44 protein-coding genes and 2 pseudogenes (2 of these 46 cut by a window edge) are annotated in these 57671 nt (G+C 34.8%); 39 read left to right on the forward strand and 7 right to left on the reverse strand.

Going from position 1 to position 57671, the window contains the following annotated elements; genetic code table 11:
* On the reverse strand, positions 1-1322 hold the 5' portion of the coding sequence (locus BKP45_RS10740; RefSeq protein ID WP_071389691.1) for a PucR family transcriptional regulator. The gene continues 328 nt to the left of window position 1, outside the view; the window shows 1322 of its 1650 coding nt (coding positions 1-1322); the start codon lies at positions 1320-1322; the stop codon falls past the left edge of the window.
* Between the two features lie 182 nt (positions 1323-1504).
* Here BKP45_RS10740 and allB point away from each other — a divergent pair, with 182 nt between their 5' ends.
* The 30 genes and pseudogenes from allB to BKP45_RS10890 all read left to right on the forward strand — a co-directional run.
* The gene (gene allB / locus BKP45_RS10745; protein ID WP_071389692.1) at positions 1505-2869 is read left to right on the forward strand and encodes an allantoinase AllB; all 1365 of its coding nucleotides are present in this window, start codon (positions 1505-1507) and stop codon (positions 2867-2869) included.
* 247 nt (positions 2870-3116) lie between these two features.
* Positions 3117-4178, forward strand: a complete 1062-nt coding sequence (locus BKP45_RS10750; RefSeq protein ID WP_071389693.1) for a TRAP transporter substrate-binding protein — start codon at positions 3117-3119, stop codon at positions 4176-4178.
* Positions 4179-4245: 67 nt separating this feature from the next.
* Entirely contained in the window at positions 4246-4758 is a 513-nt protein-coding gene (locus tag BKP45_RS10755; protein ID WP_245747435.1) for a TRAP transporter small permease, read from the forward strand.
* 1 nt (position 4759) lies between these two features.
* Positions 4760-6031 (forward strand): TRAP transporter large permease, encoded by a 1272-nt coding sequence (locus BKP45_RS10760; RefSeq protein ID WP_071389694.1) that lies wholly within the window; start codon positions 4760-4762, stop codon positions 6029-6031.
* Positions 6032-6657: 626 nt separating this feature from the next.
* Positions 6658-7410, forward strand: a complete 753-nt coding sequence (locus BKP45_RS10765) for an ABC transporter ATP-binding protein (RefSeq protein WP_071389695.1) — start codon at positions 6658-6660, stop codon at positions 7408-7410.
* Positions 7388-8263: an ABC transporter permease gene (locus BKP45_RS10770; RefSeq protein ID WP_071389696.1), complete on the forward strand. Its 876-nt coding sequence runs from the start codon at positions 7388-7390 to the stop codon at positions 8261-8263. The genes BKP45_RS10765 and BKP45_RS10770 overlap by 23 nt, the downstream gene beginning before the upstream one ends.
* Before the next feature lie 19 nt (positions 8264-8282).
* Positions 8283-9371: an ABC transporter substrate-binding protein gene (locus tag BKP45_RS10775; RefSeq protein ID WP_139193810.1), complete on the forward strand. Its 1089-nt coding sequence runs from the start codon at positions 8283-8285 to the stop codon at positions 9369-9371.
* Between the two features lie 307 nt (positions 9372-9678).
* Complete coding sequence (locus BKP45_RS10780; RefSeq protein ID WP_084787838.1) at positions 9679-10923, forward strand: Zn-dependent hydrolase; 1245 nt, start codon at positions 9679-9681, stop codon at positions 10921-10923.
* A 16-nt stretch (positions 10924-10939) separates the two neighbouring features.
* Positions 10940-12190, forward strand: a complete 1251-nt coding sequence (locus BKP45_RS10785; protein ID WP_071389697.1) for a pyridoxal-phosphate-dependent aminotransferase family protein — start codon at positions 10940-10942, stop codon at positions 12188-12190.
* Positions 12191-12238: 48 nt separating this feature from the next.
* Positions 12239-13426 carry an amidase gene (locus BKP45_RS10790; protein ID WP_071389698.1) on the forward strand — a complete coding sequence of 396 codons (1188 nt, stop codon included), beginning with the start codon at positions 12239-12241 and terminating at the stop codon, positions 13424-13426.
* Between the two features lie 11 nt (positions 13427-13437).
* The gene (locus BKP45_RS10795) at positions 13438-14304 is read left to right on the forward strand and encodes a fumarylacetoacetate hydrolase family protein (RefSeq protein ID WP_071389699.1); all 867 of its coding nucleotides are present in this window, start codon (positions 13438-13440) and stop codon (positions 14302-14304) included.
* 64 nt (positions 14305-14368) lie between these two features.
* The gene (ggt, locus tag BKP45_RS10800; RefSeq protein ID WP_071389700.1) at positions 14369-16021 is read left to right on the forward strand and encodes a gamma-glutamyltransferase; all 1653 of its coding nucleotides are present in this window, start codon (positions 14369-14371) and stop codon (positions 16019-16021) included.
* A gap of 104 nt (positions 16022-16125) precedes the next feature.
* Positions 16126-16704, forward strand: coding sequence for a chromate transporter (locus BKP45_RS10805; protein WP_071389701.1), 579 nt, complete (start codon positions 16126-16128; stop codon positions 16702-16704).
* A complete protein-coding gene (locus BKP45_RS10810; protein WP_071389702.1) occupies positions 16701-17231 on the forward strand; it encodes a chromate transporter in 531 nt (176 codons plus the stop codon). The genes BKP45_RS10805 and BKP45_RS10810 overlap by 4 nt, the downstream gene beginning before the upstream one ends.
* A gap of 233 nt (positions 17232-17464) precedes the next feature.
* Entirely contained in the window at positions 17465-18889 is a 1425-nt protein-coding gene (locus BKP45_RS10815; protein WP_071389703.1) for a PTS mannitol transporter subunit IICB, read from the forward strand.
* 181 nt (positions 18890-19070) lie between these two features.
* Entirely contained in the window at positions 19071-21239 is a 2169-nt protein-coding gene (locus tag BKP45_RS10820; RefSeq protein WP_245747437.1) for a BglG family transcription antiterminator, read from the forward strand.
* Between the two features lie 2 nt (positions 21240-21241).
* Positions 21242-21679, forward strand: a complete 438-nt coding sequence (locus BKP45_RS10825; protein WP_071389704.1) for a PTS sugar transporter subunit IIA — start codon at positions 21242-21244, stop codon at positions 21677-21679.
* Positions 21680-22840, forward strand: coding sequence for a mannitol-1-phosphate 5-dehydrogenase (locus BKP45_RS10830; protein WP_071389705.1), 1161 nt, complete (start codon positions 21680-21682; stop codon positions 22838-22840).
* A gap of 357 nt (positions 22841-23197) precedes the next feature.
* Entirely contained in the window at positions 23198-23863 is a 666-nt protein-coding gene (gene fsa / locus BKP45_RS10835; protein ID WP_071389706.1) for a fructose-6-phosphate aldolase, read from the forward strand.
* Between the two features lie 176 nt (positions 23864-24039).
* Positions 24040-25701 (forward strand): glycoside hydrolase family 13 protein, encoded by a 1662-nt coding sequence (locus tag BKP45_RS10840; protein WP_071389707.1) that lies wholly within the window; start codon positions 24040-24042, stop codon positions 25699-25701.
* Positions 25702-26134: 433 nt separating this feature from the next.
* Positions 26135-27775, forward strand: coding sequence for a PTS transporter subunit IIBC (locus BKP45_RS10845; protein WP_071389708.1), 1641 nt, complete (start codon positions 26135-26137; stop codon positions 27773-27775).
* A 5-nt stretch (positions 27776-27780) separates the two neighbouring features.
* A complete protein-coding gene (locus BKP45_RS10850) occupies positions 27781-28572 on the forward strand; it encodes an endonuclease/exonuclease/phosphatase family protein (RefSeq protein WP_071389709.1) in 792 nt (263 codons plus the stop codon).
* 208 nt (positions 28573-28780) lie between these two features.
* The gene (locus BKP45_RS10855) at positions 28781-29815 is read left to right on the forward strand and encodes a LacI family DNA-binding transcriptional regulator (RefSeq protein ID WP_071389710.1); all 1035 of its coding nucleotides are present in this window, start codon (positions 28781-28783) and stop codon (positions 29813-29815) included.
* A gap of 496 nt (positions 29816-30311) precedes the next feature.
* Positions 30312-31352 (forward strand): LacI family DNA-binding transcriptional regulator, encoded by a 1041-nt coding sequence (locus BKP45_RS10860; protein ID WP_071389711.1) that lies wholly within the window; start codon positions 30312-30314, stop codon positions 31350-31352.
* 110 nt (positions 31353-31462) lie between these two features.
* Positions 31463-32710, forward strand: coding sequence for an ABC transporter substrate-binding protein (locus BKP45_RS10865; protein ID WP_071389712.1), 1248 nt, complete (start codon positions 31463-31465; stop codon positions 32708-32710).
* Positions 32711-32894: 184 nt separating this feature from the next.
* On the forward strand, positions 32895-33764 hold the full coding sequence (locus BKP45_RS10870) for a carbohydrate ABC transporter permease (protein WP_071389713.1): 870 nt from the start codon (positions 32895-32897) through the stop codon (positions 33762-33764).
* Positions 33764-34585: a carbohydrate ABC transporter permease gene (locus BKP45_RS10875; RefSeq protein ID WP_071389714.1), complete on the forward strand. Its 822-nt coding sequence runs from the start codon at positions 33764-33766 to the stop codon at positions 34583-34585. Before BKP45_RS10870 ends, BKP45_RS10875 begins: the two co-directional genes overlap by 1 nt.
* Before the next feature lie 17 nt (positions 34586-34602).
* Positions 34603-36792, forward strand: a complete 2190-nt coding sequence (locus tag BKP45_RS10880; protein WP_071389715.1) for an alpha-galactosidase — start codon at positions 34603-34605, stop codon at positions 36790-36792.
* A gap of 141 nt (positions 36793-36933) precedes the next feature.
* Positions 36934-37833, forward strand: a complete 900-nt coding sequence (locus BKP45_RS10885) for a patatin-like phospholipase family protein (RefSeq protein WP_071389716.1) — start codon at positions 36934-36936, stop codon at positions 37831-37833.
* Positions 37834-38522: 689 nt separating this feature from the next.
* Positions 38523-39327, forward strand: a pseudogene (locus BKP45_RS10890) (FGGY-family carbohydrate kinase); the annotation flags it as partial.
* A 319-nt stretch (positions 39328-39646) separates the two neighbouring features.
* Here BKP45_RS10890 and BKP45_RS10895 read toward each other — a convergent pair.
* Entirely contained in the window at positions 39647-39838 is a 192-nt protein-coding gene (locus BKP45_RS10895) for a hypothetical protein (RefSeq protein WP_071389717.1), read from the reverse strand.
* A gap of 286 nt (positions 39839-40124) precedes the next feature.
* On the opposite strand from BKP45_RS10895, the gene fsa (BKP45_RS10900) reads away from it, so the two are divergent.
* The 5 genes and pseudogenes from fsa (BKP45_RS10900) (at position 40125) to BKP45_RS10915 (ending at position 45262) form a co-directional block, all read left to right on the forward strand.
* A complete protein-coding gene (gene fsa / locus BKP45_RS10900; protein WP_071389718.1) occupies positions 40125-40787 on the forward strand; it encodes a fructose-6-phosphate aldolase in 663 nt (220 codons plus the stop codon).
* A gap of 252 nt (positions 40788-41039) precedes the next feature.
* Entirely contained in the window at positions 41040-41216 is a 177-nt protein-coding gene (locus tag BKP45_RS22525) for a hypothetical protein (RefSeq protein WP_169823150.1), read from the forward strand.
* 787 nt (positions 41217-42003) lie between these two features.
* Positions 42004-43014 (forward strand): LacI family DNA-binding transcriptional regulator, encoded by a 1011-nt coding sequence (locus BKP45_RS10905; protein ID WP_071389719.1) that lies wholly within the window; start codon positions 42004-42006, stop codon positions 43012-43014.
* A 673-nt stretch (positions 43015-43687) separates the two neighbouring features.
* Positions 43688-44107 (forward strand): annotated as a pseudogene (locus BKP45_RS10910) (GntP family permease); the annotation flags it as partial.
* Between the two features lie 15 nt (positions 44108-44122).
* Positions 44123-45262: a glycerate kinase gene (locus tag BKP45_RS10915; protein ID WP_071389721.1), complete on the forward strand. Its 1140-nt coding sequence runs from the start codon at positions 44123-44125 to the stop codon at positions 45260-45262.
* 465 nt (positions 45263-45727) lie between these two features.
* On the opposite strand, the gene BKP45_RS10920 is transcribed toward BKP45_RS10915, so the two are convergent.
* On the reverse strand, positions 45728-47128 hold the full coding sequence (locus BKP45_RS10920) for an MATE family efflux transporter (protein WP_071389722.1): 1401 nt from the start codon (positions 47126-47128) through the stop codon (positions 45728-45730).
* A gap of 39 nt (positions 47129-47167) precedes the next feature.
* Positions 47168-47596, reverse strand: coding sequence for a MarR family winged helix-turn-helix transcriptional regulator (locus BKP45_RS10925; RefSeq protein WP_071389723.1), 429 nt, complete (start codon positions 47594-47596; stop codon positions 47168-47170).
* 574 nt (positions 47597-48170) lie between these two features.
* Between BKP45_RS10925 and BKP45_RS10930 the strand changes: the two genes are divergently transcribed.
* Complete coding sequence (locus BKP45_RS10930; RefSeq protein WP_071389724.1) at positions 48171-49079, forward strand: metal ABC transporter substrate-binding protein; 909 nt, start codon at positions 48171-48173, stop codon at positions 49077-49079.
* Positions 49080-49290: 211 nt separating this feature from the next.
* Here BKP45_RS10930 and BKP45_RS10935 read toward each other — a convergent pair whose 3' ends face one another.
* Together BKP45_RS10935 and BKP45_RS10940 are read right to left on the reverse strand one after the other, a co-directional pair.
* A complete protein-coding gene (locus tag BKP45_RS10935) occupies positions 49291-50640 on the reverse strand; it encodes a sodium-dependent transporter (RefSeq protein WP_071389725.1) in 1350 nt (449 codons plus the stop codon).
* 182 nt (positions 50641-50822) lie between these two features.
* Positions 50823-52349 carry an FAD-dependent oxidoreductase gene (locus BKP45_RS10940; RefSeq protein WP_071389726.1) on the reverse strand — a complete coding sequence of 509 codons (1527 nt, stop codon included), beginning with the start codon at positions 52347-52349 and terminating at the stop codon, positions 50823-50825.
* A 481-nt stretch (positions 52350-52830) separates the two neighbouring features.
* Here BKP45_RS10940 and BKP45_RS10945 point away from each other — a divergent pair, with 481 nt between their 5' ends.
* Positions 52831-54069 carry a L,D-transpeptidase family protein gene (locus tag BKP45_RS10945; protein WP_071389727.1) on the forward strand — a complete coding sequence of 413 codons (1239 nt, stop codon included), beginning with the start codon at positions 52831-52833 and terminating at the stop codon, positions 54067-54069.
* 494 nt (positions 54070-54563) lie between these two features.
* Here the strand turns inward: BKP45_RS10945 and BKP45_RS10950 are convergent, their stop codons facing one another.
* The gene (locus tag BKP45_RS10950; protein ID WP_071389728.1) at positions 54564-55553 is read right to left on the reverse strand and encodes a LacI family DNA-binding transcriptional regulator; all 990 of its coding nucleotides are present in this window, start codon (positions 55551-55553) and stop codon (positions 54564-54566) included.
* 583 nt (positions 55554-56136) lie between these two features.
* Between BKP45_RS10950 and BKP45_RS10955 the strand changes: the two genes are divergently transcribed.
* Positions 56137-57453, forward strand: coding sequence for an ABC transporter substrate-binding protein (locus BKP45_RS10955; RefSeq protein WP_071389729.1), 1317 nt, complete (start codon positions 56137-56139; stop codon positions 57451-57453).
* 178 nt (positions 57454-57631) lie between these two features.
* Positions 57632-57671 carry the 5' portion of a carbohydrate ABC transporter permease gene (locus tag BKP45_RS10960; protein WP_071389730.1) on the forward strand. It continues 848 nt past the right edge of the window, so 40 of the gene's 888 nt are visible here — the first part of the coding sequence; its start codon is at positions 57632-57634; the stop codon falls past the right edge of the window.

Raw genomic sequence — 57671 nt, forward strand, 5'->3', positions numbered from 1 at the left:
TCTTCATTTTCTCGATAGCCTATGCGCAGAGCTTCAACGGCTTCTTTATATGAAATAGAGATGTCTCTAACGTTTTCAGCATAGTTACTAATTCCAAACGATAAAGAAATGTTTGATGTTTGCAGCATATCTTGTTGTGTTTGATTAATGATCTCAAAAACTTCTTTTTCAATCGTTTCATTATAAAATTCAAAGCCGACTAAAATGGAAAATATGTCTCCTTTCGTAAATAAAATGCTATTTCCAAGCTGCTTAATTAACACGGTGTCAAGTAGATCATAGATAAGGTCTCTTTGGCTATGAATCTTTTTCTCTGCTTTTAATGAGTGTTTTTCTAATTCAATTTGATTAAGTTGATCTAATTTACAGGTAATACAAATATATTGTAATGATTTATCGATGGTATATATTTTCCCTCTATTGATTATTTCTTCTTCCGTTGCAATAACCCCATCCACTAAGTCAGAGAAAAATTCATTCTTCAACCTTCTTGATTGCTGCTCAATGGCGTGTAACCTCATGAATTCAAATGAAATCACATTAGCTGCTTGTTCCACAGCAAGTAAAGAAGAATACTGCTGCTTTAGAGAAGTTCCTAGTATAACGACATACCCTTTTTGTTGGTTGGTTGTCTGAATTGGATATAGAGAAAATTGTTTATATTCACTAGTTGTATCGTCTAATGGAAGTGTCAGAACTTTAAATTGGTTGATTTGTTCTTGATTTGTAATATCATGAATGTATTTATATACGGAGAAAAAAGCCTCTCGATCAATGTCCTTTGAAGACGCCATAATCTCTAGTCGTGTATTTAATAAAATCACAGAGACATCAAGAATAGAAGATAGGCTATTAATCACATTCGTTAACCCGCCGCCGGAAATTACAATGTCTGTAAATTCTCGATGAATACTGAGTGCGTAATTTAATTCCTCGGTTCTTTCTTTTAGGATCCCGCTTAAAGCCTCAGTTAACATTTCTCCAAGTGAATAATGTAACGGTAGCTCAATGATTGGGAAGTTTCGTTCATTTGCTTCCGTAATCACTTCTTCTGGAATTTCTTCAATATATCTTTTCGTTTTTAATCCAAGAGCTGCACAACCTTGTTCAGACATTTGTTTCACTAATTCAATTAGTGCAACTGGGTTGTTTTTAATTGAATAGGCAGTAGTGAGTAGTAACTGCCCTTGATTTAAATAATGAATAATATCAGGTGCATCCATAAGATTTACAGATTGGACAACGTTAGCTAAATTATGATGTCCGGCAACGACTTTAGCCTCTTTAAATGTTGGGAGAGCCAAAACCTCTACTAATTTCATCCTCAATCTACTCCTTTCTTACTGATAATATTTCGTTCGATAATTTATTGTTGTTTATACTGTACAAAAAAACGTAATAATCAGAAAGTTTTGTGTGATAAAACCTTACATAATTTGTCATTTGTTTGGATGATTCATACAAAATGGGGATTAAGTAATTGATATGAGGAGGAATTAGGGAAATGCAATTAGTCATTAAGAATGGAAAAGTATTTATTGATCAAACTTTTAAAAACGTCGATGTTTTTGTGAAAGATGGATTAATAGAAAAAATATTACCGATCGAACAACAAGAATTAGAGAACGGTATAACGGTTGTTGATGCTAATGGCTGCTATGTGTTTCCGGGCTTTATAGATTCTCATGTTCATTTTAATGATCCTGGAAGAGAAGAGTGGGAGGGCTTTGAGACTGGAAGCGAAGCAGCAGCAGTTGGTGGAATGACAACTATTTTTGATATGCCGTTAAATAGTAGTCCATCCGTTGTTAACACGAAGATTTTAGATGAAAAGAAGAAGCATCTCCAGACAAGATCTACGATTGATTTTGGTTTATGGGCCGGTATTACTGCTGACAATGTTAGAAATAAAGAAGAATTAAAGTTGATGAGAGATAACGGCATTGTAGGTTTTAAAGCATTTCTATCAGAAAGTGGGATTAGTGATTTTGCTTGTTTATCGAAAGAGCAATTGAAAGAAGCTATGCTTATATCAAAGAAACTAGGAACGGTCTTAGCTCTTCATGCAGAGGAAAATGAACAAATTCAAATGTATACGACGGCGCTAATAGAAAACAACAGAGTAGATCGGCAAGCTTTTTTAGAAAGTAGACCACTTAAAGCTGAATTTGCGGCGATTAAACATGCACTTAGTTTAATCGAACAAACGAAAGCTTCTGTACATTTCGTTCACGTAAGTTCTTCAGAAGCGATCGAATTGATATTTCAATATAAAGAGCAAGGTTATGATGTCACAGTTGAAGTTTGTCCGCATTATTTACTTTTTAGTGATCAAGACTTTTTGCAGAAAGGTCCGATTTTAAAATGTGCTCCGCCATTACGAGATTTAGAAACGATAGAAAAGTTGTGGGGATGTATTGAAAAAGGGTGGGTAGATACGATTGGTTCTGATCACTCTCCATGTCTTTATTCTATGAAGGAAGTAGGGGAAGAAAACATTTGGAAGGCTTGGGGGGGAATTCAAGGGGTTCAATTCGCTTTTCCTTTTTTCATAGGAGAGGCAACCAGACGAGGAATTCCTCTTGAAACGATTTTACCAATGATGACTGAAAATGTAGGAAAGCGCTTCGGACTTCGTAATAAAGGAACGATAAAGGTTGGGTATGATGCTGACCTAACAATTTTTAAGCCAAATGAAAAATATATAGTTACCAAATCTGACATTTTATTTCGTAATAAATATTCACCTTATGAAAACGTAGAAACAATAGGAAAAGTCGTTATTACGATTGTCCGAGGAAATATTGTACATGACGAAAAGAGGGAACTAAAGCCTCCGAACATTGGTTTAGAAATCAGTTACATTTAGATGAAACATCCAAAAAGATAATATGGTTTTGTGGATGGTGACTAATGACGATTAATCCTAGTCGCTTTAATATATGACTATAAGTTGCACATGGTTAGCAATAAATAAACGTAAAAAAGTTTGGACCTAACTTGGTAGAGGGGAGTGTTGGTTGATTTTGTTTTCTTAAATTCATGAGAGTATTACTAGAGTAAAAAAAATAGTAAGCAAATCAATGAAGAAGGAATAGAAAAAGGGAGGAAGTAGTATGAAGAAACAATTTCGCAGTTTGTTATATAGTTTTCTATTTGTTTTCGGTGCAATTCTAACAGCTTGTGGAACTAGTGTCGGTACAGAAACAAATATTAGTTCCGAAGTACAAGAAAGTGATAATCCAAAATCAGAAGTCTATAAATGGAGTCTTGGAATTAATACAACAGAAGGGTCTGTTAGAGATATAACGGCAAAAAAGTTTAAAGAAGTTGTAGAAGAAAAAACGGATGGTCGTCTACAGATTGATATCCACCTTGGGGAGTCTCTTGGTACTGAACAAGAGATGGTAAATATGGTGCAAGTTGGTGCTCTTGAACTACAGTTAGCTGGTGGTTTGTTTGCGAATATAGTTCCAGAATATAATACATTATCATTACCGTTTATCGTAGATGATTATGATGAAGCATATGCAGTATTGGATGGTCCTGTAGGAGATAGATGGAAAGAATTAGCATCTGAGAGAGGGTTCAAAGTATTAGCGCACACTGAACTTGGCTTTGCGCAGATTACTACTAATAATAAGCCCATTTATCATCCAGATGATTTAAAAGGATTGAGAATGAGAAGTCCGAATGAGGCTATTTGGATTGAAAGTTTTAGAGAGTTAGGAAGTGCTGTTTCAACGATGCCATTCACTGAAGTATATATGGCGTTGTCTCAAGGTGTTGTTGATGGTCAGTTTAATCCACCATCAGCTATATATGAAACGAATTTCCATGAAGTTCAAGACTATTTGGCGTTAACCAATCATTTTTACTGGCACGTAAACTTTATTATGAATGACGATTTATGGAATAGCTTAGATGAAGAATTACAAGAGATTATCCAAGAAGCCGCGTATGAAGCGAGAGATTTATCTAGGGCTCATATTCAAAAGAAGGATGCAGAAATGTTAGAAATTTTAAAAGATGAATTTATCGAAATTACTGAACCAGATATTCAAGCATTTCGTGATGTACTAGAACCTAAAATTGATAGTATTTCAAAAACGATACCAGCTGAAGCGGTGGAAGAAACATATAAGTTTTTAGAAGAGTACCGTCAGGCGAAAAATTAATTTAGAAGGTAGAGTGTGATGTAAGTAATTTAACACTCTACCTTTTAAACATAAGGAGGAAATAATAATGGAATATCCACGGAAGAGTTTTATTAATGTTATTATAAATAACTTTATTCAAGTAGTTGATGTATTTACTATACTGCTCATGTCTCTCTTAACAATTATTGTTTTTTTAGAGGTCTTAAGTAGATATTTCTTTAACTTTCCCTTTGCTTTCTCAGGAGAGTTAACAGCAATACTTTTTCCGTGGGTAATATTTATGGGTGCAATTATTGTTACTAAAAATGAGGGTCATTTATCAATAACTCACTTCCGAGGTTTATTAAGGAGTGAATTTCAAAAAATATTAATCATTGTGGGTAAAATTGTCATGTTATTTTTCGCTTTTTATATGTTTTTATCTAGTATTGAGTTAGCGAACTCGGTATCCGCTCAGAAGTTCCCAGTTCTTCAAATCTCAATGAATTGGCTGTATCTTTCAGGAGTTTTTGCTTTTGTTGGAATGTCAGTAGTTTTAACTTATCAATTATTTGAATTAATAAAAAATAGTATAAAAGATACTAGAAAGGAGGTTTGAAATGGTTTGGATGATGATTGTTAGTTTCGTCTTGTTGGTACTATTTGGTGTTCCAATTGCCTTTGCGATGGGAGCATCATCATTGTTATATATTCTTATAGAGGGTATTCCTTTGTCAATGCTTGCACAGCGTTTTTTTTCAAATACTCAATCATTTGCTTTTTTGGCAATTCCATTTTTTATTTTAGCAGGCCATTTAATGGTACAAGGAACGATTGCTCATCGTATCATTAATTTAGCTGATGTAATGGTTAGGAGGCTGCCAGGTGGATTAGGATGTGTCTCGGTTGTTACAAGTATGGGGATGGCTGGGGTATCTGGTTCTTCAGTTGCTGATGCTGCTTCGACGGGAAGTGTGTTAATCCCTGAAATGAAGCGGAAAAAATATTCATCATCATTTGCAGCTGCAATTAATGCATCAAGTTCTGTTGTTGGTATTATTATTCCACCAAGTACAACGATGATTATAATTGCTTGGTTAACGAATTTATCAGTAGGCCAAATGTTCTTAGCTGGTGTACTTCCAGGGATTTTAATTGGAATTAGTTACTTGTTGTATACGATTATTATCTCGATAAAAAGAGGGTATCCTCGGGAGAGTAAATCTTCATTTAAAGAATTATTGGGAAGCTTAAAGCATGCATCTTGGGCGATTGTCTTACCTATCTTTTTAATAGGGGCAATTGTATTTGGAATTGCGACAGCTACGGAAGCGGCAGCTTTAGCAGTTTTTTATGCATTGATTGTCGGTAGTTTAATATATAAAAAGTTAAATATTCAAAATATAATTGGAGCAATTAGAGACACCGTGTATGGAACAACAATCGTTATGTTTATGATTTGTAGTTCAATGATTTTTACTTACGTATTAATAAGAGAGGGGATTCCTAAGCTAATTTCCGATCTGCTACTATCTTTAGGGTTAGCTGATTGGCTCTTGTTATTTATCATGATTGTCATTTTATTTGCAGCTGGAATGGTGATGGAATTAGTGCCAAATTTATTCCTATTTATACCAATCTTTTTTCCTATCGCAACAGGAATTGGAATTGATCCAATGCATTTTGCCATTGTTATGTTATGTGCGTTAGCTCTAGGTCTGTTTACACCACCGATCGGGTCAAATTTATTTATTTCATGTCACCTAGCTGATATCAGTATTGAAAAAGCAACGAAAGATGTTGTACCTTTCTTTCTAGTAGGTGCAGTGGTTGTTTTTCTTGTTGCATATATCCCATTTTTGTCTTTGTGGTTACCTAGTTTATTTGGGTAAAAAGATTATCAATAGTCTCATAGAAAGATATTTAGAGTTTGATAGTTAAGCTTTATTGTATTTAAGTGCCTGTGAATTCATCATAAGTACTTAGTGTAGAGAAAATTGGAAAAATAACTTTTTTTGGAGTGCCAAATCAGTATTGGTGCTCCATTTTTTATTGATAAATTAACACTTTTATCAATTTAGGATACTGCTTTAACCTATCAATAATTTAGGGGAACGCTTCGGACTTCGAAACAAAAGATCAATTGAAGGATGGAAATGATGCAGATCTGACAATTTTTAAGCTAGATGAAAAATATATAGTTATCAAATCTGACATTTTATTTCGACATGTATTCTCCTTATGAAAAAGTAGAAACAACAGAAAAAATAGTTGCCACAATTGGCCGAAGAAAGGTTGTTTTTGACCAAAAAAGGGACCATAACACTACAAATATTAGTTTAGAAACTAATTACGTTAGATGAAGTGATCAAATAGGAAACTTGTTTTTGTATATAGTGACCAATGACGATCTTCTCTAGTCGCTTTAAGATAGGACTATAAGTTGCACCGAAACAGATGGATTGAGGTCAGCAAAAAACTGAATACTTGAAATGAATTATTAAAGGGGGCAACTTGAATGAGTTTACAAGTAAGTGGTGTTCGTAAGTTTTTTTATTCAAAAGAGGTTTTAAAGCAAATTGACTTTAACATCAAAGAAGAGGAATTTGTATGCATCCTTGGTCATAGTGGTTGTGGGAAATCTACTTTACTTAATATGATTGCTGGATTTTTAACTCCAGACGAAGGTGAAATCTATGTAAACGAAAATCGTGTGAAAGGTCCAGCAAAAGAACGGGGAGTTGTATTCCAAGAACACGCCTTATTTCCTTGGTTTACAGTAAGAGAAAATATTGCTTTTGGGCCCACCATTCAAAAAGAAAACAAAACAAAAGTAAATGAAAAAGTAGACTACTACTTAAAGTTAGTTGGTTTAGCGGAGTTTGCTGATCACTATCCATCTCAATTGTCAGGTGGCATGAAACAGCGTGTAGGAATTGCTCGGGCTTTAGCAAATGAACCTGAGGTGTTATTAATGGATGAGCCATTTGGAGCATTAGATATTTTAACAAGAGAGACGATGAGACGAGAATTGACAAGAATTTGGTCAGAGTTAAAACCAATTGTTATTTTTGTTACCCATAGTATCTCAGAAGCGATACATCTTGGGGATCGAATACTTGTGATGAAAGAAGGTCAGGTTGCAGCTGATTATAAAGTGAATATGGATCGGCCACGTGATCAACGTGATCCTGAGTTTACGAGATTAACAGAAGAGTTAGAAACTATTTTAATGGAGGAGAAGCAAAATGAGTACAGTCAAATCAGTTAAAGTAACGTCTGCTTATACAAAAGCAACTCCTACTAAGGAAAAAAAGAATTTATTTTTAGTATTAAAAAATGACTCGTTCCAAAGGGGAGTAACAATCGTTAGTTTCTTTGTCATCTGGCAAATTTTTGGGATGATGAATGCTCATTTTATCTGGTTTAATCCTGTCTATCTTCCAACTCCAACTGATATCTTGCAATCTGGTTTACGGATGATCGAGCAAGGAGTGCTTTGGAAACATATTTGGTCTAGTACTTCTCGTTTAGCAGTTGGTTTTTCTCTTGGAGTTATCTTAGCTGTTACTGCTGGATTTTTAATAGTACGCTACAAATGGATTGAAAATACTCTCGATCCGTTAGTGAATATGATTGGACCTATTCCGCCATTTGCGTTTCTTCCTATTTTTATCATTTGGCTAGGAGTTGGAGAAGTATCAAAATTAACGTTAATTACTTATTCTACAGCTTTACCTATGCTTGCTTATACGGTTGATGGTATCCGGAATGTAAATCCTTTACTAATACGATCAGCATTATCACTAGGGGCATCACAAGCAATGGTATTTAAAAAAATAATATTACCTTCAACGTTACCGGCTATTTTTGTTGGCATGCGTGTAAGTTTAGCTGTTGCATTTTCGGCAATGGTTGTATCCGAAATGATTGGAGCAGATGCTGGGTTAGGTTATATGATTATTGACTCGCGTAACTTTTTCATGATGGCAAATATGTTTCTTGCATGTGCTTTAATTGGGTTACTTTATTCGATTTTTGCAGGAATTCTTACAATGACTGAACGACGTATCTTCCGCTGGAAACAAGGAACACAGTTTACAGATGCGGTTAATAAAAAATAACAAATTGGAGATGGTGAACATGAATTGGAGCAAATTGAATCGCAAGTGGTACACAGCATTACTAGTTGGTTTATTAAGTCTCTTTGTCCTAAGTGCATGTGGTCAAGAGGAAGTAGCAAAGAAAGAAGAAACGACGGATCTTGCAGTTGCTTCAGAAACTATTGACCCACAAGCAAACGGAGAAATTGAGCAAACAGATGTAACATTATGGGGAGTAATTGGTCCCCAAGTTTCTGGACAACAAATCATTGCTGATAAACTAGGGTACTTTGCCGAAGAAGGATTAAATGTTAATAGCAGGCTTGTTCAATCTGGACCAGATATTGGACCAATGATTGCTAGTGGTGATGCTCAGTTAAGCTTTGAAACTACGATTACGAACATTACAGTTTCTTCTAATAATATTCCAACAGTTATTGTTGCACCGATGGCTAACATTGCAGGAACCCAAGCAGTGGTTGCGCGTCCAGGACTTGAGATTACTAGTGCCAAAGATATTGAGGGGAAAAAAGTTGGAATGGTTAACGGTGCTGGAATCATGATTGCTTTTCAAAACATGGCAAAAGAAATGGGAGTAGACGTTTCAAAAGTACAGTTTGTTAATATTGCTCCTGCTGACCAAATTGCTGCACTTGAACGCGGTGACATTGACATTATGGCTGCTTGGGAACCATGGATTACAAAAGCTATTGAAATTGGCGGAACTTTACTTTTTAGTGGAACAGAGGCTCACTTACCAGAAAAAGACGGAAGCGTTGATTGGATGCGTTTTTACTCAACATTCCAAGTAAATCGTAATTACTTAGAGCAAAATCCAAATACAGTAAAAGCTCTTCTTCGTGCATTAAATCGTGCAACTGACTATATTAATGCCAACAGTGATGATGCTGCAGTGATATTACAAGAAGAAATGCCACATTTAACGCTTGAGGAAGTAAAGGAAATGATGGGACGAAATGTGTATTCAATGGAAGTTCCACAGGCGATGATTGATGGTTCAAACGAAATTGCTGAGTTTTTATTAGAAATGAACAACATTACGAACCTACCAGATTTCGATAGTTATACAGACTTTAGTTTGTTAAACGAAGTCCTAAATGAGAATTAAAATGCTTAAGTCCCCGAAAGATGGGGGACTTATTTTTTTTATAGTAATTAATTGGAAAAGCCTTAAATCAACTTTTGGATGAATTATTGTTATTTAAGTGAATTTATTTCGAATTATATGTAAGGTTACTTTACATATATGGTCCTTGTACAGCTAGTTACTATGAAGAATTTCAATTTCGCTCTACACTAATCTTTGTTTAGTTTGAATAAATTGCAGTATAGAATTTAGTTATCTTAAATAATGACTGTACGAAGGTCTGTTTATTATACTAGGAAAAAATAGAAAACTATTGGGAGGGATTGTCTTGATTGCCACTTATCAAATTAATCAACAGCGACTGTGGAGTTCACTACAGAAACTAGCTACATTCGGTGCGTCAGAAAACATTAGTGAAGAAGGAATAACTAGATTGTCTCTTCAAAAGGAAGATTTAGCTGCCAGAAAATATGTAATTGAACTCATGAAAGAAGCAGGGCTTAGCGTAAAGGTTGATGTAGTAGGAAACATCATTGGATCCTTAAAAGGTGTAGATCAAACGAAACCGATCGTTATGACTGGTTCTCATATTGATACGGTTTATCAAGGTGGAAGGTTTGATGGTGCTCTCGGTGTCTTAGGAGCCATTGAAGCAGTACGATCAATAAAAGAATCTGGAATAAAATTACAGAACACAATTGATGTAGTCTCGTTTACCGATGAGGAAGGAACGCGATTTGGTACAGGGTATATCGGAAGTAAGGCGATGGCCGGAGAGTTAGATGAAACGATTCTTCAATTAAGAGATGATGAAGGAGTTTCATATGAAGAGGCATTTTGCCAAGCTGGATTTCAACCTGAAAGATATAAAGAAGCAATCCGCAACAAAGAAGAAATCAAAGCTTTTATAGAAATGCATATCGAACAAGGGAAAGTGCTAGAAGGAAACAACCTCCCCATTGGAATTGTAACAAGTATCCAAGGACCTGTATGGATGGAAGTAACCTTTGAAGGTCATGCAGATCATGCTGGTGCAACTCCGATGAACATGAGATACGATTCAGGATTAGCGATGGCAGAAGTGATGTTAGATGTGGAAAAAATAGCGACTCAATATGGTGGAGTTGGAACGGTAGGTAAGTTAAGAATTGAGCCAGGTGGGGTGAATATTATTCCTGGGATTTCCAAATTTTCAATTGATCTTCGTCATATTGATAAAACAAAACGAATCGATATGGTTAACAAAGTAAGGGAAGCGATTCATCAAGTTTCGATTAAAAGAGGAGTTAGCGCTAAAGTCGATGTGAAAAAGTCTGTAGATCCGAAAGTGTGCTCACCCAAAGTGATGGAAGCTATTGAAGAGGCTTGTCATCAACTAGATCAACCAACAATGAAATTACAATGTGGGGCTGGACACGACTCGTTAATAATGGCTAATATAACGGAAATGGGAATGATCTTTGTTCGCTCAAAAGATGGGATTAGTCACCATCCGAAAGAATGGACGGACACAGAAGATTGTGCGATTGGAACACAAGTATTATTCAACACTTTAGTTAACTTAGCTCAATAAAAAGGAGGCAAGGCTTATGAACCATATAGGGCATTTACACATTCCAGCACGTACGATTATGACACCAGGACCAGTTGAAGTGGATCCGAGAGTTTTAAAAGCAATGTCTAGTTCGATTCTAGGACAATTTGATCCACAGTTTACAGCGATAATGAATGATACGATGGGATTATTACGTAAGGTTTTGCAAACAAACAATCATTGGGCGTTTCCGATAGATGGAACTTCACGAGCGGGAATTGAAGCAATGTTATGTAGTGTTATTGAAGAAGGAGATGGTGTGCTTATCCCTTCTTTTGGTAGATTTGGTGGCTTACTCACTGAAATATCTGAACGGTGTGGTGCAAGAGTTCATTCACTTGTTTGTGAGTGGGGGGAAGTATTCGATCCTGAGATAATTATAAAAGAAATAAAAAAAGTGAAGCCGAAAGTTGTAGCAATGGTTCATGGTGATACATCAACTGGACGAATGCAGCCCTTAAAAGAAATTGGTTATGCGTGTCGTGAACTTGACGTTTTACTCATTGTTGATGCGGTTGCGACTGTTGCAGGGACTGATGTGAAAACGGATGAGTGGATGATCGATGGTCTTATTACAGGAACACAAAAATGTCTTTCTGTACCTTCTGGAATGGCACCGATCACATATAATGACCGCATTGAAACAATTTTAATGCAAAGGAAGTCAATTGAAAAAGGACTCGCTACACAAACGCAGTTATCCATGAATAATTTTGATAGACGTATTCGTAGCAATTATTTTGATTTGAGCCAACTTCAAGATTATTGGAGCCCGGCACGACTCAATCATCATACAGAAGCTACTTCGATGTTATATGGATTATATGAAGGGTTGCGAATTATTTTAGAAGAAGGCCTACAACAAAGATTTGAAAGGCACCGCGTCAATGAACGAGCATTAGTTGTGGGAATAGAGGCTATGGGACTTAGTTTATTTGGTAATCCGAATTTTAAGCTACCTACCGTCACGTGTATTAACATTCCAGAAGGAGTAAACGGGGATGCTGTAAGAACGATGCTTCTTGAAGACTTTGGTATTGAGATAGCGAGCTCATTTGGACCGTTGCATGGGAAAATTTGGAGAGTAGGAACGATGGGGTATAGCTGCCAACAAAGAAATGTTTTATTAACATTAGGGGCACTTGAAGCGGTACTTCTTCATCACGGTGCAAACATTCATAAAGGTGAAGCTGTTCAAGCAGCATTAGACGTATATAAAAACGTTGGACGTGTTCATGTAAAGTAATATCCGGTAAAGTTTCGTTATTATTTTAATGATACATGGAGGTGTGTGATGAAGCATTATAATGCATTTATACGGGAAGACCTTATTGTTGGAGCTTATAAAGTAGGATTGTTAACTGGGCAAACTTTTGCTGTTAAAGACGTTTTTTGTGTGAAAGGGCATGTATGTAGCGCAGGGAATCCAGATTGGTTACGCACGCATGAAGCGGCAAGCCAAACGGCAACATCCATTCAAAGGTTATTAGAAAATGGCGCAAGTTTAACAGGAATGACGATTACGGATGAATTGATGTATAGCTTAAACGGCGAAAACTATCATTATGGAACACCGGTAAATCCTAAAGTTCCAGAATGTATACCAGGTGGCTCTTCAAGTGGATCAGCGGTTGCAGTAGCGGGTAATCTTGTTGACTTTGCATTAGGAACCGATACAGGTGGCTCAGTCCGAATTCCTGCAGCGTATTGTGGGATCTATGGAATTCGCCCTACACATGGAGTAGTTCCAATAGATGGCGTAATCCCGTTAGCTTCTAGCTTTGATACAGTCGGTTGGATGACGAAGGACTCTGATGTACTTCTAGAAGTTGGTAGAATTTTATTACCAGAAAAATTGTCTAACCAAAAATTTAATCGGTATATGTTTGTAAATGAAGCATGGGATTTAGCGGATGATGAAAGTAAAGATGCATTTTCCCCTCTTTTTGCACGATTTGAGAGTTTATTTGGGCAGAGTTCATGGATAGAAATTTCAGAAGGAGGTTTACAGGAATGGATGAATGTATTTCGTATTTTACAAGGAATAGAGATTTGGAACACACACGGTGAATGGATCCGAAAAGAAAATCCTATATTCGGTCCTGATATTGACAGTCGGTTTGAATGGGCAAGTACGCTAAGTGATATTAACCAAGAATTACTATTAAGAGAACGAATGAAAAACCATTTGATAGAGTTACTTGGGGAAGATGGTTTGTTCATTATACCGACGACTCCAGGGAAAGCACCATTATTAAATTTATCTGGTGAGCAAATAGAGTTACGTCGTCAACAAACATTGCAATTGTCTTGTATTGCGGGGTTAGCAGGGTTACCACAAGTGACAATTCCGATGCAAAATGTAGATGGAAGTCCAATTGGTTTGTCGATTATTGCAGGACCACATCAAGATTTACGATTACTTGAATGGATTGAGGAACATAAAGCGTTATTTCAACAGAAACAAATAAAAAATAGTTGAGGAGATACGTGATGAAACTAGCTACTATTAAACATAATGATCAAGAACTAGCCGCAGTTTTCTCGACAAAAGGAATAGTTTTACTAGAAACGATAAATCAATTTGAGGGTCTTTCTTTTGATTTAAACCTATTCAATATCATTGAAAAAGGTCAATTAAACGAATTAATTGAATGGTATCAAAATGGTGGCAAAGAAAGATTGGAAACATACCCTATGACTTTACAAACTGAAGTAGAGTACGCTCCTTTATATAGGAACCCAAGAAAAATCTGGGGAATTGGGATGAACTATGTAACAGATTTAATAGAAATAGAGAAAGTGAATGTAGATGATGATCCTGTTAGTTTTTTTAAACCAGATACAACACTAATTGGACCTAATGATCACATTATCCTACCAGAGCAGTCAGAACGTACAACAGCAGAGGGAGAGTTAGCTATCATTATCGGTAAGCGTTGCAAAAATATTTCAGAGGATGAAGTAGAAGATGTTATAGCTGGCTATACAACAGCATTGGATATGACAGCTAGTGATATTCACGCAATAAATCCACGCTTTTTAGCACGAGCCAAAAGTTTCGATACGTTTTTTAGCTTTGGCCCACAGTTTTTAACGAAGGATGAGGTACGAGATTTAGCTAACGTAAATGTAGCAACCGTATTAAATGGAGAAACAATTCACGAAAAAAGTGTGTCATATATGAAGTTTCCACCAGCATTTCTTATTTCGTTTCATTCAAAAGTAATGACCTTATTGCCAGGAGACATTATTATGACTGGAACTCCAGGTTCTACGGTGATTAGGGATGGTGACATAGTTGAGTGTCATATTGATGGGTTAGAGGCTTTGAAAAATCAGGTAGTAAGATATTCTTAATGGAAAATCACTAATTTGTCAGGCTACTCTTCGTAAATATAAAAAAAGAACGGGGGAGATCAAAATGAGAAACTATAAACATTTTTCCTATAGACCAACAACAATGGCTCCTAGTGGAATGGTCACAAGCCCCCATTATTTAGCGACTCAAGCAGGGATGAATATACTACAAAACGGTGGAAATGCAATAGAAGCGGCTATTGCAGCAGCTGCATCCATTTCTGTCGTTTATCCACATATGAATGGTATTGGTGGAGATAATTTCTGGCTCGTCTATAATGCTAAAAAGCAAGAGTTAAAAGGGTTAAATGGTAGTGGACGTGCTGGAGAGTTAGCTACAATTGATTTCTATCAAAAACAAAAGTACGAAACTATTCCAGCTAGAGGCTATCTTTCGGCAAACACCGTTCCAGGGTCTGTAGCAGGTTGGGATCAAGCGTATCAATATTCAAAAAGTTATTTGGATGGAGATATACCTTGGTTAGAGCTTCTGCAACCAGCAATTAGCTATGCAAAGAATGGATTTCCAGTAACGCCTAGCCAAGCTTATTGGACCAAGATAAATGCTGAAAAAAGTGATGAATTTAGAAATTTACAAAGATTTGATGAGTTTCAAAACATTTTCTTAAAAGAAAATGGCTTACTCTATCAAGCTGGAGAGTTAATGATGCAACACGACTTGGCGGTTACATTAGAGACAATTGCCAATGAAGGAAGTCGTGCATTTTACCAAGGTTCGATTGGAAAACAAATTGTAGATGATCTACGATTAAATGGAGGTTTACTGACTGAAGAAGACTTTAGAAAGCATAGTTCTGATTGGGTTGAACCAATATCTGTTAATTATCGTGGATATACAGCGTATAATCTTCCACCTAATACACAAGGGTTGGCATCATTATCGATTTTAAACATTTTAAACCAATTTGATCTAACTTGTATTGAGGAAGGTTCACCAGAATACATTCATCTAATCGTTGAAGCAACAAAGCTTGCTTTTTGTGATCGCGACCAATGGTTAACAGATCCTGACTTTTCTCACATACCTGTTGACGAACTAATATCTGAAAAAAGAGGCAAACAATTAGCGGCTAAAATTAACTTAGCTGAAACGCTAAGTATGGAAAAGCAGTTAGATCCAAAAGGAGATACAGTATGGCTCGGTGTAGTCGATCAATATGGAAATGCAGTCTCATTAATTCAAAGTATCTATCATGATTTCGGCTCTGGTATAATCCCAAAGGGAACTGGAGTATTGCTACAAAACCGAGGTAGTTTCTTCTCACTTAATCCAAATGATATTAATTGCTTGCAGCCAAATAAACGAACCTTCCATACTCTTAATCCAGCGATGTTATTTCGTGGGAAATCTCCTTATCTAGTATATGGAACGATGGGAGGGGAAGGGCAACCACAAACACAGGCAGCACTTGTTACGAGAATTATTGATTACAATTACAGTATTCAAGCAGCAATTGAAGCGCCAAGATGGTTATATGGACGAACTTGGGGGGCAAATTCTAATCGTTTAAAAATTGAATCTAGAATATCAAAGGAAGTTAGAAATGAACTACAAAAGAAAGGTCATTCCATAGAAGCTGTCGAAGAATTTACAGACATCATGGGTCACGCTGGTGTTATACTAATTGATGATGAAAACAATGTAAAATATGGTGGAGCGGATCCGCGTGGAGATGGGATTGCAATCGGTCACTAATATAGTAATCTTGTTTTTAAAATTATCGTTGTTAATATAAGCTTATGAAGAAATAATTGTAATAAGGTTAGGTCAAAATTACTCATGAAAGTGGGATTTTTTTCATGAAAACTCTCGTAAATATTTTTATCGCATTTTTTAGATCAGGGATGTTAGGTTATGGTGGTGGTCCTTCTTCGATCCCACTCGTCCATAAAGAAGTTGTAGAAACGTTTAAATGGATGAGTGATGACGAATTTAGTGATGTACTTGCTATCGGGAACACTCTTCCAGGTCCGATAAACACAAAAATGGCAGGCTATATAGGGTATCGTGTTGCTGGTTTAACAGGAATGTTAACCGCTATTATTGCATCTATTGTTCCAACAATTATATTAATGATCGTCTTATTAACGTCTTTATCGAAATTTAAAGATGAATCGTGGGTGGCGGGGATAACAAAAGGAGTCATTCCAGTTGTTGCCGTTATGCTAGCAGTTTTGGCGTGGCAATTTTTTCAAAAGTCAAAAGAAGGACTTGGATGGGGAATAAGTATTCTATTACTTGTTGCAAGTTTGTTGTTCATTGAATTTTTAAATATCCATCCTGGAATCGTTATCGCACTTTTATTATCCTATGCACTACTTAAGCCTAACGCACCTACAAAAGACCATGGGCAAAAGGAAAGGAGTAACGTGCAATGATATATCTTCATATATTTTTAGCTTTCTTTATTCCAGGTATTGTAGGGTATGGTGGCGGCCCCTCCTCGATTCCGCTTATCCAATATGAAGTAGTGAACCGCTATCAATGGATGACAGTTGAAGAATTTAGTGAGGTTCTAGCTTTAGGAAATGCATTGCCAGGTCCAATCGCTACGAAAATGTCAGGATATATCGGCTATGAAGTAGGTGGTGTGTTCGGGGCATTTGTTGGAGTGTTTGCAACAGTTGCACCATCGTTATTACTGATGATTGTCTTACTTGGAATATTATATAAGTTTAAAGAATCACCGAAAGTGAAACGAATGACAATGCTGATTCGGCCAACCATTGCGATTCTATTAGGAGTTCTTGCCTTTAGATTTATAGAAAGCTCAAACGTTGGTGTAGGTATTTGGCAAACAATCATTCTATTGCTTGTCAGCTTTCTATTACTAGAGAAATGGAAGGTTCATCCAGCTCTCGTTATTTTATTAGGAATAGGATATGGAGCAATTTTTTTAAGTTGAATGAATGACACACGAGGATTATAAATTCTTGTGTGTTTTTTCTTTTCTAAAATATTGTTGTAACGTTGCCTAAAAATAAGTTCAGTACCCCATACTAGTAATAGTTACAGTTTTTGGATTGTTAAAAATGACAACAACCCCCTTGCCAAAATGCACTTTTCTTTAAATGGAATAATGATTGTAAACGCTTTATTATAAAAAGTGTAAGAAACATATATTGAAAGGGGAACTAAATGATGAATAATACAAGTTCAAATAAAGGTTTCAGAGTTAAAGTTCAGCGTTTTGGAAGTTACTTAAGTGGTATGATCATGCCGAATATCGGGGCATTTATTGCATGGGGTCTTATAACGGCATTATTTATTCCTACTGGTTGGTTACCAAATGAAAGTTTAGCAGAACTAGTCGGACCAATGATCATTTATTTATTGCCATTATTGATAGGATACACTGGTGGTAAGATGATTTATGATGTTCGTGGTGGTGTAGTTGGTGCAACAGCAACAATGGGTGTTATTGTTGGTGCGGATATCCCGATGTTTTTAGGGGCAATGGTTATGGGTCCTCTTGGTGGATATTTAATTAAGAAGTTCGACCAAAAGATTGATGGGAAAGTTAGACAAGGCTTTGAAATGTTAGTGAATAATTTTTCTGCGGGAATTCTAGCAGGGATATTAACGTTAGTAGCATTTAAAGCAGTAGGTCCAGTAGTATTAGGATTAAATACGTTTCTAGCATCTGGGGTAGAAGCAATTATTGGAGCAGGTTTATTACCAATAGCAAGTATTTTTATTGAGCCAGCAAAGGTCTTATTCTTAAATAATGCAATTAATCATGGTATTTTAAGTCCGATTGGAATCGAACAAGCAGCACAAACGGGTAAATCTATTCTATTTTTACTTGAAACAAATCCAGGTCCTGGACTTGGAATCTTGTTAGCGTATATGGTATTTGGGAAAGGAATGGCAAAACAATCTTCATCTGGAGCAGCAATCATTCATTTCTTCGGTGGTATTCATGAAATTTACTTCCCATATATTTTAATGAAGCCTGCGTTAATTATTGCAGCAATTGCAGGTGGGGCAAGTGGTGTCTTTACATTTAACCTTTTTAGTGCTGGATTAGTAGCAGCTCCATCACCTGGTAGTATTTTCGCGTTAGTGGCAATGACACCTAGAGGAGATTACTTTGCTGTATTATCAGGTGTTGTTGTTGCAACAGCAGTTTCATTTGTAATATCTTCATTAATCTTAAAGGCAAGCAAACAAAATGAAGAGACAAACGATTTAGCTAATGCAGCTGAAAAGATGCAAGGAATGAAAGGGAAAAAAAGTGAAACAGCTGCTTCTTTAGTGAAAGAAGAGACAAAAGAAATTAATAAAGAGAATGTTCGTAAGGTTATCTTTGCATGTGATGCAGGAATGGGTTCAAGTGCAATGGGAGCTTCAGTTCTCAAAAATAAATTCAAAAAAGCCGGACTAGATATTACAGTTTCAAATACGTCAATTAATAATCTACCTGCAGATGCTGATCTTGTTGTTACTCATCAAGATTTAACAGATCGAGCTAAGGCGAAGTTACCAAACGCTCAACATATTTCTGTAGAAAATTTCTTAAATAGTCCAAAATATGATGAACTAGTTGAGAATCTTAAATAAATGAAAAAATAGGAAAGAGTTTCTACAGCTCTTTTCTATTTTTTTCGTCCTCTTTTGTATAGTGAAAAATAAAAACTAATTAAAAAATGTCAACAATGCTTTAGACGAAAACAGGTTTTCCTTTTGTTGTGGTAGTGGTTGTAAACGGTTTATTATTAACTTGTAAGAATAAAGTTTAATTTTGTCACAAAAAATAGTAGGGCATATGGTCGAAGAAAATGGAGTGATGGCAATGTATATTTCTGCTAGAGAAAGACAAATACTTGAAACTTTACTTACGAGAGCTGAAGGTATTACTGTTAAGGAAATTGCTGACCGAATTGATGTAAGTGTTCGTACAATTCATAGAGATTTAAAGGGAGTCGAAGATATTTTAAAAGAATATGACTTAACATTATTAAAAAAATCTGGGTTAGGGATACAAGTGAATGGTAGCACGGAAAGTATTGAGGAGCTACAATTGTTTCTCTTTAATTTATCCCATAATGAATATACTCCAGAAGAACGCCAGACGGTCATATTTTGTACCTTACTAGAAGCAACTGAACCAATCAAACTGATTTCCTTAGCAAATGATTTAAACGTAACCATTGCTACGGTAAGTAACGATTTGACAAAGTTAGAAGAGCGACTGAATAGATTTGACCTATCCTTGATCCGAAAAAGAGGCTATGGTGTTGAAATCTTTGGAAGTGAATCATCAAAGCGAAGAGCAATGAGTAGTATCATTTCGCAAAATGTTAATGAATTTGAATTATTATCACTTGTTAGAGAAAACATACAAAGAAAATCAACCCATCAAGTAACTTCTGCTTCAGAAAGGTTATTAGGATTAGTTGAAAAGAAAAAGTTATTAATTGTGGAAAAGGTGCTCGAAGAAATAAATAACGAATTACCCTATTCCATTGCTGATAGTGCCTATATTGGATTGGTTGTTCACCTTTCATTAGCCATCGAGCGAATTATGCAAGGAGAAAACATTCAAATTGATCAAGGTTATTTAGGAAGATTGAAAGACACAGTTGAGTATAGTATCGCCGAAAAGATCATAGAAAAATTGCAAAAAGTATATGAAATAGATATTCCTGAAGCAGAAACTGGATATATTACTATGCATTTAAGAGGAGCAAAACTTAGACACGATAAGGAATTCTTATTAGAAGATAGTAGTTTTAACATTGCAATAAAAGCAAAAAGCCTTATCGACTACGTTGAAAAATATCTAGATAAGGATTTATCAAATAATCATTCACTTTTTCAAGGTTTAATTGCTCACTTACGGCCTGCCCTTTATCGGATAAAACAACATATGGGGATTAGTAATCCGCTATTAGAAAAAATAAAATCCGACTATTCAGATTTGTTTACTATTGTAAAAGAGGGGACAGAAAAGGTTTTTCCACATTTAACTATTCCAGATGAAGAGGTTGGCTATTTAGTTCTTCACTTCGGATCAGTGTTAATAAGTAGAAAAACAAAAGAAAATGTAAAAGCACTAATCATTTGTTCTAGTGGAATTGGTACCTCTAAAATGTTAGCAAATAGAATTCAACAAGAAATACCAAATCTTAAGGATTTACAAAATATATCGTTGTTTGACATTAGAAACTATGATTTACGTGAATATGATTTGGTTATTTCTACGATTGATTCACCAGATTTACCAAAAGATTATATTCTCGTCAGCCCCATATTAACAGAGTCTGAAATAGAATTGATTAAATCACGGATAACTGAGCAAGGTAGTCAACTAGTAGCAAAGGATCATACTAATGTTTTTAAAGATGTCTCCCTCTATGACACAAAAAAGACGTTACAAAAACTACACAACATAAAAGTATACTCTGACGTAATTGTGACATTATTAGAGGGCTTTGAAATAGTAGAAATAAATCAAATTTTACCCATACAAGAAGTGTTAACTACTGTTTGTCAACACTTAAATAAACTAGATGTAATTAATGAAACTCCAATAGTTGTAAGCGCTTTACTCGAGAGAGAACGTGTAGGGGGGTTAGGGATACCTGATACGAACATGGCTTTATTTCATACGCGAAATGATCACGTCTTAATACCATCATTTAAAATCATTAATCTTAGTAGTCCTATGAGTTTAAAAGGGATGGATCAAAGTCAGATTGACGTAGACAATATATTGCTATTACTTTCACCGTTAAATTCCACGCAGCAAGTGCTAGAGGTGTTGAGTTATATAAGTGCATTAATTATTGAAGATGAAAAGAGTGTGGAAATTTTTCAATCAAAGAATAAGAACTTACTTTCTGCACATTTAACATCAAAATTCGAACAATTTATATATGAAAAAATTAACGAAAACAGGAGTGTTTAACTATGACATTATCAATTTTACCTAAAGAAAATATTTTATTAAACGCAGAAGTAGCTAATAAAAAAGAGGCAATTCAATTAGTTGGAAGCATTTTGGAGAAAAATGGTTATGTTAATTCAGATTATATCGATCAAATGTTTTTACGTGAGGAATTATCATCAACCTATATGGGGAATTACGTGGCTATTCCTCATGGTACAGATGAAGCTAAGAAGTCAGTAAAAGAAACTGGTATTGCGATTGTACAAGTACCAAATGGTGTAGATTTCGGAAATGGAAATATCGTAAAGCTATTTATTGGCTTAGCCGGAAAAGACAATGAACATCTCGAGATCCTTTCACAAATCGCAATTGTATGTTCTGAAGAAGAAAATGTGATCAAAATTATTAATTCAGACTCAAAAGAAGAGATCTTATCAATTTTTGAAGAGGTGAACTAAATGTTAGCATTACATTTTGGAGCGGGGAATATCGGTAGAGGGTTTATTGGGAGTTTATTATATCAATCTGGTTACAAAACATGCTTCGTTGATGTAAATAAAGAAATTGTTGATTTAATAAATGATAGAAAAGAATATCGAATTGTTTTAGCTGAAAAGTCTCGGGAGGAACTTATCGTTAAGGATGTTGAAGCCATCAATAGCCAGTTGGATCCAGAGAAGGTCATTGAGGCAATTGTACATGCTGATTTAGTGACGACTGCTGTTGGTCCAAGCATACTTCCATTGATTTCAGGTCTTATTGCCGAAGGTCTAAAAAAAAGGTTAACGAAAAACCGTAAATCATTGAATATTATTGCTTGCGAAAATATGGTTGGTGGTAGTACGTTTCTAGAAGAAAAAGTGTATGAAAAGATTAGTGACGATGAGAAAGAAGCATTTAAACAATATTTTGCATTTCCAAATGCTGCTGTCGACAGAATTGTACCGAACCAATCAAATGAGGATAAATTGATGGTGATGGTTGAACCTTTCTTTGAGTGGGTTGTAGATGAAACACAGATGATAGGTGAAAGACCAGAAATAACTGGTATTACGTATGTTAAGGGATTAAACCCTTATATTGAACGAAAATTATTTACGATGAATACTGGCCATACGACTGCTGCTTATTTAGGCTATTATTCTGGTATAGATACAATCAATGAAACTATGAAAATAGCAGCTATTAGAGACCTTGTTGAAAATACAATCAATGAAACTGGTGAATTATTAATAAAAAAATATCAATTTGATCGTGAGGTTCATTCAAACTATATAAAAAAAATTATGGAGCGTTTTTCAAACCCGTTTATTATTGACGAAGTAACAAGAGTTGGACGTTCACCACTTAGAAAACTAGGACCAAATGATAGATTTTTAAGCCCTGCTAAGCAATTTGTTGAAATGGTAGGAGAAGAACCTATCTTTCTAGCTAAAGGTATAGCTGCAACCCTATTATACGATCATACAAATGATGAGGAAGCAATGGAATTACAAGCAACAATAAAACAAGAAGGAATAGAAGCAGCGATTGAAAAATATACAAAGTTATCAAAAGACAGTACATTGGTAAACCTTATCGTCAAACAATATTATACGCTAAAAGATAATAAGTATTAATTTAAATCAAACCAGCCTTCAACAAAATGTTGAAGGCTGGTTTGATTTTACTTCCTTATTATGTTTATAAGTAAGGTGGCTAGTTATGAAAAGGGGGATTTTTTATTGTTCAAAGATAAGAAATTATAAATTTCTAACTTGAAAACTGTCTAGCGCAAACAGCCTATGAGCTTTGAAAATTCCCTTTATTGACAACGTTATCAGTTTATATTATTGTTAATTTAACCCATTTCGAAATTTTCAAAATCTATTAGTATACCAAAAAGTTGGAAACGCTTAAAATTATGTAAATGTATCTTTTTCTGGGTTGACGTCTAATCAAAGTATGAAATAAAAGAAGATATGGAGGATAATTTCATGAAATTTTTTATCGATACTGCAAACCTTGAAGACATAATCAAAGCTAACAAAATCGGTGTTTTATCTGGGGTCACAACAAACCCGTCTCTAGTTGCAAAAGAAGGGATTAAATTCGAAGACCGTATCGAGGAGATTTGTCAATCTGTTCCTGAAGTTGAATCTGTATCTGCAGAAGTATCTCCTGATGCTGTGACTGCTGAAGAAATGATTGCAGAAGCAGAAGAACTTTTAAAAATTAACGGTGGCGATGAAAAAATTACGATTAAACTTCCTATGACAATTGAGGGATTAGCTGCATGTCGATATCTCTCAAAAAAAGGTGTTAAAACAAATGTTACACTTATTTTTACTGTAAACCAAGCGCTTTTAGCTGCGCGTGCAGGTGCTACATATGTTTCTCCGTTTTTAGGAAGACTTGATGACATATCTGAAGATGGAGTACAATTAGTAACAAAAATTGCTGAGTTATTCCGTATTCAGCAACTTGATTCTCAAATTATTGCTGCTTCGGTACGACACCCAGACCATGTAACTCGTGTAGCTATGGCTGGTGCTCACATTGCAACTATTCCATACGCTGTTATTGAGCAATTATCGAAACATCCGTTAACAGATCAAGGAATTGAGAAATTTGCAGCTGACTGGGAAAAAGCGAAAATTTAATTTGTATGTATCATTTATGATGACACAGCTTTTAAATAGCTGTGTCTAATTTTTAAAAGGGACAAATATTTTTTTCACAACATTCAGTGCAAACGGTTGCTCTTTGTGGCATACTGTGGTATTTTAGTGTAAGAAAGATAGTAGATAGAGAGTTTAACAGTACTGGAGGAAAAAAGATGAAGAAAACCTGGTGGAAAGAAGCGATTGCATATCAAATTTACCCACGAAGTTTTATGGATTCTAACGGAGATGGAATTGGTGATATTCAAGGTGTAATTTCGAAACTTGATTATTTAAAAGAACTAGGAATTGATGTAATATGGATCTGTCCTATTTATAGTTCGCCTAACGATGATAACGGTTACGATATTAGTGACTATAAAGGAATTATGTCTGATTTCGGAACAATGTCTGATTTTGATGAGCTACTTGCTGAAGTCCATAATCGAGATATGAAGTTGATTATGGACCTTGTTATTAATCATACATCAGATGAACATCCTTGGTTTATTGAGTCGCGTTCTTCAAAGGAAAACCCATATAGAGATTACTATATTTGGCACCCTGGTGAAAAAGATAATGAACCAAATAACTGGGAATCAATATTTGGCGGCTCTGCTTGGGAATATGACGAGAATACTGAAGAATATTTCATGCATGTGTTTTCAAGAAAACAACCAGATCTAAATTGGGCAAATCCAACCGTTCGAAAAGACTTATATGAAATGATAAATTGGTGGTTAGATAAAGGGATTGATGGTTTCCGCGTCGATGCCATTTCTCACATTAAAAAAGTTGCTGGATTTCCAGATCTGCCAAACCCAAAGAAACTAAAGTATGTTCCATCATTAGACGGTCATATGAATCAAGAAGGGATCGAGGTTTTTCTAAAAGAGTTGAAAAAAGAAACATTTGATAAATATGACATTATGACTGTTGGTGAAGCTAATGGAGTCAAAGCAGAACATGCAGAGGAATGGGTAAGTGAAGAAAATGGTTATTTTAATATGGTATTCCAATTTGAACATCTAGACTTGTGGGGGAAAGGTACGGATACAGGTATAGATCTAGCTGGTCTAAAAGAAACTCTTACAAAATGGCAAAAAGAACTTGATGGTAAAGGGTGGAATGCTTTATTCTTGGAAAACCATGATCAGCCTCGTTCAGTTTCTACTTGGGGAAATAGTGATATGTATCGAGATAAATCAGCCAAAGCTCTGGCAACGATGTACTTTCTTATGCAAGGGACCCCGTTCATTTATCAAGGACAAGAAATTGGAATGACAAATGTAAAATTTTCTTCAATTGAAGATTACAATGATGTAGCTATTAAAAATCTCTATAAGAATGAAAGAGAAGCTGGTAAATCACACCAAGAAATCATGGAAGTTATTTGGAAAAATGGTCGTGATAATTCTCGAACACCAATGCAATGGAGCGATAAAGAAAATGCAGGTTTTACAGAAGGTAAGCCTTGGTTAAAAATAAATCCTAATTATACAGAAATTAATGTTGAACAAGCGATAAAAGATAGTTATTCAATTTATCATTTTTATAAAAACCTTATAAAACTAAGAAAACAGGAAAAAGCTTTGATTTATGGAAGTTATGATTTGATTTTAGAAGAACATGAACAAGTCTATGCTTATACTAGAACCCTAGAAAATGAACAATTTTTAATTATCACTAATTTATATGGTGAAGAAACAAGTATTACCTTACCTTCAGATTTAAATAAGAAATCAAAAGAATTATATATTAGCAATTATAAGGTACAAGTTGTATCCGATAAGATATTATTAAAACCATATGAAGCTAGAGTATACAAATTAATATAATTATATTTACTAATTTATCCCACTCTTAAGGGGCAAGTAAGACCCCCACCTCAAAACTTAAGAAAATCGAGAAGTTTAGGTGGGGGATAAACTGCCCCTAAAGGTCCGATATAGAATAACTTTCATCAGTGAAGCTGATGATTAGTTATTCTTATGCCCGTGGTATAAGTTGAACTAACAATCAGTGGGGGATGAAGGAAAACCCCCACTGATTGAAGTTCAGCTTTATTTCCTACTTGGAAGCTATCTAGCTCCTACGCCCACGAGTTCGGTCACTTCAACTTATCAGTCCTTTTTGGAAGCGATATAACAGCTGATATAAATAAATTCCAGTGACATTTGACATTCCGTGAACTATGGAGCTAAGGTTTTTCTTGCCACTAAGCGCAAACGTTTGCTCAAGCTAAACAAAAAATAAAGGGAGATGAAAAAAATGAAAATCACATCGTTTGATTTTTGGCAAAAATTTGGTAAAGCACTAATAGTGGTGGTGGCTGTTATGCCGGCCGCTGGGATTATGATTTCTCTTGGTAAAATGATTGCTATGTTTGAAGTTGATTTAGGTCTCGTTCAAACCAGTGCTGCGGTAATTGAAGGGATTGGTTGGGCCGTTATTAGTAACATGCATATTCTATTCGCTGTAGCGATTGGTGGATCTTGGGCAAAAGAGCGAGCTGGTGGAGCTTTTGCCGCACTAGTTGCTTTTATCGTCATCAACCGTGTTACTGGTACAATTTTTGGTGTTAATAATAGTATGTTAAGAGATTCTGAAGCCACTGCTACTTCGCTCTTTGGTAGTGAACTTATTGTACAAGATTTTTTCACGGATGTATTAGGGGCGCCAGCCTTAAATATGGGCGTATTTATTGGAATAATTTCCGGATTCTTGGGAGCGACTCTATTTAATAAATATTATAAATATGATAAACTACCACAAGCTCTAGCTTTCTTTAACGGTAAACGTTTTGTTCCATTCGTCGTAATCTTATGGTCAATTGTAACCGCTGTAGTATTGTCAATTATTTGGCCAGTCATTCAAGGGAACTTAAATGCATTTGGACGTTGGGTAGCAACGTCGAGAGAAACAGCTCCGTTTTTTGCACCATTCATTTTTGGTGCGGTAGAACGATTATTACTTCCGTTTGGTTTACATCATATGTTAACAATTCCGATGAACTTTACACCACTTGGAGGTACTTATACGATATTATCTGGAGCTAATGCTGGGCAGACAGTTGCAGGTCAAGACCCTTTATGGTTCGCCTGGATTTCTGATTTGAATAATCTACGTTCAGTAGGAGATTTGGCGGGGTATAATCAACTGTTAAATGAAGTAACTCCTGCGCGTTTTAAAGTAGGACAAATGATTCTATCTACTGCAGCTTTAATTGGTGTTGCATTTGCCATGTACCGCAATGTTGATCCTGACAAACGTACAAAATATAAATCAATGTTCTTTTCAGCAGGTTTAGCAGTATTTTTAACTGGTGTTACAGAACCAATTGAATTTATGTTTATGTTTGTTGCGCCTGTTCTTTATGTTGTGTATGCAATTATGACTGGATTTGCTTTCGCTATTGTTGATCTTATTGATATTCGTCTTCACTCTATGGGGATGATTGAATTACTAACAAGAACACCGATGATTATGAAAGCAGGATTATGGTTAGATTACGCCTACTTTTTTGCTGCTTGTATAGTCTTTTTTGTATTAAACTACGTTGTTGCTAATTTTATGATAAATAAATTTAAGTATGCGACCCCGGGACGACTGGGCAATTATATTGATGATGGAAACGAACAAGGTGTAAATACTGCTTCAAATGAAAATGATCATTCTTTAGCTAATTCAATAATTGCTTTATTAGGAGGACGAGATAATATTGTTGACGTTGATGCGTGTATGACTCGACTTCGTGTAACGGTAAAAGATACGGCCCTCGTCGGATCAGAGCAAGAGTGGAAAAAGAATGGAGCTTTAGGATTAATCGTTAAAGATAAGGGAGTTCAAGCTATTTATGGACCGAAAGCAGATGTTCTAAAATCAGATATTCAAGACCGAATAGGGGCTTAAATGAAATGAAATTATTAACATTAAATTGCCATGCATGGCAAGAGGAAGAACAGTTAGAAAAAATTAAGACTTTAGCGAAAACCATAAAAGAAAATTCCTATGATGTGATCGCATTACAAGAAGTCAGTCAGTCAGTCGACGAAGAGCAATTAGATCGCAATGTCAAAAAAGATAATTACATGATCGTATTATTAGATGAATTAAAAAAACTTGGTGTAGAGGAATATAATTATTTTTGGGACTTTTCTCATTTCGCATATGAAGTATATGAAGAAGGACTAGCAATTTTAACGAAACACAAAATTGAGAAGGAATATTCATTCTTTGTGTCCCAGTCGGAAAACACCAAATATCATAAAACAAGAAAAATTGTTGGGGCGAAAATTACCTACAATAATGAACCAATTTCTTTTTATTCATGTCATCTTGGATGGTGGGGCGATGAAGAAGAACCGCTAAAAAAACAGTTAGATTTATTATGTTCACATGTAATAAAATCAGAAAAAGTTTTCTTATTGGGTGATTTTAATAGTGATGCTTCTGTTGAAGATGAAGGTTATGACTATATGTTAGCTAATGGATATTACGACACTTTTGACTTAGCTAAAGAAAAAGATAGTGGGAAAACAGTGATCGGGAAAATTGCTGGTTGGGATAAGAATAAACGTGATTTAAGGATTGACTATATTTTTTCAAATTTTCAATGTAATGTTGAAAAATCAAATGTTATTTTTAACCATAAAAATAAGCCGATTATATCTGACCATTATGGAGTTGAGGTCGAGCTTTCTTTATAGGTACCTAAATGAAAAAAGTGTACGAAATCACTAATTATACAAAACCCCCCTTGCTAAGTTGCTAAGTAAGGGGGGTTTTGTATAGAGGACAAAGGTTGTTTACAACAGTGGTTTTTACTATCATAATATATATATGAATTCGTTCTCGTTTAAAATTATTATATATTATTTCAATAGGCTTTTTTTACTATGAAAGGTGGTGACGAAATTGGCTACGATAAAAGATATTGCAAAAGAAGCGAATGTCTCCATTTCAACTGTTTCTAGAGTTTTGAATAATGATGAAACTTTAACAGTAATGGAAGAAACAAGAGAAAGAATTTTAGCTATTGCCAAAAAGCTTAATTATACTCCTAAAAGAAGGAATCAAAATAACAATCAACCTGAAAGCGTTAGCATCGGGGTTGTTATGTGGGCGACTCAAGAAGATGAATTTAATGATCCTTATTTTTTATCTATTCGTGAAGGCATTGAAAAGCAGTGTTCAGTAAAGGGGATAGAGTTATCAAAAATAATACGTGTACGAAGTAGCTCCAAAGACTATTCGTTTGATCAATTAGATGGGATTATTACAGTTGGAAATGTAGATCTAGACGATCTAAAGAAAGTATACAATCAGAATACCAATATTGTTTTTGTTAATAATGACCCAGACCCGACAACATATGATGCAGTTATTTGTGATCTCAAAGAATGCTCTGAAGAGATCATGAACTACTTATTTCATTTAGGGCATAAAAAAATCGGGTTTATAGGTGGAGTTGAATACAAGCAAAAGTTTAACGATGAAAAAATGCTTGATAAGAGAGAAAGTAGTGAAGAAATTAGAAGGAAAACTTATGAAGCAATAATGAATAAGAATGGATTATTAGATGAAAAAAATATTTACATAGGTAGCTGGACAACCGCAAGTGGTTATCAAATGATGAAAAACGCAATCGAAAAAGGTAACATACCGACGGCTTTTTTTGTAGCTAGTGATCCGATGGCCATTGGTGCTCTAAGAGCTTTACATGAGTCAAGTATAAAAGTGCCAGAAGAAGTATCAGTTGTTAGTATCGATGATATTGATATGGCGGGTTTTGTAAGTCCACCACTTACGACAGTGAAAATTTATAGCGAACAAATGGGTAGGTCAGCAGTCAACTTACTTCAGGAGAGAATAGAAGGCAGAACTATTCCTCTTAAAGTTGTTGTTCCTACGAAGTTAATTGTAAGGGATTCATGCGGTGGTAACCAATAACTTTTGTATAAGTATTATCATGGGCAAAGAGAACTCGTTTTAGCTACGCTAGAACATCGAAAATTCAGATGGAGTCTCAACTCCACTTGAATGGAAGTCCCCACCTACGCTACGCTTAGAGGTGGCGATCTCTGACCCTTAAGAACAAATCAGTTTGATTAAAAATAAGCAAAATCTACAAAAAAACAGGCTATTATTATAGCTTGTTTTTTTTGTGTTTTTACTAACATTGGCTATATAAAACTTTTTACAAACAAAAATATCGGTAAAAATTTTACTTGTATTTTTGTTTGTGTATATTTGTACCCTTTCCTTTGAATGATTTGATACGTAGTGTTTTTCTAGTGTTGTTGGCGTTTTTGAAAACTTTATCTATTAGTAAAAAAAGTGTTGAAATAGAATTCTTATTCTGTTATCTTATAATTATCACGTAGAAACGAGTAAAATATAAGGTAAAACTTTACTTGTTTTGTTATTGAAAGATTGGGTGAAAAAATTGGCTACGATTAAGGATATAGCGAAGGAAGCGAATGTCTCCATTTCAACAGTTTCCAGAGTCTTGAACAACGATGAAACACTTACAGTTATGGAAGAAACAAGACAAAGAATTTTAAATGTTGCCAAAGAGCTTAAGTATTCTTCTAAAAAAAAGCTGCATGTTCAAAATAATAGCTTTAATGAAAGCGCGAACATAGGTGTTGTTATGTGGTGTAGTCAAGAAGAGGAGTACGAAGACTCTTACTTCCTATCTATCCGTCAAGGGATAGAAAAGCAATGTATTGACTTAGAATTGGAAATAGTAAAAACAATTCGTGTAAGAGGTAGTTCTAATGATTATTCATTAGAAGCGTTAGATGGATTAATCGTTGTAGGTGATGTAGATATAGATGAATTAGATAAAATATACAAACATAATCAAAATGTTGTTTTTGTTAATAGCAATTCTAATTCAGAAAACTATGAGTCTATTATATGTGATCTTGAAGAGTGTTCAAGGAAAGTGATGGAGTACTTATTCAAGTTAGGACATAAAAAAATAGGTTTTATAGGTGGAGTTGAATACAAGCAAAGGTTTAATGATGATTTCGGTCTAACAAAGGTTGAAAGTAGTGAAGAAATTAGAAGAAAGACCTATGAAACTATGATGAAAAAGAAAGGGGTTTTTAGTTCGAAAGATATATATGTAGGAGATTGGTCAACGTTAAGTGGCTATCAAGTAATGAAAAAAGCCATAGTAAAAGGAGATATGCCTACAGCATTTTTTGTTGCCAGTGACCCAATGGCCATCGGTGCAATTCGAGCATTACATGAAGCGAATATTCATGTTCCAAGAGATGTAGCGATTGTTAGTATTGATGATATTGAAATGGCTGCATTTGTAAGCCCACCTCTTACAACATTTAAGATTTATAGTGAACAAATGGGACGGACAGCAGTGAACTTGCTATTAGAGCGAATAAAAGGAAGAGAAGTTCCTCTAAAAGTCGTTGTACCAACAAAGTTGATCATAAGAGAGTCATGCGGTGGAAAGACTTAACCAGAAAATTAATACTGAAAGGTGGTGGTGTAAGTTAATGTAAACGGCGTGAAGTAATCATATTTTATTTTTTAAAAATGAAAGCGATTAATTTTAAGGGGGAAAAACCTATGAAAAAAATATTCACAACGATTATGTCATTTTCTATTGCAGCAGCTTTATTAGTTGGATGTGGTGCCGGTGATACACAACAAGAAGGTGCAAGTGGTGCAGATGGAACGGTTAATTTAGAATTCTTTCAGTTTAAACAAGAAGCGGTTGGTACATTTGATACTTTGATTAAAAAGTTTGAAGAGGAAAATCCGAATATTAAAATTACTCAAAATAATGTTCCTGAGTCAGATACGGTATTAATGTCTCGATTAACTCAAAACGATGTCCCGGAGATTATGAGTATTAATGGGAACGTGACTTATGGAGAGTTAGCTAGGGCAGGAGTACTGTATGATTTTACTGAAAATGAAAATGTAGATAGAATCATTCCATCTTATTTTGAAATGATCGGTAGAATTACTGGTTCTGATCGAATTCATGGATTACCACATTCTGCAAATGCAAACACAGTTTTATACAATAAAACAAAATTTGAGGAGCTTGGTTTAGAAATCCCGACTACATGGGATGAATTGATGGAAATAGCTGAAGAAATCGAAGCCGCTGGAGAAACACCATTCTTTTCAACATATGGTGAATCTTGGACGGTACTTCCACCATGGAATGCATTAGCATCAAATTTACATGGAGACGATTTCTTTGACAAACTTGCTGCTGGTGAAACTACTTTTTCAGAGCGTTACCGTGAAGTTGCTGAAAAAATGTTAACGCTATTAGACTACACAGATAACGATGTTTTTGGTTCGAATTATGGTTTAGGAAATGCCGCTTTTGCCAATGGTGAGTCTGTTATGTACATGCAAGGAATTTGGGCAATTGGTCAAATTAAAGATGCTAACCCAGATATTGAAGTTGGTGCATTTGCCCTTCCAGCAACAAATGATCCAGATGCAAATCGTCTAGTTTCAGGTGTAGATATCCTACTTACAATGTCAGCTGATGCAAAACACCCTGAAGAAGCAAAGAAGTTTATTGATTTCCTTTTAGAAGAAGAAAATATGCAATACTATATTGATCAACAAAAACTGTTTTCAGCTGTAGAAGGTGTTATTCAAGAAGATCCGACAGTAGTTGATTTACGTCCTAACTTTGAAGAAGGTAGAATTACTAGCTTCGCTGACCACTACTACTTTCCAGGTATGGGCTTTGATAACTTAATACAAGAGTTGTTAATTAATAAGGATGTCGATAGCTTCCTACAAACCTTAGATAACGAATACGACAAAGTAAAAGCACGTCAATAGTTTAAGCGTAGAGGGGGAAGAACCTTTCCCCTTCTTATAAAAATGTTTTACTTCTACTTTAAGAATTCCTAACTTGTACATGAAAGAATGAACATGAATGTTATGGCCTTAAGGTAGAAGTAAAACTAAAGTCAATAAAATGAAAGTTTATAAGAATTTTTATTACTAAAGGAGAGGCTACAGTATGAATAATAAAAAATCCTCAACTGTTTACTTACTCATGGTTCTTCCAGCATTAATTCTCTTTTTTGCCTTTCATACGTTCCCTGTTTTACAAGGTGTATTTTACAGTTTTACAAACTGGAGAGGGTATGGGGACTGGGAGTTTGTTGGATTTAGAAACTATTTTCACGTATTTAAAGATGGAAGGGCGTTGGATGCTTATTTCTTTACAATTAAGTTTGCGATCGTTTCAACCGTTTTAGTTAATATTATTAGTCTTTTGATTGCATTAGGATTAAATGCAAAAATTAAGTTTAAAAGTGCTTTACGTGCTGTATATTTCATGCCGAATATTTTAAGTATCTTAATTGTCGGATTTATCTTTAATTATATTTTATCTATTTTTGTACCAACAATTGCACAAAATTTAGGAATTACTTTTTTAGCATCTAGTATTCTAGGTAATCCAGATTTAGCTTGGGTTGGGGTAGTTATTGTAGCGGTATGGCAAGCGGCGGCATTTAATACCATTTTATATTTAGCTGGACTTAGTACAATTTCAGATGATTTATATGAGGCTTCTAATTTAGATGGGGCAAACAAATGGCAGGAATTTTGGAAAATTACATTCCCATTAATTGCGCCGTTCTTTACCATAAATATGGTTTTAGCGATGAAAAACTTCCTAATGGTATTTGATCACATTATGGGTCTTACTGGTGGTGGTCCTGGTAGAGCAACAGAATCGATTTCCATTTTAATTTATCGTAGTGGATTTACAGGTGGAGAATTTGCTTACCAGTCAGCAAATGCAGTCATCTACTTTATCGTCATCGTAGGATTTTCAGTCTTTCAAATTCGTCAATTACAGAAAAGGGAGGTTGAGATGTAATGAATCGTAATGGCATCAATTGGAAAGTTACAACTCTCTTAATCATAGGAACCATTCTCATTCTTTTTCCAATATATATTACAGTCGTTAATGCTTTTAAAACACCACAAGAAACAGCTCAATCGATCTTAGCACTACCGAGTCAGTTAAATTTTGCAAACTTTACAACTGCAATTGAAATGACTAATTTCTTTAATGCGTTTAAAAACAGTTTCTATATTACATTTTTTGCGGTCGTTTTTACGCTTCTAACCAATTCAATGGTTGCATATGCAATTGCGAGAAATCAACATAAAAAAACGTTTAAGTTTTTGTATTACTATTTTGTAAGTGCTTTGTTTGTACCGTTTCCAATCATCATGTTACCGATTGTAAAACAAATGAGTGCGATTAATTTAACAAATCCAACAGGTTTGATTTTTCTTTATATCGTATACGGGTTGGCATTTAACGTCTTCTTATATGTAGGATACATCAAAGCTATCCCGAAAGAACTTGAGGAAGCAGCGATTGTAGATGGATGTAGTAGATGGGGAGTATTTTGGAGAATTATTTTCCCGCTACTCGCACCAATGAATGCCACAGTTGGAATATTTACAGCATTATGGGCTTGGAATGATTTCCTATTGCCATTAGTTATCTTAAGTGATAGAAGTCACCACACATTGCCGCTAGTTCAATACGTATTCCAATCACAATTTGGCACAAATTTCAACCTAGCGTTTGCGTCTTATTTATTAGCGTTGTTACCGATGATTATCGTTTATCTATTTGCACAAAAATGGATCATTAGTGGAGTGACAAAAGGAGCAATTAAATAAAAAAAGAGGAGGATATTATGGGTATAACTTTCGATACACAAACCAAAACATTTCATTTAACAGCAAAAAATACGAGCTATATCATGAAAGTATTAGGCGAAGGATATTTAGTTCATCAATATTGGGGTAAAAAAATTAAACAATATAACCATGCAAATAAAGTAAGATTTCTAGATCGTGGTTTTTCAGCGAATCCGGCGCCCGCTACTGATAGAACCTTTTCCTTGGATACTCTTCCTCAAGAGTATCCAGGCTATGGAAATACCGATTTTCGTTCGCCTGCCTATCAAATTCAATTAGAAAATGGTAGTACAGTAACAGATCTTCGTTACGTATCACACAATATCATAAAAGGAAAACCGAAATTAGAGGGCCTACCAGCAACTTATGTTGTTAGTGATGATGAGGCTGACACGTTAGAATTAATTCTTGAAGATCAATTAATTGGTTTAAAAGTAATCTTATCTTATACAACGTTTCAAAATTATGATGTTATTACGCGCTCTGTACGTCTTGAAAATGGAGGAGATCAAGATCTAAAGCTATTAAAAGTAGCTAGTATGAATGTCGATTTTCAAGACTCCGAGTATGATTTAATCACTCTTTACGGAGCTCATGTAAGAGAAAGACATATTGAAAGAACAAGACTTCGAAATGGGGTTCAATCGATTGAAAGTCGTCGGGGCACGAGTAGTCACCAACAAAATCCGTTTATGGCATTAGTTCGAAAAGATACAAATGAAGATTATGGTGATGCATATGGCTTCAACTTCGTATATAGTGGAAATTTTCTAGCATCAGTAGAAGTAGATCAAATCTTTACTTCTCGTGTAACTGTAGGAATTAACCCATTTGATTTTTCTTGGCTCCTACAACCTGGTCAAACGTTCCAAGCGCCAGAAGTGGTCATGGTTTACTCATCAAATGGATTAGGGGACATGTCTAGAACCTTCCATAAGCTTTATCGTGAGCGTTTATGTCGTGGTGAATTTAAAGAAAAAGAACGTCCAATCTTAATTAATAACTGGGAAGCAACTTACTTTGATTTTAATGAAGAAAAAATCAAAGACCTCGCTAAAAAAGGGAAAGACCTTGGAATGGAACTATTTGTTTTAGATGATGGGTGGTTCGGTAAACGTGATGATGATCGTACGTCGCTAGGTGATTGGTTTGTCGATAAAAACAAACTTCCAAATGGACTAGATGCACTTGCATCTGACATTACGGAAACAAATATGGAGTTCGGTCTATGGTTTGAACCAGAAATGATTTCTGAAAAAAGTGAACTGTTTAAAAAACATCCTGATTGGTGCATCCATGTACCAAATCGAAAACTTTCAGAAGGAAGAAATCAGTTAATCTTAGATTTCTCAAGAAAAGGAGTTTGTGATGAAATTGTTGCGATGATGACAGAAATTCTATCAAATTCGCCAATCACATACGTGAAGTGGGATATGAATCGTCATATGACTGAGGCAGGGTCAGCAGCTTTACCACCAGAAAGACAAAGAGAAGTAGCTCACCGTTTTATGCTAGGTGTGTATCAAGTAATGGAAGAGCTAACAATGAAATTTCCACATATATTATTTGAAAGTTGTTCAGGTGGTGGTGGTCGTTTTGATCCAGGAATGTTGTATTACATGCCACAAACATGGACGAGCGATAATACCGATGCCATTTCTCGTTTGAAAATTCAATATGGAACTAGTTTAGTGTATCCGATCAGTTCAATGGGATCACATGTATCTGATGTTCCTAATCATCAAGTACAGCGGATTACATCGTTAGATATTCGAGGTCATGTAGCGATGTCAGGAAACTTAGGCTATGAACTTGATCTAACAAAACTTTCTGAAGAAGAACAAGAAATCGTGAAAGAACAAGTGAATTTCTATAAAGAAATTCGTCCGGTTATCCAATTTGGTGATTTTTATCGAATTTCTAGCCCGTTTGAAGGGAACGAAACAGCTTGGACATTTGTTTCCGAGGGTAAAAACAAAGCTGTATTTGCCCATTTCAAAGTATTAGACGAAGCAAACATGCCATTTATAACGGTGAAGCTTAAAGGGTTAGATCCAAACAAAAAATATACAGTTGTTGAACTTGGAGAGTCTTACTATGGTGAGGAATTAATGAATGTAGGTATAAACATTCCTTATAGACAAGGTGATTTCCAAAGTGTCATGTGGAGATTGTATGCTGAATAACATTTAATTATAGAGCCAACATTGTAGAGAAGCGATGTTGGCTTTATTTCGGTATATTTTTACCATACTACCTAACTGTCAGGTATAGTACATCCTCTTTACTTAATAAAATGTAAAATAAAGTAGAAGGGAGATGGCCTCATGAAAGTTGACGGTGTCTTTGAAGGTGGTGGGATTAAAGGCCTAGCTCATATAGGTGCAATTTCTGTATTTGAAGAAGAGGGTTACAAATGGGAACGGCTTGCAGGAACTTCAGCTGGCTCAATCGTAGCAGCTTTACTAGCAGTGGGGTATAGTTCTTCAGAAATAAAAGACTTAATGATCAAATTTCCGTTCGAAGAGATTGAACAAAAAACATGGCTTAGTAAAATCCCACTAGTTGGTCCAATGGTAAGTTTAACATTCAAAAATGGGATATATAAGTTAACGGTTTTGGAAAAATGGATGGAACAAGCGTTAAAAAAGAAAGGGAAAACGACATTTGGTGATTTGCCAGAAGGGAAGCTGAAAATTGTCATTGCGGATATTTCTAGAAACAGAATGACGATCTTACCTGACGATCTCCCGTTTTATGGAATAGATCCAGACACTTTTCCGATTTCCAAAGCTGTAAAGATGAGTAGTTCAATCCCGTTCTTTTTTGTACCAGAGGAAATAAAGGGTTATACAATTGTTGATGGTGGGATTCTTAGTAATTATCCAATTTGGATTTTTGATATTGAAGGAATACCACGTTGGCCAACGATTGGTTATCGATTGTCTGGGCCTAAATTATTGAATGAAAAGACCAAAATTAGAGGACCAGTGACAAAAGCTTTAGCAATCATCCGTACGATGCTTGAGGCTCATGATAAACAGTATATTGAAAAGGATGGCGCGGTTCGAACCGTTTTTATTTCAAAAATTGAAGTTGGTGCTACAGATTTTCGAATTTCAAAAAAACAAAAACTTCACTTAGTAGAATTGGGAAGGAAGTCGGCGCAGGAGTTTTTAAAAGAATGGGACTTTCAACAGTATATTAAGGATTATCGTACTAAGTAAAGACGCTGTTTTGGTTGTATTACGTAGAAAAAGAGAAACGCGCATAAGAGAGGTGTTATCGCGCATAAATAGAAAGAAAACCGAGCAAAAGCGAATGGCAATTTGTTTTTGATCGGTTCAGTTGACCAAGTACTCTATTAATTTACAGAATGATCTCATTTTAGAAATATCTGCTTGATGTCGATATCCGCTAAATCATCACAAAAACAATCTACTTCAGTATTTGCGAAGACTTGTCCGACAGAGCGATAATCATCACCATTGCTAAAAATAATGATGAAATTTATTCATGCATCATCATTCTCCCAATATTTATTTACATGTGCTACTACTATACTATATCTTATCAGCGTTTCCGGTGAATAAACTGAAAATTATATCTTTTATGACTAATGTAATGGGTGAAACCATAGATATGCAACTTATTCAAGAAACGAAGAGCTTTAGTGTAATAAGCGATGTTGTTTTATATTAACTCTATCGGACAAGAGAGCCGTTATTTGTGAACAAAGGGGTATTTTAGAATGGGTAACGGACACCAGGTTCGTTATCTACTAAATTTAGTACCAAACATAGCAGATTTTCGTGAAATAACGTACCTCATGTCCGATAGCTCCAAAAATTTGCTCAAATCGGTAAAATAAGGTCTTCTGTGTCCGTTAGCAGAGTAATAAATGAAGCATTAGTTAACAAAAGTATTTGCTGGTGAAGCCGACAATGCTTGCGGTGCAATTGGGACTTCTATTTTATCAGAAGGGAAAACCTTTTGTAGTATCGGAACTTAGGTGTAGTTCTTATGAAGAAACAAAAGATCGTGATTTTGCTGGCAAAGTCCATTATTTTAACCATGGGCAAGAAAATGCATTTTACATGATGGGAGTAAGGTTAGCAGCAGGTTATAGTTTAAGTTGGTTTCAAGATACATTTGCCTCCAATGAGGCGTTTGATTCTCTGTTAGAGGGACTTGGTGAAGTGCCAATCGGGGCAAATGGGCTTCTTTTCACACCATATTTAGTGGGAGAGAGAACACCATACGCTGATGCCACGATTCGCGCAAGCTTTATTGGGATGGACGCTTCTCATAAACGTATTGATTTTGCAAGAGCAGTAATAGAAGGAATTACGTTCTCACTAAATGAATCGATCGAAATTTTTAGAGAGAGTGGTAAGACTATCGATACAATCATTTCTATCGGTGGTGGTGCAAAGAATGAGACTTGGCTACAAATACAAGCAGATGTCTTTAATGCTAAAATTGTGAAGCTATCTAGCGAGCAAGGCCCAGCAGTAGGTGCTTCAATGTTAGCGGCTTACGGAGCTGGTTGGTTCGGTTCATTACAAGAATGTGCCAGTATCTTTACGGCAGAAGAAAATGTTTATGAGCCGATTTTAGAAAACGTTGAAAGGTATCAAGAACTTAATAAATGGTATAAAGAGGTTTATAAACAAACAAAAGAAATAAATGAGGGCTTAAAGAGCTTCCGTAAAAGATAATTTGCTTTTACAAATGAAAATATTGTTAGTAAGGATGAAACTAGTATGTGCGTGTTAATCAAAACTGATTTGTATTTCAGGGTCATAGTCCCCTACCTTTAAGCGTAGCGTAGGTGGGAACTTCCATTCAAGTGGAGTTGAGACTCCATCTGAATTTCCGATGTTCTAGCGAAGCTAGAACGAGTTCACTCAGTTATTCTTAATCAACGAAAAGCGCTCAATTGTGAGCTGAGCGCTTTTCGTGTAAAAGATTAATTTTTGTATATAAAAGCCTTGAGTATTCTGCATATAAAGATAAGGTAAGATTTTTGGTAGTTTATTAAACTAGCAATTTATTGCAGTGAGGACATAGTGATTTTGTGTAACCTTTTGGTATTACATGTTGACAGTTTTTACAAATTATTTCTGGACCTTCTTCAACATTAGAGCTAGACTTCTTAGTTCTTGTGTACAGTACAGAAAACACAAAAATTATGGCTATGAGTAGAATAATTCCTATCCATGTTGACACGAAATCGCCTCCTTAGAAGTAAGTGGTCTTACACTTTATCATACTCATTTGTAACCTGCTTTTAGAACTACAATATTTTAACAAAATAAGGATCTAAGATTTTTAATAAATTAATTAATGAATATAATTGAAATCCTAATCCCTTTAATCCATCGATCTTAACTAAATCTAGTTGAGATTGTACCGAGTTAGTTCGATATAAAATCTTAGTTACGTAAAATCTGCATTTTGAAAATCATTTATGGAAACAAGACTTTTTAACTATAAAAATTTTGGGGTAATTTTTATGAAATTTTTCATTGATACAGCTAACCTTGAAGACATAATTAAAGCTAATAAAATTGGTGTTTTATCAGGCGTTACAACTAATCCTTCCTTAGTAGCAAAAGAAGGAGTTAAATTCGAAGACCGTATTGAGGAAATTTGCCAATCAGTACCTGAAGTTGAATCTGTTTCTGCAGAAGTTACTCCAGATGCTGTAACGGCTAAAGAAATGATCGCACAAGCAGAAGAGCTTATAAAAATTAATGGTGGAGACGATAAAATAACGATAAAACTTCCTATGACAATTGATGGGTTGGAAGCTTGTCGTTACCTTTCAAAAAAGGGTGTAAAAACAAACGTTACATTAATCTTCACTGTAAACCAAGCATTATTAGCTGCCCGAGCAGGAGCTACATATGTATCTCCATTTTCAGGGAGATTAGATGACATTTCTGAAGACGGAGTTCAATTAGTCTCCAAAATTGCGGAATTATTCCGAGTTCATCAACTAGATGCACAAATTATTGCCGCTTCCGTTCGTCACCCAGATCATGTAACTCGTGTGGCATTGGTAGGTGCTCATATTGCAAATATTCCTTATTCTGTAATAGACCAGTTATCAAAACATCCACTGACGGATGAAGGACTTGAGAAATTTGCGACTGATTGGAAAAAGAGTATTTAAGAAATTGTTTTTATGATGTGTTAAATGTTTCTGATGCAATTATTTGGTGAGTAAGGTGTTTTAAAGCTTTGTAAAACACCTTACTTTTTTCTAATACACACAAAAAGTATGAAAAGCTATCTGACTAAATACTGGAAAGTATAATTAATATTATATAAGATTAAGTTAAGAAAAAACATTTTCACAAGGTATAAGGATTATAGGATAAGAGAATAATAATTAAAAACTTATTCATGAAGGAGGTATTTTATTATGAAACAATATATCTTTTTCTACAATATAGCCCATAATACCAACCAACATAAAGAATATAAAATTGAGGCAAACGGGATGATGGATGCCCTATTTAAGGCAAAAAAGATCAAAGATCAAATTGAGGCAGAAACTTTAACTAACGTTAAGTTACAGTTTAAGGGTATTGTTTATTAGATCCAGAACTAAATCATTATTCTCGGTTTCTTTCAATGAATAACCAGTGTGTTTCGTTTTTTAAAACTAACACACTGGCTATTTTTTATTACAAGATATCAAGGTTTGCATAAAGATAAAAATAATAGCCTCTCTGATTAAACGAAAAACTCATAGGGGAGTTTTATTGTGTCTTGAAAAAGAGGGCATAACCAATGATTGTAAGAGAGCTTTTCTTATCTGGACATTACTTTTTATTACAACAATGGAAACCTATGCATTGGAAATACTTAGTAAAGGTATTTTCTTGAACTTTACTAACTTTGAAAAAATGATTTAAGAATCTCAAAAAATAGTATAATATCTAATTGAGTATTTCCCATTTGGTAATTAATGAACGATTTTAACACCTGGGAAAGAAGCAATCGTGGCAACTGTTAAAAGTAAAATGAGAGAATTTCAATCAAGTAACAAAGCATAAGGATTATGGCGATGTCTTACTATAAGACATCCCTTTTCATTATCAAAATGATACTAGGTAAATGAGTTGAAATCCGTTTTTATATCATCATAAAGTATAATAATTTTAGGTAGAAACTAAAAAAACTCTAAAATTATTTCATTTTCATGGTAATATATAATTAAAGAAACGATTTTTTGAAAAAACTAATGAAATCGTTTTCTTTAAAATATATAAAATAATAATTATGAGCTAGGCTTATTTTCGATACAATAAAAGAAATAAATATATATTAAATAATCAGTTCATAATATTGCATCTTAGAACGAAAGTAGGTGAATAAATTTTATGAAAATGAGTGATGTGGCAAAATTAGCAAACGTATCTCCTTCTACTGTCTCACGAGTTCTTACACAGCCAGATATGGTTAGCAAAGAAACAAGAGAGCGAGTGTTAGAGGTTATCAAAAAAGTAAATTATCGACCTCATATTGTTGCAAGACAATTTAGAACAAAGGCAACTAAAATTTTACTTGTAGTAGTTCCAGATATTACAAGCCCGTTTTTTTCAGAAGTACTACGAGGGATAGAGCATGTTGCTATTAATAGTGGTTACCAAGTAATTCTAGGGGATACACAAAATAATATAAATAGGGAAGAAGAATATATTAATTTGCTTCATCAAAAACAAGTTGATGGTATGATTCTCTTGACCGCTCGTATTGATAAAGAAAAACTTGAAGCGATTTCTAATGAATTTCCAATGGTACTTGCCTGTGAATACATGGATGGGCTAAATGTTCCTACTGTATCTATTGATAACGTTAGTAGTGCTAGAAAAGCAACTGAACACTTATTAACGCTTGGTCACAAGAAGATTGGACATATCACAGGCCCAATTAATGTCGTGCTTAGCCGTGACCGACTAAGAGGTTATCAACAAGCGTTACTAAGTCATGATTTAGAGATTGATTCAGCTTATATTCAAGAAGGTGACTTCAGTATCGATTCCGGATATAATCAAATGCTAAAACTATTAGCATTGGAAAGTCCGCCTACTGCTGTTTTTACATTTAATGATGAAATGGCTATTGGGGCAATTAAAGCTGTAAAGGATAGTGGATTAGAGGTTCCGAAAGATATAGCCATCGTTGGCTTTGATAATATTAAAATGTCTTCTTTATATGAGCCGAATATTACTACAATAGACCAACCTAAATATGAAATTGGTATAAAAGCTATGGAATTATTATTAAAGATAATTAATGGTGAAAGTATTCAAAAGAAAAAATTTGTTTTAAAAGATAATTTAATGATTAGAGAATCATGTGGTACAAATGTAAACATTGAAATATCTTGAAAAGGAATAAGTTTTTAGAAAATAGTTTTAAAAAACTGGGAGCTCTTCTTGTAATTTGGGTAGCTTTTAATTGAGTAAATATAATCCCTTTCCATTTTCTCTAAAAATACGGGTAGAAATAGTTGTTTTTTATGGATCAACTAGCTCCTAGTGTTTTCTGAATCTTATTATTCAAACAATCGTTAGAAATGAGAGTGATAAATGAAAAAATAAAATGAAATCGATTCAAAATAACTTTTTAAAAAGCGTTTACAAAGAAACGCAAATGATGTAAAAATAAATCATGTTACAACGTTATATTTTTTCGATTCTTCTGCAATCGATTTCAGATTACTAGAACAGGACATTATACAAATGTTAAATGGGTGCTTGTCTCAACTTTTTTATCATTCTAATTTACTAGACTCAGATCCTGCCATTAGTACTAAAAGTAGTTTCTGGATTAACGCTTGGAAAATTAGGAATTAAAGCCTTACTATTCTCAAATGTCCGTGATGACTTTAAAATTATTCACCTTTCAAAGAATGGTGTTAAGTTTCACGATGCATCCCCTATTATTGGTAAACTTAAGTGAAGCTTCTGATTGGTTACAAGATACTTATAGGAAGCATGTATCCCAGGGATTTCGGTTTAATCGTAACTTATATTATTGCGAAAAAATTAACAAACAAGGGTACTGTTATTAGGAACAGGGACTTTGGCTGGAATTATTTCAAACTCAGGGTTACGAAATGTGTTGATCGATGGAATTGACTTACTTGGTTTACCATCTTACGCACTGGCACCAGTATCAGGTATTTTTATGTCAGCAGCAACTGTTTCAACAACAGCTGGTGCTGCAGTTGCAAGTAGCGTATTTAGTACAACCTTGCTTGAATTAGGAGTTGCTGGACTTGCTGGTGCGGCAATGATTCATGCAGGTGCTACTGTACTAGATCATTTACCACTCGGAAGCTTCTTCCATGCAACAGCGGGTAGCGTTTTGATGAGTTTTCAGGGACGTTTGAAGCTCATCCCTTATGAATCAGTGGTAGGGTTAACAATTGCTATTGTATCAACATTAATTTTCGGTGTCTTTAAGTTGTTTTTATAGAAGGGGGAGTTTTTAATGAAGGTTGTTATTGCACCAGATTCATTTAAAGAGAGTTTAACAGCGTTAGAGGTTGCAAATGCAATTGAAGAAGGTTTAAGTGAATTATTACCAAATGCCAATTATGTTAAGATTCCAATGGCTGATGGTGGTGAGGGAACGGTTCAATCTTTGGTAGATGCTACAGGTGGGTTTATTGAAAAAGTTTCTGTAATTGGTCCATTGGGAAATAAAGTTGAAGCTTTTTATGGTTTGTTAGGCGATGGAAAAACAGCAGCGATTGAAATGGCCTCTGCATCTGGAATTCACTTAGTTCCCTTTGAAAAAAGAAACCCAATGAATACAACTACTTGGGGAACAGGTGAATTAATTATTGAAGCTCTAGACAAAGGTGTGGAAAAAATAATTATTGGTATTGGTGGTAGTGCTACAAATGATGGTGGTGCTGGAATGGTTCAAGCCCTAGGTGGGAAATTATTAGACAATGAAGGAAAGCAAATACCTTTAGGAGGTGCTGGTCTAGAGAAGCTCGCTCGTATTGATGTGTCAACTCTAGATCCTCGTTTGAAAGAGGTAACCATTGAAGTAGCTTGTGATGTTGATAATCCATTAACTGGACCAAAGGGTGCTTCTGCTATTTACGGTCCACAAAAAGGGGCAACGCCAGAGCAAATCGAATTATTGGATGAAAATTTAGCTATTTATGCTAGAATTATTGAACGTGATTTAGGAAAAAGTATCGAACATGTCCCAGGTGCTGGTGCAGCTGGAGGACTGGGAGCAGGATTACTTGCTTTTCTCTCTTCAGAATTAAAAAGAGGTGGAGATTTAGTTATTGAAGCAACAAGGTTAGAAGAGGAAGTTCGTGATGCTGATTTAGTTATTACTGGTGAAGGTGGAATCAATCATCAAACTATTCACGGAAAAACTCCAACGTGTGTAGCTTTAACGGCAAAAAAACATGGTGTCCCGGTAATAGCAATCGCTGGAAGCTTAACGAACGATTACAAAAATGTGTATGATTACGGAATCGACGCTTTGTTTAGTGTCGTACCAGGGATAGTTTCTCTAGAAGAAGCTCTTGAAAAAGGTTATGAAAATGTGAAAAATACGGCACGAAATATTGTAGCGGTCATTAAATTTTTCATAAAAGAATAATAGATGTAACAAAAGCTAATCAAGAGTATATTACTCCTGATTAGCTTTTTTATCCCACTCTTAAGGGGCAAGTAAGACCCCCACCTCAAAACGTAAGAAAATCGAGAAGTTTAGGTGGGGGATAAACTGCCCCTAAAGGTCCGATATAGAATAACTTTCATCAGTGAAGCTGATGATTAGTTATTCTTATGCCCGTGGTATAAGTTGAACTAACAATCAGTGGGGGATGAAGGAAAAACCCCACTGATTGAAGTTCAGCTTTATAGAAATTATAAAATTATGAAGTTTGGAATGATGTCTAGGCACTTGCGCTTCCTCCGAAAATAAAAAAGGTTGAGCTAGAGTATTGTAGGAGGTATGCCGAGGGAGGTTGTGAAAAATTTGAGACCGTCCCCTAAGCATAAAGGTATATGTCAATAATGGCATATACCATCTTCAGCACGTCAACAGCCACCGTTGTGTTTCTTATTGTGATGTTGTTGAAACCTTTCCTTCAAAGGGGACTACTTCCTGTATTTCATCTTCATGAAGAATTAACTTCCGGTTTCGATAAAGTAGGAAACCTGATAAGAAAAATGCTAGAGCGTCAGATATTGGGAATGCCATCCAAACACCATTTACACCGATAAAATGAGGTAATATTAATACTAATGGTATTAAGAATAAAAATTGTCTAGACATTGATAAGATTAACGCTTCTTTTACTTTCCCGAGTGCTTGGAAGATACCCCCACAAACAATAGGAACACCAATGAAGAAGGAAGCCGCAAATAAGATGCGTATTGCATCAGTACCAGAATCAATAACCGTAGGGTCGGATGAGAATATGGTTATAAATAATTTTGGGAAACTCATCATAATGAGAAATATAGCTGTTGCTAAAAGAGTAGCAACCTTTAAACCGAGTAATACGGTTTGTTTTAAACGAGAAAAATTATTTGCACCGAGGTTATAGCCAATAATTGGTTGCATTCCTTGCATAATCCCCAAAAGAGGCATTAACATAAGCATTGAGATCCGTTGAATAATTCCATATAATCCTACGTGAAATTCAGTACCAAAACGAATTAACATTGCGTTAATAGAAATCATCATAATACTTCCAGCAGCTTGCTGCATAAAAGCAGGAAGACCAACAGAAAGTACTTCTTTCATTATTATGAACTTCGGTTTAAGAGTAGTGACCGTAATGGAAAGCGAGCTTTTTCCAGATAAAAAGTATTGAAGTGTAATAATGGCTATTACTGCTTGTGCAAGAAGTGTAGCGTATGCTGCACCACGAATCCCCATCCCAAAGCCTAAAATAAAAATAGCATCTAAAATAATATTTAGTACTGATGAAATAATCATTAAATTCATTGCAAATTTTGCATTTCCTTCAGAACGTACAATACTATTCGTTGAAAAACCAAATGAAAAGAAAAATGTTCCAAGCATTAGTGGAAACATATATTCATATGCATAGTTAAGAATATCTGATGTAGCACCAAACAAAACTAGCGTTGGCTTTAATAAGGTAAAGCCACCAATAAAGCCGATCAGACTAATAAAAAGGATCATTGTTATTATATTTCCAAAGACTTGATTAGCTTCTCCAATTTTTTTGGCGCCTAGCTTTCTAGATATAACGGATGCTCCCCCAACGCCAATTGCAGCTGAAATTGCCATAATAATCATTAGTACAGGAAATGATATAGTTAATCCGGCTACGGCAGAAATGCCTACTGCGTAAGAAATGAAGATGGTGTCTATGACATTATAAAGCGCCATAACAAACATGCCAATGACTGCAGGAACCGATAAATTCCTAAGCAGCTTTGGTATAGGTTCAGTTCCGAGGCGCTCACTTTGAAGTTTTTCTTGCATTATATTATTCTCCTTTTATGAATCTTGTTGGTTCATTACCTATTTTTTGAAATTTTCTGTAATTCTCTTTAACCAAGCCAACAATAATTGCTTTTCTTCATTTGAAAAGCCTTTCATTAGTTCGATTTCCATAGCCTTGGTACTCAACCATAACTTTTCTTCAAGAATTTTTCCTTTTTCTGTTAAGGTAATAATTTTCGAACGTCGATCAGTTTTACTATCATTCTTTTCTATTAACTGCTTTTTCAGCATTGAGTCAATGATTCCATTCATCGTCGACCCTTTAATAAAAAGGCGATTTTGTAATTCAGATTGTAGTTGTTCGCCATAGTTTACTAACATATAAAGTACTTTTGCTTGTGCAACCGTTAAATCATATTCTGATAGCTTGTGATTATAAGTATTTTGGATAAGGTGTGCAGCAACACCGATTTGGTAGCCAACCCTCTCGTCTAAATTTCGAATCATAAAATGTTAGCCTCCTAAGTATTCTATAGATAATAGTAGCAAATAAACAGGCAAGTAAGCAACAGAAGAGTTAGCCCCATAATTATTATTACACTGATAAAATATCCATTATCAGAGCATTAAGTTGCTTGTCTATAAAAGTAGTTTAAAAAATTCTGTAAATAATTCTAGACAGACAAACTATCTATCTATTATAATAAAAATAAGTTTTGCCCTAAGGAAACTTATTTATCTATATACAAAAAATAGATACATGCACAATTTTGTGATAAACACTATAAATTAAGATAAGTGAGTGAATTTCATAGTAGCGAAAATAAGCAATTATGAAATTCATTAAAGTAAAAAAACACTTAAATATTTTACAGTTTTTTGTATAAATACTTGAGTGTTATATATTTTGATAAAATGTTTCCTTGAGGAAAGAAATTTCGTTTGGGGAAAAAGGAGGATTGTTGAACAAATGAAAATTACAAAACGAATATCTTCAACACTAACTGTCTATTATGCTTTGATTGGATTATTGTTGTTAACTTCGTTTTTTGTTATATAAAGATTTGTGAGGAGTGAAAAAATGTTTAGGAAGAAATTTTTAATATTTGTAAGTTTTATTTTTGTGTGTGGTTTATTAATTGTTGGATGTAGTTCAGAAGAAACGGCTAAGTCAGAAGAAGATGGTTTGTTTATTACAACGAGCTTTTCTGTTTTAGGTGATATAATTTCGCAAGTTACTAAAGAGCGTGCTACAGTTAATTATATTGTTCCTGTTGGAGAAGAGCCACATGAATATGAGCCAACCCCAGGAGACTTTAGTAGAATAAGCGACTCGTCTGTTTTTTACGTAAATGGTCTTGATTTAGAAGAATGGTTAGAAAAAGTAATTTCAAATATTTCAGATACAGATATTGTTACTCTTTCTGATGGTGTAACAGAAATCCCGTTGGTTGGTAATAATGAAGCCGATCCACATGCTTGGTTAAGTCCAAAAAATGTAATTATTTATGTAGAAAATTTGGTTGAAGATTTAATTAAAAGAGATCCTGAAGGAGAACTTATTTACCGTGAAAATGCGGAAGCTTACATCGCTGAATTACTAGAACTTGATAATTGGATTGTAGAGCAGTTTGAGCAAATTCCAGTTGAGCATCGTGTTATTATTGTAAGTGAAAATGCTTTTAAATATTTTGGTAAAGATTATGGGTTCCATACGGAAGGAATTTGGGATATTAATTCATTAGAAGAAGGTACACCACAACAATATGCTCGTTTAAGTGATTTTGTTAGAGAAAATAATGTTCCCGCTTTATTTGTAGAGTCTACAATTGACAAACGTTATATGGAAATGATCTCTAATGAAACAGGTGTTGCAATTGCTGGTGAAGTATATACTGATGCAGTTGGAGAAGAAGGTAGCGGTGCCGAAAACTACATCGGTATGATGAAAGAAAATGTAAAAGTGTTTGTTGAAGGATTAAAAAATTAATATTAATTATAGAGGGCTGACACATTTTAGATTGTTGGTCCTTTATATATTTTTATCGAATAATATTTTTCCGAAAAATATTATTCGATAAAAATATATAAATAAAAACCAATCAGGCAAGCATCTGATTGGTTTTTATTAGAATAATCAGTATTTATAAATTTCTAACTTAGAAACTGTCTAGCTCCAGGCGCTTTTCTAGAGAACTTAATTAAAATACACCGATTGAAGCTAAAAATACTATGAAGATTGCGATAGGTGCAAAATACCTTAATATAAAGATCCAAGAATTACCTAGCAATGTATCACCAAAATCAGAAGCTTCAAGAGCATCTGATTTTTTCCAACCCCAACCAACGAATAAAGCGATTAATAACCCGCCAAGTGGGAGGAGAATATTTGATGCAATAAAGTCCATACTATCTAAAATACTAGCCCCAAAGAATGTAATATGTGACCAATTTCCTTGGCTTAGTGAAGAAGGTACTCCAATGATAAAGATAATTCCACCGATAATAATAGTAGTTTTTTGTCTTGTCCAGTTAAACTTACGAATGAAATATGCTACTGCAACTTCTAATAATGAGACGGACGACGAAAGAGCCGCTACTGCTAATAAGAAGAAGAAGACTCCGCCGAATAACGTACCATAAGCCATATTATCAAAAATACTAGGTAATGCGATAAAAACAAGACCTGGTCCTTCGTCAGGTTGAATCCCGAAAGCAAAGACTGCCGGGAAAATCATTAACCCTGCAATTAAAGCAAATACTGTATCTAAGGCTGCAACGCTAGCTGCGGCACCTGGTAACTTTTCTTTTTTAGATAAGTAACTCCCGTACGTAATTAAAGCTCCCATTCCTAAGCTTAAGGAGAAGAATGCTTGTCCAAGTGCTGCCAAGTAAACATTTGGGTCAGAAAGCTTGCTCCAGTCAGGTGTGAATAGAAATGAAAGAGCATCAGACGCACCACCTAATGTTAAACTATACCCAGCAAGTATAATAACAAGAATTGCTAATAGTGGCATTAAAATCTTATTAGTTTTCTCGATTCCTTTTTTTACTCCTACGTACACAATTCCGATAGTTAAAGCCATGAAAAGAAATTGCCATAATAGAGGTTGTAATGGATTTGTAATAAAATTAAGAAACACATCAACGTACTGAGCATCATTTTCAACTGTTATACCTCCAGTTAAATAATGAATGAAGTATCTAACTGTCCAACCTGCTATTACTCCATAGAAAGATAAAATGATAAATGCAGATGCAACACCCATAAAACCAGCAATTACCCAAGGTTTACCAGGCGCTATTTCTTCAAAAGAACCTACTACATCACTTTGAGCTCGTTTACCGATTGTAAACTCTGCCATAACAATTGGAATACCAATGAAAATAATGAAAAAGAAATATATAAGCAAAAATGCAGCTCCGCCATTTTCTCCTGTAACGTATGAAAACCTCCAAATATTTCCTAATCCAACTGCTGACCCCATTGCTGCCAAGATAAAACCTAACCTTGATCCCCACTGTTCACGGTTTGTGTCAATTTGACCCATGTTGTAAATTTCCTCCTTTAAACCGCTAAAATGTTTTTTTGCCATGTAATACTATATCATATTTATCTGATATTTCTATATTTTTTTATAATAAAATTATTTTTTTGAAATAACAAATTATGGACGTGTTCATACTATTGTTTAACAATGTAAAATATAGAAATAAACTCCAAATTGAAAATTTATAAAGTAGTACTGTTTTCGTTTACCTTTTTTAACGGTTGATCCGCTGGTCCTTCTATGACATTGCCATTGATAGAGAAACGCGAGCCGTGACAAGGACAATCCCAAGATTTTTCTCCTTCGTTCCATTCCACTTCACAACCTAAATGAGTACATGATGAATCTACAATGTGTAAATGTCCACTATCATCACGGTAAGCACCACACTTTTTACCATTTATAGTTACATGAGCTCCTTCCCCTTTTTTAACCTCTTTAGGATGCTTGTTTTTAATATCAATTTTGCCTTTGATAAATTGTAGAGTCACATCAGTATTATGTTGAACAAATGTCTTAATCGAAGGGTCACCCTTAAATCTTGATGGAGTAAAAAGAGCTTCGTACGGATGTCCTCCTTTGGTAATTAGATCACATAAAATCATTGCCGCGGCTGTTCCGTTTGTCATACCCCATTTGCGGTAGCCAGTAGCTATAAATATATTTTTATTATTTGATGTTATGGTTCCGATATAAGGAACTTTATCTAACGTATACAAATCTTGTGTAGACCAACGATATTCAATGTCGGTAACTCCAAGAATATTTTCGCCAAATGTAGCTAACGCTTCATAATGTCTCATAGTATTAACCCCATGACCCGTCTTATGACTTTCCCCACCAAGGAGAAGAAGGTTGTTCATACTTCGGACTGATCGTTTTGGAGTATCTAAACTTAAGTACATTCCACCTGGATAAGGTTGTTTATTTTTAAAAGCAACAACATAGGACCGTTCTGCGTACATTCTTGTAAAATAATACCCCCCAGCGTCATAAAAAGGATAGTGGGAACAAGAGATAATCTGTTTACTCGTAATTTTTCTACCATTACGAGTGATTACTTTTGGAGACACTCCTGTTTCTACATCGACAGCTGTTGTATGTTCAAAAATATTGCCACCTTTGTCGATAATCGATTGAACAAGAGGAAGTAAATATTTTAATGGGTGAAACTGCGCTTGTCCTTCCATTAAGATGGCTTTAATCATTGGTAAAGGAAGTGGTGTAGTTTCAACTAGCTTTCCTGTTATATTTAACTTTTCATATGCTTTTGCTTCTTTTTCTAACTTTTTAAGTTCACTTTTTGTATTCGTGTATATGTAGGCATTGTGTTCTTCGAGATTACAGTTTATATTTAGCGTTTGAATTGTATTTTTAATAAATGCCCGAGCTGCATCATTAGATTGGTAATACATTAACGCTTGTTCTACTCCGAAATGTTGGATTATTTCGTCATATATCAGTCCATGTTGTGCTGTTATTTTCGCAGTTGTATGTCCGGTTGTCCCAGATAAAATTCTGCCCGCATCAATTATTGTAACTTTTACCCCATTAAGACTAAGTAAATAGCCTGCTGTAATCCCTGTAATTCCTCCACCTACAATGGTAACATCTGTACTTATGTCCGTTTGTAAGCTTTGAAAATGTGGGATCTCTAAATCATTTTGCCAATATGGTTCTGGTACTTGAGGCCATTTGCAATTCGTCATGTTGTCACTCTCCAAAAATTAATCAATACGTCTATTTTTTCCAAAATAAATAAAATAATGTTATAAAATTCGAATCGATTTTATAGGGAATTTAAAATTAGGGGGGAATGACTTATAGTTTGTAAAAATTAATCTAGGCTTTCTTATTAGTTAATTGGAGGAAATCCAAAATTTACAAAACAGTATCAGTTGGAATGATGGATTTCAAATGATCTCCTGTTCTAAAGCATATTAAATCAATAAAAGTGGGAGAAAAACTAAAAATAATTTTAAGACAATAGTCCTTGCTAATTTAATAGATAAATAATGAATTAGTCATAGTTTTATGAAATAAGATAATCTCTAGTATTAGAGATTAAGGTGTATTTTATTGTTTTGTAAGTCCCATTTTGACAAAAACAAAAGAAATGGTAAGTGAAATATGAAATAATTGTTAAGATTTTGAAAAGTTTAAAAAGAGAAGGGAGAAGCCTAGGAGCCAATGCAAGATCAATTTAACCGAGGATATACTTCACGGAAAAAAAGAAAAAGACAAAAAAATAATTCATCCATTTTTCCTACTATTACTATAATTATTTCCGTTTACTTTTTAGGTGTGTATACAAGTGATTTAATCGCTTCAATAAAAGCAAACTATGAACCTTTAATTAAGCCAGTATTAATTCAAGAGAAAGATGAGAAAGGTGAAGACGTTTCTATAAGTCAAGATGACCATGTTCATACATATACTATTGAAGAAGCAACTCTTGATGAGTTAAATGAAATGAGTCTTGAAGCTTCCGTATTTCTAGAAAGTGTAAAAGATACACCACCTAAACAGAGTGTTGAAAATCAAAAAAATATTAATCACAGTGAAGAAAAAGAAACTGTCAATGCTACAGTTATTAAAACAGAAACAATACTAGAAACGAATAATAGGGAACCAAATTGTAATATCCAACCAGAAGAAGAAACACCTATAGTTAAACCAGTTGCTCAAAAGATAGTCAGTCACGTCGTCCAACCAAAAGAAACATTGTATAGTATTACGATGAAGTATTATTTAGATAGTAGTTATAAAACAAAGGTGGCAAGTTTTAATGGGATTACTAACCCTTCTACTGATATTCATGTTGGGATGAAGCTAGAGCTTCCTGACCCACTGATCTTCGCCTTTCATGAAGTGAAACAAGGAGAAACACTCTTTAGCATTACAATGCAGTATTACCAAGCATCTATATATCTTGATAGACTTGCTACGTATAATAGTATTATAGATCCAACAAAAGATGTAAAACATGGGTTAGTGTTATCAATTCCAAACTTTTCAGTTATAAAGGAGCCTTCCAAACCATCATACAGCATTTTAATTAATAAAGGTGAAAATACACTTATCGTTTACCAAGACAACAAACAAGTGAAGAGGTTTCAGGTTGCTACTGGAAAAAGTCCTTCTCTAACACCTGAAGGAACATTTAAAATTGTAAATAAAATTGAAAAACCTTGGTATATCACTAGTGACATTCCTGGTGGTGACCCAAATAACCCGTTAGGTAGCCACTGGCTTGGTTTAGATGTACCAGGTACGAATGGGTCTACATACGGTATTCATGGTACAAATAACCCAAATTCAGTAGGTAGTTATGTAAGTAAAGGCTGTATTCGTATGCATAATACCGATATTCAATGGCTTTATGATCATATACCAACTAATACAATCGTAATTATTGAAGGAAGTTAATTAGAAAAGCCCAAGCGCCTTGGTCACGAGCGATAGGCGCTGAAGCTAGACAGTTTCCAAGTTTAGAAATTTATCCCACTCTTAAGGGGCAAGTAAGACCCCCAGCACAAAACTTAAGAAAATCGAGAAGTTTAGGTGGGGGATAAACTGCCCTAAAGGTCCGATATAGAATAACTTTCATCAGTGAAGCTGATGATTAGTTATTCTTATGCCCGTGGTATAAGTTGAACTAACAATCAGTGGGGGATGAAGGAAAACCCCCACTGATTGAAGTTCAGCTTTATAAATTCTGGTTATATAAAAAAATCAATCTCTTAAACTTTAGAGATTGATTTTTTTAACATTTTAAATGCCAGTTTGTTAATCAAACTGATTTGAAACTTAAGGGGCATAGCCCCCCACCTCTAAGCGTAGCGTAGGTGGGAACTTCCATTCAGGTGGAGTTGAGATCCATCTGAATTTCCGATTTTCTAGTGAAGCTAGAACGAGTTCTCTCAAGTAGTATGTCCTTTAATAAGTTCGACATCAATAACAGTATTGTTGATCGTTTCTTCATCTTTGTTTTCGATCATATTCATAATAGTCGAACTTAATACTTTACCCAGTCGATTTGTTGGTTGGGAAATGGTTGTAAGCTTTGGTGTTTGCAACATTCTTGTGAAGCTATGATAGTCGTATCCAACTATTTTCAGTTGTTCAGGAACTTTTATGCCATTTTCAGTTGCGTAAAGATAAAGTGCATAAGCTACAATATCATTACTACAAAAAACACCATCGAATTTAGACAAGTCTTCAGAAATTTTATCAATAATTAAGTCAGTAAAATATTCAAAAGTCAAATTATCATTTGAGCCCTCAATAACCTCATAATGTACATTGTGCTTCATGCAACTAAGTTTAAAAGCGTCTGCACGGCGATTGGCTAGTAAATCTAGCTTTAATGGTCCAGAGATGTGTAACAGGTTTTTACAACCTAATTCAATTAAGTGTTCTGTAGCCAATTCTCCTCCTCGAAAGTTATCGCAAGCAACATAAGGAAATTGATTTGAAATTATGCGATCAAAAGTTACGATTGGAAAACTTACTTGCTTATAAGCATCCACATCTAACGTATGGCTGCACATAATAATTCCATCAACCCTGTTTTCACTTAGCATATTTAAGTAACGAGCTTCTTTTTTAGGTTGGTCTAGTGAATTACAAATGAGGATTTTATAATTTTTTTCATTTGCATACATCTCTACATATTTAATTAATTCTGAGAAAAACGGGTGATTCGAGTCAGGAACAATCATTCCTAATATATAGGACTGGCTTTTCTGAAGAGCTCTAGCAATTTGATTTGGAGAATAATTCATCTCCGCCATAGCTTCTTCAACTTTTTTTCTCGTTTCTTTACCGATATAACCACGATTATTTAATACACGTGAAACAGTAGTAACTGAAACGCCTGCTCGCTCTGCAACATCTTTTATATTAGCCACTAGTAAAATTCCTTTCTTTAAGTACATATTTCTCAATAAATTCGTATATTTTTTTATATAATCAGAATTTATAAATTTCTAACTTGGAAACTGTCTAGCTTCAGGCGCCATCGGCTCGACCACTTCAGCCCTTCTCTTTCGGTCAAAAACCGACCGAAACGAGTAGGTCTTCCAGTGTTTGTCGCCGATAGGCGGGCGCCTTGCGCTTTTCTTGTAAATAATGATGATAACTAATTAAAGTTATGTCAGTCTAACCGTTTACGGTTTTCGTGTAATTTAGAAATAAATGTAAGTATCTCTATTGTTACTATATTTAGTATAACAACCACATGAAAACCTTACTATAAATGATGTTAAAAAATCATGTTTTATTTTTCGAAAAAATAACTATTATTTTCCAAAAAAATACTTATTCTGAGAAAACTGATGAAAGATAATAACCAAAACTATGAAAACATGAAACTTTAACAAAAAAAATAAAAATATTTATGAAAACGTTTGACATATAAAACGCTTTCATAGTATTATAATAAATGAAACCGGTTCCAAAGTCCTAAAAAAAAATTCAAGGGGGATTACTTTAATGAAAAAACTTTTATCACTTTTAGTCGTAGTTGCACTTTTGGCATTAGCTGCTTGTGGTGGAAATGATGATGAACTATCAACACCAAACGATTCAGAAACTAAAGATAGTACAAGTAAAGCGGAAGAAATTTCAATCTTTTTGGGTAAACCAGAGATTGCACAAGAATTTGAAGCTGCTATTGCAGACTTTTCAAGTGAAACTGGTATAAAAGTAACCATTATTCCATTAGCTGGTGGAAACGCATACGAAAGAATGACATCGCTTTATTCTTCTGGTAATGCACCAACAATTATGATGTTAGCACAGGAATTTGATGTATTTAAAGATAGATTACTAGATTTATCTGATCAACCGTGGGTAGAAACAGTTCAAGAAGGTATGACGGACTTTGTAACTATTGATGGATCTGTATTCGGTCAACCGACTACAGTAGAAGCATTCGGTTTTATCTATAACAAAGCTATTCTTGATCAAGCTGTAAGTGGAGATTTTGATCCGACAACAGTTAGAACACATGATGACTTAAGAAGCTTATTAGAGCAATTAGATGCATTAGAAGGGGTTGATCCAATTCATGTATCACCAATGGATTGGTCATTAGGAGCTCATTTAACAAATCCTTTATTTGCATCACAATCAGCTGATCGTGATGAGCGCCATCAATTTATGCAAGATATGTTAGATGGTAACGTTTCTCTATCTGACAATGACGTATTTAATGGTTGGTTAACAACATTTGATTTAATAAAAGAATTTAATTCAAATAAAAATGCACCTTTAGCTGCTCAATATGATGATGGTGCATTAGCATTAGCAAACGGAAAAACAGGGTTATGGTTTATGGGTAACTGGGCTTATCCACAATTACATGAAATTGATCCTGAAGGGGAATTTGGGTTCCTACCTGTACCAGTAAGTAATGACTTATCTGAGTTTGGAAATAACGAAATTTCAGTTGGAGTACCTTCATATTGGGTAATCGATGCGTCACAATCTACAGAAGACCAACAAGAAGCTGCAAAGGAGTTTCTTAACTGGTTAGTAAGTACTGAAAGTGGGCAAGAGCATTATGTAAACGAATTTAAATTTATACCTGTTTTTGATAATTTCACAGTAAAACCAGAGGATTCACTATCACAATCAGTTTTAAGTTATATGGAAGGAAATGACACATTAGAATGGATGAACTCATATTATCCTGCTGATGGTTGGCCTTCAATGGGTGCTACATTGCAAAAGTACCTTTCGGATAATACTGATAAAGAAGGTTTAATTCAAGAATTTGAAGATTACTGGAAAAACGCTGGAGAATAAACGGTTTAATTGTGGGATGAGCAGAATACAGCTTATCCCACTACTATATTTTTTTGATCTGCTTGTCGTAAAGCATCTGGTAATCAGAGAACGGATGTTTTGCGATGAGCAAGTTGATCTCATCTTTTAGCTACAATTTAAATTTAGAAAACATATGAAGTAGATGGAGGTACCTAGAATGTATAATGAAAAAAAATTAGTAGATAAGTTAAAGGTAG

The sequence above is a fragment of the Anaerobacillus alkalidiazotrophicus genome, assembly GCF_001866055.1.

What these genes read in the sequence shown, in the direction of transcription:
- BKP45_RS10825 (WP_071389704.1), top strand. Translation starts at nt 21,242, where the DNA reads ATGACATTATCAATTTTACCTAAAGAAAATATTTTATTAAACGCAGAA.
- BKP45_RS10815 (WP_071389703.1), top strand. Translation starts at nt 17,465, where the DNA reads ATGATGAATAATACAAGTTCAAATAAAGGTTTCAGAGTTAAAGTTCAG.
- BKP45_RS10935 (WP_071389725.1), bottom strand. Translation starts at nt 50,640, where the DNA reads ATGGGTCAAATTGACACAAACCGTGAACAGTGGGGATCAAGGTTAGGT.
- BKP45_RS10750 (WP_071389693.1), top strand. Translation starts at nt 3,117, where the DNA reads ATGAAGAAACAATTTCGCAGTTTGTTATATAGTTTTCTATTTGTTTTC.
- BKP45_RS10790 (WP_071389698.1), top strand. Translation starts at nt 12,239, where the DNA reads ATGAAGCATTATAATGCATTTATACGGGAAGACCTTATTGTTGGAGCT.
- fsa (WP_071389718.1), top strand. Translation starts at nt 40,125, where the DNA reads ATGAAATTTTTCATTGATACAGCTAACCTTGAAGACATAATTAAAGCT.
- BKP45_RS10905 (WP_071389719.1), top strand. Translation starts at nt 42,004, where the DNA reads ATGAAAATGAGTGATGTGGCAAAATTAGCAAACGTATCTCCTTCTACT.
- BKP45_RS10925 (WP_071389723.1), bottom strand. Translation starts at nt 47,596, where the DNA reads ATGATTCGAAATTTAGACGAGAGGGTTGGCTACCAAATCGGTGTTGCT.
- BKP45_RS10955 (WP_071389729.1), top strand. Translation starts at nt 56,137, where the DNA reads ATGAAAAAACTTTTATCACTTTTAGTCGTAGTTGCACTTTTGGCATTA.
- BKP45_RS10850 (WP_071389709.1), top strand. Translation starts at nt 27,781, where the DNA reads ATGAAATTATTAACATTAAATTGCCATGCATGGCAAGAGGAAGAACAG.
- BKP45_RS10785 (WP_071389697.1), top strand. Translation starts at nt 10,940, where the DNA reads ATGAACCATATAGGGCATTTACACATTCCAGCACGTACGATTATGACA.
- BKP45_RS10885 (WP_071389716.1), top strand. Translation starts at nt 36,934, where the DNA reads ATGAAAGTTGACGGTGTCTTTGAAGGTGGTGGGATTAAAGGCCTAGCT.
- BKP45_RS10830 (WP_071389705.1), top strand. Translation starts at nt 21,680, where the DNA reads ATGTTAGCATTACATTTTGGAGCGGGGAATATCGGTAGAGGGTTTATT.
- BKP45_RS10840 (WP_071389707.1), top strand. Translation starts at nt 24,040, where the DNA reads ATGAAGAAAACCTGGTGGAAAGAAGCGATTGCATATCAAATTTACCCA.
- BKP45_RS10845 (WP_071389708.1), top strand. Translation starts at nt 26,135, where the DNA reads ATGAAAATCACATCGTTTGATTTTTGGCAAAAATTTGGTAAAGCACTA.
- ggt (WP_071389700.1), top strand. Translation starts at nt 14,369, where the DNA reads ATGAGAAACTATAAACATTTTTCCTATAGACCAACAACAATGGCTCCT.
- BKP45_RS10915 (WP_071389721.1), top strand. Translation starts at nt 44,123, where the DNA reads ATGAAGGTTGTTATTGCACCAGATTCATTTAAAGAGAGTTTAACAGCG.
- BKP45_RS10875 (WP_071389714.1), top strand. Translation starts at nt 33,764, where the DNA reads ATGAATCGTAATGGCATCAATTGGAAAGTTACAACTCTCTTAATCATA.
- BKP45_RS10765 (WP_071389695.1), top strand. Translation starts at nt 6,658, where the DNA reads ATGAGTTTACAAGTAAGTGGTGTTCGTAAGTTTTTTTATTCAAAAGAG.
- BKP45_RS10770 (WP_071389696.1), top strand. Translation starts at nt 7,388, where the DNA reads ATGAGTACAGTCAAATCAGTTAAAGTAACGTCTGCTTATACAAAAGCA.
- BKP45_RS10865 (WP_071389712.1), top strand. Translation starts at nt 31,463, where the DNA reads ATGAAAAAAATATTCACAACGATTATGTCATTTTCTATTGCAGCAGCT.
- BKP45_RS10920 (WP_071389722.1), bottom strand. Translation starts at nt 47,128, where the DNA reads ATGCAAGAAAAACTTCAAAGTGAGCGCCTCGGAACTGAACCTATACCA.
- BKP45_RS10880 (WP_071389715.1), top strand. Translation starts at nt 34,603, where the DNA reads ATGGGTATAACTTTCGATACACAAACCAAAACATTTCATTTAACAGCA.
- BKP45_RS10810 (WP_071389702.1), top strand. Translation starts at nt 16,701, where the DNA reads ATGATATATCTTCATATATTTTTAGCTTTCTTTATTCCAGGTATTGTA.
- fsa (WP_071389706.1), top strand. Translation starts at nt 23,198, where the DNA reads ATGAAATTTTTTATCGATACTGCAAACCTTGAAGACATAATCAAAGCT.
- BKP45_RS10870 (WP_071389713.1), top strand. Translation starts at nt 32,895, where the DNA reads ATGAATAATAAAAAATCCTCAACTGTTTACTTACTCATGGTTCTTCCA.
- BKP45_RS10945 (WP_071389727.1), top strand. Translation starts at nt 52,831, where the DNA reads ATGCAAGATCAATTTAACCGAGGATATACTTCACGGAAAAAAAGAAAA.
- BKP45_RS22525 (WP_169823150.1), top strand. Translation starts at nt 41,040, where the DNA reads ATGAAACAATATATCTTTTTCTACAATATAGCCCATAATACCAACCAA.
- BKP45_RS10940 (WP_071389726.1), bottom strand. Translation starts at nt 52,349, where the DNA reads ATGACGAATTGCAAATGGCCTCAAGTACCAGAACCATATTGGCAAAAT.
- BKP45_RS10775 (WP_139193810.1), top strand. Translation starts at nt 8,283, where the DNA reads ATGAATTGGAGCAAATTGAATCGCAAGTGGTACACAGCATTACTAGTT.
- BKP45_RS10760 (WP_071389694.1), top strand. Translation starts at nt 4,760, where the DNA reads ATGGTTTGGATGATGATTGTTAGTTTCGTCTTGTTGGTACTATTTGGT.
- BKP45_RS10805 (WP_071389701.1), top strand. Translation starts at nt 16,126, where the DNA reads ATGAAAACTCTCGTAAATATTTTTATCGCATTTTTTAGATCAGGGATG.
- BKP45_RS10795 (WP_071389699.1), top strand. Translation starts at nt 13,438, where the DNA reads ATGAAACTAGCTACTATTAAACATAATGATCAAGAACTAGCCGCAGTT.
- BKP45_RS10930 (WP_071389724.1), top strand. Translation starts at nt 48,171, where the DNA reads ATGTTTAGGAAGAAATTTTTAATATTTGTAAGTTTTATTTTTGTGTGT.
- allB (WP_071389692.1), top strand. Translation starts at nt 1,505, where the DNA reads ATGCAATTAGTCATTAAGAATGGAAAAGTATTTATTGATCAAACTTTT.
- BKP45_RS10755 (WP_245747435.1), top strand. Translation starts at nt 4,246, where the DNA reads ATGGAATATCCACGGAAGAGTTTTATTAATGTTATTATAAATAACTTT.